Source organism: Azospirillum sp. TSH58 (assembly GCF_003119115.1).
Lineage (GTDB): Bacteria > Pseudomonadota > Alphaproteobacteria > Azospirillales > Azospirillaceae > Azospirillum.
On sequence record NZ_CP022364.1, the window covers coordinates 831,670 to 887,881 of the forward strand.

Sequence of the window (56,212 nt, forward strand, 5' to 3'; positions counted from 1 at the left end):
CGGGTGGAAATAATCCACCGTCATGTCCTCGGCCTGGATGCCGGCCTGGAAATGCGTCACGTCGATCGCCGCGAGATCGGACAGCGGTCCGCTGGCCCGGACGGTGGCCGTCGCCTCCGGCACCACGCCGCGCGACAGGTTTTGCGTGACCCACTCCCGCGGGTTCTTCCCCACCCCCAGCGGCCACAGGCGGGGCAGCTCGTCCGCCGGAACCCGCCGCGCCGTCACGGCGGCTTCCACCGACAGCCGGGCATCCGGCGTGCCGAGTTGGGCGATGGTCGCCTGCGCCGTTCCCTCCACCGTCGGCCCGCCGAGGTCGATGGCCAGTTGCTCCACGTCCAGTTTGCCCGAGGCGCGATCCCCCGCGACCGTCAGGGCGGCGGAGGCGACGGGCAGCGGCTCCGGGAACAGGTCCGGCCGGACGACGTGGCCGGCGCCGGCCTTCAGCGCCGCCCGACCGCTGCGCGGCTGTCCGTCGGGGTCCAGCTCCAGGCTGGCCGTGCCGGACAGGGGCAGCTGCGCCGCGGCAAGCGGCGCCAGCGCCGGAGCGAGCCCGGCCAGAGCGGCGGGCACCAGCCCGTCGAGCCTTGCCGCCAGCGACGCCCCCTTGTCCGGAACCTGCGTGCCGTCGAGGTCGAGCGAAGCCCGCCGGCCGCCCGCCGTCAGAGCGAGCCGCAGGTTGCCGCTGCGCTGACCGCCCTGCTCCCGCAGGTCGCCCCGCCCGGCCATCTCCACACCGTCGAGCGCGAAGTCCAGCCGCTCCAGCTCCGCCCGCCGGCCCGGCACGTCCAGCCCGCCGCGCAGCCGCAGGCGGTCGACGCGGTAGGGCTCGGGGCGCAGCGCGGGCAGGCTGACCTCCCCGGCGCCGCCCTGCAGGTCGAAGCCGAAGCGCACCGGCTCGAACCGCGAATCCAGGGTCGCGTCGATGCGCCCGCCCAGCGGCACGGTCACCGCCGACAGCGGCGCCAGCAGCGGGCCGATCTTGGCCAGCGCCGCCGGCTGCAGCCCGTCGAAGCGGGTGGACAGCGCGGTCTCGGCGTCCGCCATGCGATGGACGCCCGACGCCTCCACCGCCGCCGTCCGCCCGTCGAGGTCGAGCAGAAGCCGCGCCCCTCCGACGATCTCCGTCCCGTCGCGGGTCAGCACGATGTCGGCGCGGTTGGCGTGCCAGGACAGGCCCAGCATGCGGTTCGTCACCGTCAGGTCGGCGCTGATGATGGTCAGCCGCCGCAGCAGGCCCAGCGGACGGGCGATGTCCGGGGGCTGCATCAGGGTGGAGACGATCTCCCCCGCGAAATCGGGGCTGCCGTCCGGCTCCTCCTTCTCCGGCTGGCCGGGAGACGGGAGCGAGCGCACGTCGAAATCCAGGCTGCCGTCGGCCCGGCGCACCACCTGGAGGCGCGGCCGCACGAGGTCGAGACGGGTCGGCGACAGCTTGCCCTGGAACAGCGCCCGCACGGAGAAGCCGACGCCCAGCTCCGGCACCGCCGCAAGCTCGTCCCCCTCGGCGTTGACCGCGTGCACGTCGATGGCCCGCAGGTCCAGCCGGGTCAGCCCGTCGCTCTCCTCCTCGTCCACCCAGGACAGGACGAGCTGGCCGACATCGACGCGGTAGCGGCCCTGCGGGTCGCTGAGCGCCCGCTCCACATAGGGGGTCAGCGGGTCGAGCGCGATCGGCCCCTGGGCCAGCCGCCAGGCGAACAGCCCGCCCGCCGCGCCGACGACGACGACCGCGCCCGCGGTGGTCCAGGCGAGAAGCTTCGCGGTGCGGCGGATCACGAACGGTGTCCCGGCAACAACGCCCACGGATTGTCACGGCCCGGTTTGTCACGGTTGACCGGAAGGGCAGGACCGCGCACCCTCCTGCTCAGTTCTTGTGCAGGGATAGCCGCGACCATGACCACCACGTTGCCGAAACCCTTCGACACCGCCCTCGCCGAACGCGGCCTGGAGCGCTGGCGCGCCGAGGCGGCCAACGCCGCGAACAGCGCCGGCGACGACGCCCTGCGCGCCTGGGCCGAGGCGTACGTCGATTCGGCCGAGGGCCGGGCGCTGATCGACGCGGTGTGCGGCAACAGCCCGTATCTCGGCCAGATCCTGACCCGCGAGCTGCCCTTCGTCCGCGAGATGATGACGCAGGGGTACGGCGACGCCTTCGCGGCGCTGCTGCGCCGGCTGGAAGAGGACTGCGCGGAGGAGCGCAACATCGACCGGCTGATGACCGCCCTGCGCGTCGCCAAGCGGCGGGCGGCGCTGCTGATCGCGATGGCCGACATCACCGGCGCGTGGGAGTTGGAGGCGGTCACCGGCGCGCTGTCCGACATCGCCGAGACGTCGGTGCGGATGGCGGCAAACCACCTGCTGCGCCGCGCCGCGGAGGCGGGGACGCTGACGCTGCCGGATCCGCAGCGGCCATGGGTCGGGTCGGGCCTGATCGTGCTTGGCATGGGCAAACTTGGTGCGCGCGAACTCAACTATTCCAGCGATATCGACCTGATCGTCCTGTACGACGACGCCGTCGTTCAAACGCCCCAGCCGGACAACCTCGCCCGCACGTTCATTCGTATCGCGCGCGATCTTGTCCGCATTATGGATGAACGGACCAAGGACGGCTACGTCTTCCGTACAGATCTGCGGCTGCGCCCCGATCCCGGGGCCACGCCGCTCGCGGTGTCCGTTTCGGCGGCCGAAATTTATTACGGCAGCGTCGGGCAGAACTGGGAGCGCGCGGCCATGATCAAGGCCCGCCCCATCGCCGGCGATCCGGAAGCGGGGGCGCATTTCCTGCGTTTCCTCGAACCGTTCGTGTGGCGGCGCCACCTCGACTTCGCGGCCATCCAGGACATCCATTCCATCAAGCGTCAGATCAACGCCCACAAGGGCCATCGTGAAGTGACGGTGAACGGCCACGACATCAAGGTCGGCCGTGGCGGAATCCGCGAGATCGAGTTCTTCGCGCAGACCCAGCAGCTGATCTTTGGCGGGCGCGACATCCGCGTGCGCATCGCCCCCACCCTGCTGGCGAACAAGGCGCTGTGCTCCATCGGCCGCGTGCCGGAGGCGGCGGTGGAGGAGCTGGAGGAAGCCTACCGCTTCCTGCGCCGGGTCGAGCACCGCATCCAGATGACCGACGACCGCCAGACCCACCAGATCCCGGCGGACGACGAAGGGGTGGCCCATCTCGCCACCTTCCTCGGCTACGGGCAAGTGGAGGACTTCCGCGCCGACCTGCTGGCCCAGCTCGGCCGGGTGGAGGACCGCTACGCCGAGCTGTTCGAGGAGGCGCCGTCGCTGTCCGGTCCCGGCAACCTCGTCTTCACCGGCACCGACGACGACCCCGGCACGGTGAAGACGCTGGCCGGCATGGGCTACCGCGACCCCAGCCGGGTCATCGCCGTGGTCTCCACCTGGCACCGCGGGCGCTACCGCTCCACCCGCTCGGGCCGCGCGCGGGAGCTGCTGACCGAGCTGGTGCCGGCCATGCTGAACGAGCTGGCCAAGACGCCCGCCCCGGACGACGCGCTGGTCAAGTTCGACAGCTTCCTGGAGCGGCTGCCGGCGGGGGTCGGGCTGTTCTCGCTGTTCATCGCCAACCCCTGGCTGCTCGCCCTGGTGGCGGAGATCATGGGCACGGCGCCGCAGCTGGCCGAGACGCTGTCGCGCAACCCGTCTCTGCTCGACGCCGTGCTGTCGCCCGACTTCTTCGACCCGCTGCCCGACGCGGCGGGGCTGACGCCGGAGTACAAGCGGTTCATCGCCGGCGCGCGCGACTTCGAGGACGTGCTGACCCTGTCGCGGCGCTGGACCAACGACCAGCGCTTCCGCGCCGGGGCGCACATCCTGCGCGGCATCACCGACGGCGACCGCTGCGGCCCCTTCCTCGCCAATCTGGCCGACGTGGTGGTGCCGGAGCTGGCCGCCCGCGTGGAGGAGGAGTTCGCCGCCCGCCACGGCCGCATCCCCGGCGGCGCCTGGGTGGTGGTGGCGATGGGCAAGCTGGGCAGCCGGCAGCTCACCATCACCTCCGACATCGACCTGATCGTCGTCTACGAGGTGCCGCCGGGCACCCGCCAGTCGGACGGGGCCAAGCCGCTGGCCCCCAACGAGTATTACATCAAGCTGACGCAGCGCCTGACCAACGCCATCACCGCCCCGATGGCCGACGGGCGGCTGTACGAGGTGGACATGCGGCTGCGCCCGTCGGGCAACGCCGGACCGCTCGCCACCGCGCTGGACGCCTTCACCGCCTATCAGGCCAAGGACGCCTGGACCTGGGAGCACATGGCCCTGACCCGCGCCCGCGTCATCGGCGGCGACCCGGCGCTGGCCGGCAAGGTCGAGTCGGCCATCCGCGGCGTGCTGACCGGCCCGCGCGACCCGGCCAAGGTGCTGCGGGACGTCGCCGACATGCGCCGCCGCATCGACAAGGAGTTCGGCACCACCAACCCGTGGAACGTCAAATACGCCCGCGGCGGCCTGATCGACATCGAGTTCACCGCCCAGTATCTCCAGCTCCGCCACGGCCACGCGCATCCGGAGATCCTGTCCATCGCCACCAGCCGCGCCCTGCTCAACGCCGCCGCGGCCGGGCTGCTGGCGCCGGAGGTGGCGGAGGAGCTGGTTGCGACGCTGAAGCTGTGGCGCCGGGTGCAGGGTTTCCTGCGGCTGACCACCGACGGGGTGCTCGAACCGCGGCAGGTCTCGCCCACGCTCCTGGAGGGGCTGTCCCGCGCCGCCTTCCCGGAGGAGGAGCCGGCGGTTGACTTCGCCGCGCTCGACAGCAGAATCCGGGACATCGCCGCCCGCGCCCACCGCCACTTCGTGGCGCTGGTCGAGGAGCCGGCGTCAAGGCTGCCTCCCCCAGAGACCAACGAAGAAGCCAAACTCCCATGAGTGATACCCAGACGCCCGCCATCGAGGCCGGCACCCCCGCCCCCGACTTCACCATGCCGACCGACGGCGGCGGCAGCGTCACGCTGTCCGCCCTGCGGGGCAAGCCGGTGATCCTTTACTTCTACCCGAAGGACGACACCTCCGGCTGCACGTCGGAGGCCTGCGGCTTCCGCGACCAGCTCCCGGACTTCAGCGGTCTCGACGCCGTCATCATCGGCGTGTCCAAGGACAGCGTGGCCAGCCACGACAAGTTCAAGGCGAAGTACGAGCTGCCCTTCACGCTGGCCTCCGACAAGGAGACGGGCGTCGCCGAAGCCTACGGCGTGTGGGTCGAAAAGAGCATGTACGGCCGCAAGTACATGGGTCTGGACCGCGCGACCTTCCTGATCGACAAGGACGGCATCGTCCGCAACGTCTGGCGCAAGGTGAAGGTCACCGGCCATGTGGCGGCCGTGCTGAAGGCGCTGCAGGCTCTGTAAGGATGTCCCCTCTCCCCTCAGGGGAGAGGGTCAGGGTGAGGGGGGTGTGCTTGTGCCGGACGCATCAAGACGACCATTCCCCTCACGCCGCCCGGTGCAGGATCTCTTCGGCCAGCGCCTGCATCTCCGCCGCCGCCTGGGTCTTGCGGGCGGCCTCCGTCACCGACAGGCCGGACAGCAGGGTGCCGGCGTAGGCGGTGCGGTTGCCGATCTGCGCCTCCGCGAGGTCCACGGCGGGCGGGTCCACGAGGTCGCGCACCCTGGCGATCAGCTCGTCCGCGATGCGGGCGCGCGGCGGCACGCGGTTCAGCACCAGCAGCAGCCGGCGCTTCTCCTGCGCGGCGAGGTCCAGCGTCGGCTGCACCGCCCACAGGTCCATCGGGCTGGGCTGCACCGGCGCGATGACGAGGCTGGCGGCGCGCACGGCGATCCGCGCCTCCGTCTGGGCGTGGGGCGGGCTGTCGATCAGCACGATGTCGTGGTCGCGGGTCAGCTTCTCGACCTCGGTCTGGGTGCGCCAGCCGGTGATCTGGACGTGGGTGAAGCCGGGTTCGCCGCCCGTGGCCTCCGCCCGCACCGCGTGCCAGCGGGTCAGGCTGCCCTGCGGGTCGATGTCCACCGTGGCGACCGACCGCCCGAGCTGCATCCAGGCAATGGCGAGGTGAGCGACCAGCGTGGTCTTGCCGGCCCCGCCCTTCTGCTGAGCCACGGTGAAGACCTTGCCCGCCATGCCCACACCCATCATTTGGTTGTTTATCGCGCACACCCGTCATAAGGCTTGGACAGAGCCGGCGCAACCGCGCGAATTGACTTCATCCTCCGACGCTTTACAAATCGCCCCGTGACCGACAAGCATCCCGACATCATCCCCGCCACGCCCGCCGGCCTCGCCCGCGCCGGCGAGGCCTTGCGCAGCGGCGACCTGGTCGCCTTCCCGACCGAGACCGTCTACGGCCTCGGCGGCGACGCCACCGACGACCGGGCCGTGGCCGCGATCTTCGCCGCCAAGGGCCGCCCGCAGTTCAACCCGCTGATCGCCCATGTGCCGGACCTGGAATCCGCCGAGGCCATCGCCGTGCTGGACGAGCGCGCGGTGGAGCTGGCCCACCAGTTCTGGCCCGGCCCGCTGACCCTGGTCCTGCCCCGCCGCCCGGAGGCCGGGCTGTCGCTGCTGGTGTCCGCCGGGCTGGACAGCGTGGCGGTGCGCGTGCCCGCCCATCCGGTGGCGCAGGCCCTGCTGAAGGCCGCCGGCAAGCCGATCGCGGCGCCCAGCGCCAACCGCTCCGGCGCGGTCAGCCCGACCGCCCCCCACCACGTCATCGAAAGCCTGGGCGACCGGGTGAGCATGGTGGTGGCCGGCGGCAAGTGCCAGGTCGGGGTGGAGTCCACCGTGCTCGACCTGACCGGCGAGACGCCCGTGCTGCTGCGCCCCGGCGCCGTGCTGCGCGAGGAGATCGAGCGGCTGATCGGCCCCATCCAGCTGTCCGCCGGCAACCCGGACGCCCCGAAGTCGCCCGGCCAGCTGGAAAGCCACTACGCCCCCAACGCCCCGGTGCGGCTGAACGCCACGAGCGCCGAGGAGGACGAGGCGTTCCTGACCTTCGGCCCCGACCGCTTCATCCGCGGAGGCAAGGCCCGGCTGAACCTGAGCCTTCAGGGCGACCTGAACGAGGCGGCGGCGAACCTGTTCGCCCATCTCCGCGCGCTCGACCAGGAGGGGGCCCGCGCCATCGCCGTCATGCCGGTCCCGGACGAGGGGCTGGGCATCGCCATCAACGACCGGCTGCGGCGGGCGGCGGCCCCGCGGGGCTGAAGGCGGGGCTGACGGCAGGAATCGTCAGGAGGCGGGGCAGGACACGGGATGTCTTGGGTCGCGCAGGCGGCCCAGCAGCAGCTTCGCTTCGCCGTAAGCCTGCCGCGCCGCCTTCTCGGCGAGCGCGTCGGCTTCCGCGAGGTCGCAGGCCGCCCCCCGCCCATCCATGATCATCGACGCCAGTTCCGTCTGCCCCCAGGCGTCGTTCTGACCGGTGGCCAGACGGAGCCAGCGGACGGCTTCCTCGTCGTTCTTCCCGATTCCCCTGCCGGCGGCCAGAGCCAGGGCCCACCGGACCTGCCCCCGCGCATAGCCATTCTCCGCCGAGCGCCGATACCATCGCGCCGCCTCTTCGGAACTCCGTGGGACAATCTCCCCTTTCTCGTGCAGGAGGCCAAGGTGGCTCTGGGCCGGGCCATATCCTTGGTCAGCGGACTTCCGCAACCAGACCAAGCCTTCCGCATCGTCTTTGACGCCGCCATCGCCGCGCAGCAGCATGCTCGCCAGAAAGCCTTGCGCTGTTGAATCCCCCATTTCGGCAACGCGCCGATACAGGCGCACGGCCTCCGCGCCATCCCTGGCCTGAAGAACCTTCCCAGCCACGGTCAGGCCGTGCTCATGGAGAGCGCCCAGGTTCCTCATCCCCAACGGGTCGCCCTTCTCCGCGGCCAGCCGGGTCAACCGCACCCCTTCGGGCTTGTCTTCGGAAACGCCACGCCCTTCCAGATACAGGACAGCCAGAACCGCCATGGCGCGCGCCGACCCACGATCGACCGCCTTGCGAAGCCATGCGGCGGCGACCTCGGCGTTTCCCTCGACGCCCCGGCCATAGAGAATCATGTTTGCATAGTCGACCATGGCACCCGGAACACCGTCCTCGGCGGCCTGCCGGTACCAATCGGCGGCCTCCACATCGTTCTTGGCGATCCCGGTTCCGGTGCGTCCGGGTCCCGCCGACACCCCGCCGGCTTTTTCCCCGGTCGCGGTGCAGGCGGCGAGACACAGAGCGCCCCCGGCCAGAAGCACCCGGAGCACCCGCTTTCCAATCTCCCGAAACGAATGAGCGCGCGGCACGGCGTGAATCCTATCGGAGGTTGGTGTCATACAATTGCCCGAGATACCGCTTGGCCGAGGCATCGCCCTGCGCCGCCGCCTTGAGCAGCAGGTTGCGGGCCTCCGCCGGATTCCGCTCGGTCCCCCGCCCGGTCATCATCATGCGCCCCAGCATCGTTTGCGCCCGCGGATCATCGCGGTCGGCGGCCATGCGCAGCCATTGCACGGCCTGGACCTCGTCCTTTTCGACGCCTCTGCCGTCGATCAGGTAGGTCGCCAGGTTCACCTGCGCGGTCAGCGCCCCCCGCTCCGCGCCGCGCCGGACCCACTTCGCCGCTTCGGGCCAGCTTTGGGGAACGCCTTTCCCCTCCGCGTACAAAACACCCAGATTGTTGGCCGCCTGTGCATGCCCGGCATCGGCGGCCTTCCGGTACAGCTCCGCCGCCTTCGCCTTGTCCTCGGCGACCCCGCGACCGCGTTCGTACGTCACCCCGAGATTGAACAGGGAACCCGTATCGCCCAGGTCGGCCGCGCGCTGGTACCAGCGCGCGGCCTCGGCATCGTCCTTGACGACGCCGCGCCCGAAGCCGTAGGCGATGCCGACGTTTCTCATGGCCAGGGGGTTGCCCTGATCGGCCGCCACCCGGAACAGCCGGACGGCTTCCACGTCGTCCCTGGCGGCCCCCCGCCCGTCGGCGAGCATCACCCCCAGTTCCACCATCGCGCGCACGGAGTCGAGCGCCGAGGCCTTGCGCAGCCAGCGGACCGCCTCCGCCTCGTCCTTGGCGACGCCGCGCCCGGCGGCCAGCATGCCCGCATAGTCCACCATCGCTTCGGGAACGCCGTCCTCGGCGGCCTGCCGGTACCAATGGGCCGCCTCGGAGTCGTTCCGGCCGACCCCGGACCCGGCGGTGGCGTTGCAGGCTCCCACCAGAAGAACCGCGCCCATCACGGCAAAACGCCACACGCGCCCACCCACCATGACACTCCTGCTGCTTGCCGTGATTGCCAATTGCCTTCTCTTCGGTTGTGAAAAATGCCACGACATGGGCGCCGCGTGTAGGCACATCATGCCGCACGGCCTGCCCATCGCTCCGCCGTCCGGCTGGAAAATCGCCGCGTTCGGCGCTATCAGTTCGCAACACCGTCGCCCACCATCCCCGGACCGTCCGCCCATGACCTCCGCCAGCCCCGCCTCCGCCGGCCTCGCCGCCGTCCTCGACCAGATCCGCGCCGTCGTCGGCCCGAACGGCCTTCTCACCGCGCCGGAGGACATGGCCCCCTACCTGTCGGAATGGCGCGGGCGCTTCAAGGGCAACAGCCCGGCGGTGGTCCGCCCGGCCAGCACCGAGGAGGTCGCGGCGGTGGTGAAAATCTGCGCGGAGGCCGGCATTCCGGTCGTCCCGCAGGGCGGCAACACCAGCCTCGTCGGCGGCTCCATCCCCTACGAGGAAGGGCGCGAGATCGTCATCAGCCTGTCGCGGATGAACCGCATCCGCGGCATCGACACGCTGAACTACACCATGACGGTAGAGGCCGGCGTCGTGCTGAAGACCGCGCAGGAGGCCGCGAAGGACAAGGACCGCCTGCTGCCGATGAGCCTGGGGGCCGAGGGCACCTGCCAGATCGGCGGGCTGATCTCGACCAACGCGGGCGGCATCAACGTGCTGCGCTACGGCAACATGCGCGACCTCGTGCTGGGTCTTGAGGTCGTGCTGGCCGACGGGCGCGTCTGGAACGGCCTGCGGTCCTTGCGCAAGAACAACACCGGCTACGACCTGAAGCACCTGTTCATCGGGGCGGAGGGCACGCTGGGCATCGTCACCGCCGCGGTGCTGAAGCTCTATCCGCGCCCGCGCCAGTCGGAGACGGCCTTCATCGCCGTGCCCAGCCCCGCCGCCGCCATCGAGTTGCTGGCCCGCCTGCGCGAGGCGTCGGGCGACGCCGTGGCCGCCTTCGAGCTGATGTCGCGCCGCTGCCTGGAGTTCGCGCTTCGCCATGTCGCCGGCACCATCGACCCGCTGTCGGAGCCGTCGCCCTGGTACGTGCTGACCGAGCTGACCGCCGGCACCCAGTCCGACGCCTTCCGCGAGACGGTCGAGGCGGCGCTGGGCGAAGCCTTCGAGGCGGAGCTGGCCACCGACGCCACCATCGCCCAGTCGGAGACCCAGGCCAACCAGCTCTGGTTCATCCGCGAGGCCATCGTCGAGGCGCAGAAGTTCGAGGGCGGCTCGATCAAGAACGACGTGTCGGTCCCGGTGTCGCGCGTCGCCGAGTTCATCGAGCGCGCCGAGGCCGCCGTGGCCGTGGCCTGCCCCGGCATCCGCCCCACCCCCTTCGGCCATGTCGGCGACGGCAACATCCACTTCAACCTCAGCCAGCCGGAGGGCGCCGACACCGCCGCCTACCTCGCCCGCTGGGACGAGATCTGCCACGTGGTGAACGGGGTCATCTTCGATCTCGACGGCTCGATCTCCGCCGAGCATGGCGTGGGCCGCTTCAAGAAGGACGAGATGCCGGTCATCAAGAGCCCGGTCGAGTTCGACCTGCTGCGCGCCATGAAGACGGCGCTCGACCCCAAGGGCCTGCTGAACCCCGGCAAGATGCTGCCGTAAGGGGCTGCCGCAAGAGGTGCCCTGCCCGCCTCGGGCAACCTTTCACGGTTCCGGCCTGTTCGTCGTCGTGCAGGTCGGTGACCGAGGAACGGAGGCGGCGATGCTTCTCGCGATGTCGGCGTGGATGCGCCTGATGCTGGGCGAGGCCGAGATGGGGCCGGTGCCCGGCACGTCCGCGCCCCAGGCCCTGCCGCCGGAGCAGGAGCGCATCCGCGGCGCGGTGCACGAAGCCGTGACCGCCCACCCGCTGCACCGCGAGCTGGTCCACACCCATCGGCTGGGCGGCTGCCAGTATTACGCCTTCGCCGGGGCGATGCTGCTGGAGTCCCTGGGCCACGGGCGGGCCGAGGTGGCGTTGGGCCGCGTGGCGTTCCGTAAATCCGGTGCCCACGGCCGGACGCGCTGGCTCGGCTATCCGACGGCGCCCGCCGACGTCCGCTCTCCCGACCCGGCGCAGCGGCGGCAGGAGGCGGAATCCTTCCCGTTCCACGCCTGGATTCGCCTGACCGACCCCGGCGGGCGGCGGCTCCTCGTCGATTTCGACCTGACCAACGTGCTGCGGGAGGTCCGGCTGCGCGAGCCGCGCCATGCGGCGGGCCTGCACCATGTGCCGCCGGCCTTCTGGGGAAGCGCCGCGGCGGCGCAACGGGCGGGGTTGCGGTTCGAGCCGCATCGCCGCCTGACCGCAGACGCGCTGCTGTCCGGCGACCGCCGGGTGTTCGCGGCCATCGCGGCGGACGCCCGCGACCGGCTCAAGGGCGAGTAGCCCGGCGTTCAGCCGGTCAGGCCGCCTTCGCCGTCGTCGTCGTCGTATCCGCAGTTCCGGCCGCAGTCCCCTGCCCGATCACCCTGGACAGGCCCAGCCCGAGGCCCAGCCCGGTGTGCTCGTTCTGATCCGTGCGGACCGGCTGGTCGCGCATGCGGCGGTTGTCCTTGTCCTCGCCATCCTGACGGCGGCCGCGGGCGGGCTTGCCGGAGATGCTGTCCACCTCGTCCGGCGTCTCCAGCGCGTTCAGGGCCAGGACATGGTAGATCGACAGCGGCGTGCCGTTCAGCGCCTTCTGCGGCATGCTGGGCACCTGGACGGTGAAACCGTCCGGCATGTCCTGGCGGCGCACCCGGTCGATGGCGGTCTGGGCCGGCGCGAAATCGGCGTTGGGCGTTTCCGCGAACTTCGTCGCGAAGCGGTCGTAGATGTCCTTCAGCGACTTGGCCCGCCCGGTGTCCTTGTCGAAGAAGACCGCCTTGTTGGCCGAGGCGGCGTCGGGGAACAGCTCCTTCGCGGCGCGGTTGGGGTTGTCCTGCATGGCGTTCAGGAACTTCGAGGCCCCGCCCGCCCCCAGGAAATGCGCCATGTAGAGTTCGGTGGACCCGACCTTCCCTTTGACCGTGTCCTCCAGATACTCCTTGTTGTCGCGGGTGTATTCCGCAGCCATCAGGGCCGAGGCGTTGGGGTCCTTGCGCAGGTCCAGGATCTCGCGCTTCAGGTCGGGATCGGTGACGTAGGGGCGCCCGTCGCCGCGCGTCTGGATGGCGTTGGCGTATTTGGCGTAGCCGTGGTCCGCCCCATGGTCGCGCATCGTCGCCAGCCACGTGCTGTCGATGAACTGATAGAGCCCGGTCGCCGAGGAGGAGGAGGACTTCACGTCCGTCCGGTACCCGCTCTCCACGGCAGCTTTTTCCATGAGGTAGGAAAAATCGACCCCGGTCTTGGCGCTGGCGTTGCGGACCGCCGCCTCGACATTCTCCGGCCCGCGGGTGGTCTTCGCGGCCTGGACGGCGGATTCGGCCTGACGGGCAAGGGCGGAGGCGATGGTCATGGGAGGAACCCCTGTGAGCGGTGCTGTCCCGCTCTCGCAACCAGGATGCCAAGTCCGGCGCCTTCTCCTGCGTCGCAGGCGCGCTGTTCGCACCGCAACCCAGATGCCAATATTCATGCCCGACGGCGAGGCTCGCCATGCACCATTCGGTACGGTATGGTGACGCGCACGTAAACCGCCCAAGACGCGTTCACGGACCATCGGACACGCGCAAACGGGCACGCACAATCGGGTCACGGGAGGCCGCTCCATCCATGATTCCCTACACCGCTCCGGTCGATGACCTCCGCTTTGTCCTCAACGAGGTGGTCGGCCTCGAAACGGTCGCCGCTCTCCCGAACTGCGATTCGGCGGCCCCCGATCTGGTGGACGCCGTGCTGGAGGAAGCCGGCAAGTTCGCCTCCGGCGTGCTCGCCCCGCTGAACCGGGTCGGCGACAAGGAAGGCTCGGTGCTGGAGAACGGCGTGGTCCGCACGCCGACCGGCTGGAAGGACGCCTACAGCCGGTTCATCGAGAGCGGCTGGAACAGCCTGCCCTTCGAGCCGGACTATGGCGGGCAGGGCCTGCCCTGGACCGTGGCCTTCGCGGTGAACGAGATGTGGCAGGCGGCCAACCTGTCCTTCGGCCTGTGCCCGCTGCTGACCCAGGGCGCCGTCGATCTGCTGACCGAGCACGCCAGCGCGGAGCAGAAGGCCCTCTACCTGCCGAAGATGATCGCCGGCGAGTGGAACGGCACCATGAACCTGACGGAGCCGCAGGCCGGCTCCGACCTCGCCGCCGTGCGCACCCGCGCGGTGCGGGCCGACGACGGGACCTACCGCATCACCGGCCAGAAGATCTTCATCACCTATGGCGAGCATGACCTGACGGACAACATCGTCCATCTCGTGCTGGCCCGCCTGCCCGACGCGCCTCCGGGCATCAAGGGCATCAGCCTGTTCATCGTGCCGAAGTTCCTGCCGAACGAGGACGGCACGCCGGGCGAGCGCAACGACCTGCGCTGCGCCAGCCTGGAGCACAAGCTGGGCATCATGGCCAGCCCGACCGCCGTGATGGCCTTCGGCGACAACGGCGGCGCCATCGGCTTCCTGGTCGGCCAGGAGAACCGCGGCATCGAATACATGTTCACCATGATGAACAACGCCCGCCTCGGCGTCGGCATCCAGGGCGTGGCGATCGCCGAGCGCGCCTACCAGCAGGCCCGCGACTACGCCAAGGGCCGCGTGCAGAGCAAGGACCTGACCGACCCGAAGGGCTCCGGCGTCGCCATCATCCGCCACCCGGACGTGCGCCGGATGCTGCTGGACATGCGCGCCAAGACGGAGGCCGCCCGCGCGCTGGCGCTCTACGCCGGGACCCAGCTCGACGTCTCCCGCCACCATGAGGACGCCGCGGTTCGCGCCGCCGCGACCGCCCGCGTCGACGTCCTGACCCCCATCGTGAAGGCGTGGAGCACCGACATCGGCTGCGACGTCGCCTCGACCGGCGTGCAGATCCACGGCGGCATGGGCTTCATCGAGGAGACCGGCGCGGCCCAGCATTACCGCGACGCCCGCATCACCCCGATCTACGAGGGCACCAACGGCATCCACGCCAACGACCTGACCTTCCGCAAGACCGGCCGCGACGGCGGCGAGTCGGCCCGGACCTTCATCGCGGAGATGCGCGCCACGGTGGCGGAGCTGGAGAGCATTCCCGGCGACGACATGGAGGCGATCCGGACCAACCTGTCCGCCGGGCTGGACGCGCTGGAGCAGGCGGTGGCCTGGGTGGTGAAGACCCAGGCCGACGGCGACCTGCGCGCCGCGGCGGCGGGGGCCGTGAACTATCTGAAGCTGTGGGGCACGGTGGCCGGCGGCTGGATGCTCGCCCGCTCCGCCGCCAAGGCGCTGGAGGGGCTGCGCCAGCCCGGCGCCAACGCGCCCTTCCTGGAGGCCAAGCTGGTCACCGCCCGCTTCTACGCCGAGCAGATCCTGGCCCAGGGGCCGGGCCTGCTGCTGCCGATCCTGACCGCCCACCGCACGGTCATGGCGCTGAGCGAGGACCAGTTCTAAGCAAGGTCACGCCCCGTCCCTGTGGCGGTTTGGCCACAGCCAGCTGAAACGCGGCCGGCGCCCCACGCCGGCCGCAACTTTTGCGGTTGCTCCGCGTTCCCCGTTCGATCGAGACGTTCCAGGGGAAACGCCGCATGCGCACCGCCGCCCTTCTCGCCTTCGCCCTCGCTGTTGCCGGAGCCTCCGCCGCCACCGCCCAGACCATGGATGGTCCGGTCGAGTCCCCCTTCCATGTCGGCGCGCAGGCCAGCACGCTCGGCCTGGGGCTGGAGGCCGGCTATCGGGTGAACCCGCTGTTCGGGCTGCGTCTGGGCGGCAACATGTTCACCTTCAGCACCGACCGCGGCATCTCCGGCGTCGATTACGACCTGGACGTCAAGCTGCGCAGCTTCGGCGCGGTGCTCGACCTCTACCCCGTCGCCGGCACCGGCTTCCGCATCAGCGGCGGCGCACGCATCAACTACAACAAGGCCGACCTGACCGGCACCCTGTCCGGCCCGCGCAGCTTCGGCGGGGTGGTGGTCACGCCGCAGCAGGCCGGGGAACTGACCGGCAAGGCGACCTTCGACCGCTTCGCCCCCTATGCCGGCGTCGGCTACAACGGCACGGTGTTCAGCCCGAACTTCAGCGTCGGCGTGGATCTCGGCGTGCTGTTCCAGGGCAAGCCGCGGGTCAGCCTGACCGCCCCCGGCGTGGCGACCACGCCGGCCATTGCCGCCGTGCTGGAGGACCAGCGCCGCGAGGTCGAGGACTCGATCCGCGCCGCCCGCTTCTGGCCGGTGGTCGCCATCACCGCCTCCTACCGTTTCTGACAGAGGGCCCGCTTTTGAGGAAGGGCGGGCACCAAACACCCCCGTGAGCCGTTACGCCTCCATGGATCAACTGTGGAGACCATCCCATGGCTCGTTGTAACGGGATTCGCACCGCCGTCCTTGCCCTTCCCCTCCTGGCCCTGCCGCTGCTGGCCGCCTGCGACGACCAGCAGTCGGCGGAGAAGACCGGCCAGGAGATCGGGCGCGCGGTGGACCAGACCGCCGAGCGCGTGGGCGAGGCCGCCAAGGGCATCGGCGCCGAGGCCGGCCGCATGATGCAGGACGCCGGCGCCGCCATCCAGCAGAAGGCCCGCGACGCCAAGGACGACATCAACCGGGAAACCGCTCCCGAGAAGCCGTAACGCGGCCTACGCCTCGGCCGGCCCGCGCAGGGTCCGCCACGCGCAGACCGCGGCGTAATAGGCGCTGCTGGCCAGCCAGACATACCAGACGGCGTCGGGCCGGTCCGGATACAGGACCACCAGCGCCGCGCTGGAGGCCAGCCACGCGCCGCTGACCAGAAGGTTCAGGCGCATCCAGCGGCGCACCCGGAAGGGATGCAGGAACTTGACCGTCGTGAAGGTCAGCAGGCCGAGGACCAGCACCACGGCGGTGTTGATCCACGGGTCGAGCGCCAGAAGCCACAGATAGAGGGCGACCACGTTCCAGATCGCCGGGAAGCCGACGAAGTAGTTGTCGCCGCTCTTCATCCCGGTGTTCGAGAAGCAGTAGAGCGAGGTCATCATGATGAAGGCGGCCAGCGCCACCCCCAGCCCATCGGGCAGCAGGCCGAAACGGTACAGGAAGACCGCCGGAACGACGACGTAGGTCAGATAGTCGATCACGAGGTCGAGCGCCGACCCGTCGATGCCCGGAAGCACCTCCTTCACCGAGGCGCGGCGGGCCAGCGTGCCGTCCACCCCGTCGACCACCAGGGCCAGACCCAGCCAGCCCAGGCACGCCTTGGCCTCGCCGTTGACCGCGGCGAGCAGGGCCAGCAGCCCCAGCACGACGCCGCTGCCCGTGAAGGCGTGCACGCCCCAGGCCGACAGCCGCCGCCCGATCCCGTAACCGCCGTCGCTGTCGTCCTTGAACCCGCTGTCCACTGAGCGCCTCATCGTCCCGTTGGCGCCAACCTAGCCATACGGCGCGAAAAGTCCAAGAGGGGTCGGTGGGTCCCCTCGCAAGGAGGCCGCATGAGCCAGAATAGCCCTCTCCCGTCCGGGGAGAGGGGATATGGTCGACCTACTCCGCCGCGCGCGCCGCGGCACCCGGCGCGCGGTCCGGACCGGCGAAGGCCGGGCTGTCCCTCAGCGCGTCGGGTTTCGGCCCGCCGGTCGCCCAGTCGAGCAGTTCCACCGTGTGGACGACGGGCAGCCCGGTCCCGGTGGCGATCTGGGTGATGCAGCCGAGGTTGCCGGCGGCGATGGCGGCGGCCTTCGTGCTCTCGATGTTGCGGACCTTGCGGTCGCGCAGCTGCATGGCGATCTCCGGCTGGAGCATGTTGTAGGTGCCCGCCGAGCCGCAGCAGAGATGCGCCTCCGGAACCTCCCTCACCTGGAAGCCGGCGCCGCGCAGCAGGGTGCGCGGCGGGTCCTTGATGCGCTGGCCGTGCTGCATGGAGCAGGCGGAATGGTAGGCGATGGCCTGCCCGGTCTCGATCACCGGGGCGGACAGCCCGATCTCCGTCAGGAACTCCGTCACGTCGCGGGCGATGGCCGCCACGCGCAGCGCCTTCGGCGCGTATTCCGCGTCCTCGCGGAACTGGAAGGCGTAGTCCTTCACCGTGGTGCCGCAGCCCGAGGTGTTGACGATGATGGCGTCCAGCCCCTCCCCGTCCATCTCGGCGATCCAGGCGTCGATGGTCTTCTTCGCCGCGGCGTCGCTGAGGCCGGTCTTGCCCATGTGATGGGTCAGGGCGCCGCAACAGTCGGCCCCCTTGGCCACCACCACCTCGACCCCATGGCGGTTCAGCAGACGGATGGTCGCCTCGTTGATCTGCGGGGCCAACACCTGCTGGGCGCAGCCGACGAGCAGGGCGGCGCGCTTGCGGCGCGGCCCCACCGCGGCGTGGGTGCCCGGACGGTCGCTGTGGCTCGGCCCCGGCACCGATTTCGGGGCCAGCGCCAGCAGCGCCCCCAGCCGCCCCGGCAGCAGCCCGGCGAAGGGCTTGCCGAACCAGGCGGCGATCAGGGCCAGCCGGAACAGCCGCGGGTTGGGCAGCACGCGGGCCAGCAGGTCGCGGATGGCGCGGTCGGCGGGCGGCCGGGCGTGGGTCGCCTCGACATGGGCGCGGGCGTGATCGACCAGATGCATGTAGTTGACGCCCGACGGGCAGGTCGTCATGCAGGACAGGCAGGAGAGGCAGCGGTCGATGTGCTTCACCTGATGCTCGGTGGGCGGCCCGCCCTTCTCCAGCATGTCCTTGATCTGGTAGATGCGCCCGCGCGGGCTGTCCAGCTCGTCGCCCAGCAGGACGTAGGTCGGGCAGGTCGCCGTGCAGAAGCCGCAATGGACGCACTTGCGCAGGATCGCCTCGGAATCCCGGTAATCGGCGTTGGCGAGCTGGGTCAGCGTGAAGTTCGTCTGCATGGATGCCTACACTCCCGCGTACATGCGGCCGGGGTTCAGGATGCCGCAGGGGTCGAAGCTCTCCTTCACCCGGCGGCTCAGTGCCATCACCGGATCGGGCAGCGGATGGAAGACCTCCGCCGCGATCCGCACGTCCTCGGGCGCGCGCACCAGCGTCGCATGCCCGGCGGTGCCCAGCGCGCCGCGGATCGCCGCGGCCGCATCGGCGGCCGGCGCCACCGCCGCCCAGATCAGCCCGCCGCCCCAGTCGAAATACAGCTCGGCGTCCAGCGCCCAGCGGATCGACTCCGCCACGCGCGGCCCTTCGGAGGGCTGGACGGAAATCTTCCAGACGTGGCGGGAGTCGTCGCCCCCACCCCGGCCCTCCCCCGCTGACGCAGGGGAGGGAGTGGGCCCAAAATACGCCACATCCCTGACTTCCCTCCACACCACCAGCGACTCGTCCCGGTCCAGCACGGCGTCGGCGCCAAGCTCCTCCTTCAGCGCGGCGACGCGGGCCGTGACGGACGGGCCGAAGCCTTCCACCCGCACCAGGGTCACCGCCCCGCCCACCGCGGCGACCGCCCGCACATCGGACCGCGCCGCCACGGCGGCCGGCAGATGGGCGGCGCCGGACACGTCGTAGGGGCTCTGCAGCGCCGCGGTCAGCGCGGCCACGGCCCCGGCGTCCTCGCGCCCGGCCAGCAGCAGCGTCCGGCAATCCTCCGGCGCCGGCAGCACCTTGACCGTCAGTTCGGTGAGCGCGGTCAACGTGCCGAAGGACCCGGCCATCAGCTTGGGCACGTCGTAGCCGGTGACGTTCTTCACCACCTTGCCGCCGCCCTTGTAGAGGTCGCCGCGCCCGTTCACCCCCGCGATGCCCAGCGTGTGGTCGCGGGCGGAGCCGGCGCTGATGCGGCGCGGCCCGGCGAGCCCGCTGGCGACCACCCCGCCCAGCGTCCCCTGCCCCTCCGGCCGGCCGAACAGCGGCCCGAGGTCCTGCGGCTCGAAGGCGAGCTGCTGCCGGCGCTCCGCCAGCATCGGGAGGATCTCGGCCATCGGCGTGCCGGCCCTGGCGGTCAGCACCAGCTCCTCCGCCTCGTAGGCGACGACTCCGGACAGGCCGGAGAGGTCCAGCGTGCAGGCGGTCTGGATCGGCCGCCCGAGGCCGCGCTTGGACCCCGAACCGGCGACGTCCAGCGGCGTCCCTTCCGACAAGGCCCAGCGCACCGCATCGGCGGCCTGGGCCGCCGAGTCGGGCTTGATGGTGGTCACGGTCATGCGGGTGGCCTCAGGATCGGGGGCTCAGAATCGGGGGATATCGGGGAAGCGCAGCTCCCCCTTGTGGATGTGCACGCGGCCCAGCTCGGCGCAGCGGTGCAGCTTGGGGAAGACCTTGCCGGGGTTCAGCAGCCCGTCGGGGTCGAAGGCGCATTTGATGCGCTGCTGCTGGTCGAGGTCGACCTCGTCGAACTGGTCGGTCATCAGGTCGCGCTTCTCGACCCCGACTCCATGCTCGCCGGTCAGCACGCCGCCGACCTCGACGCACAGGCGCAGGATGTCGTTGCCGAAGGCCTCCGCCCGCTCCAGCTCGCCCGGCTTGTTGGCGTCGTAGAGGATCAGCGGGTGCAGATTGCCGTCGCCCGCGTGGAAGACGTTGGCGACCCGCAGGGCGTAGCGGCCCGACATCTCCTGCATGCGGTGCAGCACCAGGGGCAGCGCCTTGCGCGGGATGGTGCCGTCCATGCAGTAATAGTCGGGGCTGATGCGCCCCACCGCCGGGAACGCCGCCTTGCGCCCGGCCCAGAACGACAGCCGCTCCTCCTCCGAGGTCGAGACCCGGGAGTAGCAGCAGCCCTTGGACCGCGCGATCTCCGCGACCTGCTCGATCAGATGGTCGACCTCCGCCGCCGGGCCGTCCAGTTCGACGATCAGCAGCGCCTCGACGTCCAGCGGGTAGCCGGCATGGACGAAATCCTCCGCCGCGTGGATGGCCGGCCGGTCCATCATCTCCATGCCGCCGGGGATGATGCCGGCCGCGATGATGGCGGCCACGCAGTCGCCGCCCTGCTCGCTGGTCGGGAAGCCGATCAGCACGGCGCGGGCGGTGGCCGGCTTCTTGAGGATGCGCACCGTGACCTCGGTCACCACCCCCAGCAGCCCTTCGGAGCCGGTGACGACGCCCATCAGGTCGTAGCCGCCGGCGTCGAGATGCTTGCCGCCCAGCCGCAGGATGGTGCCGTCCATCAGCACCATCTCCAGCCCCAGCACGTTGTTGGTGGTCAGCCCGTATTTCAGGCAATGCACCCCGCCGGAATTCTCCGCGATGTTGCCGCCGATGGTGCAGGCGATCTGGCTGGAGGGGTCGGGCGCGTAATAGAAGCCCTCATGCGCCACCGCGTTGGAAATGCCGAGGTTGGTCACCCCCGGCTGGGTCACCACGCAGCGATTCGCGAAGTCGATGTCCAGGATGCGGTTGAACTTGCCCATCCCCAGCAGCACGCCATCGGCCAGCGGCAGCGCGCCGCCCGACAGGGAGGTGCCGGCGCCGCGCGGCACCACCTTCACCCCCATCTCCTTGCAGGTCCTGAGCACCCGGCTCACCTGCTCCACCGTGCTGGGGAGCACAACCACCATGGGAAGCTGGCGATAGGCGGTCAGACCGTCGCATTCATAGGCGCGCAGTTCGCTTTCGTCGGCGATCACGCCTTCGCCGGGCACGATGGTCCGCAGCGCTGCGATGATTTCGCGTCGGCGCGCGATGACGCCGTCGTCGGGCGCGGGCATCCGCATGGCCGGCCGTCCTCCCCCAGGTTCCGTCGCCCGGATTGTTCCCGCGGCGTTCCATTCCACAGGTAACATCGGAAGGGGACCGATGCCAGTCCCCGCTTGCAACGCTTCCGGCCGCCGACCGGCACACACCCCTCAACCTTGACGGAAATCCGGCGTCCTGATTGCTATTTTTACGGCAACCGATAAAAGGAGAACCGCTGCGCGCCGCGCCGGCTGACAAACCACGCCCTTGCGAATGACACGGAACGGAGACAAGCGAATGCACCCCGGCAATCCTGAAATCGACGTCTATATCGGCGAGATCCGCCTGTTCTCATACGCTAGGCTGCCCCTCGGCTGGTTGCCGGCGGATGGGCGCCTGCTCTCGGTCAACCATTTCATTGCGCTGTTCTCGCTGCTCGGCACGACCTATGGCGGCGACGGCGAGAAGGATTTCGCTTTGCCGAGGCTGGAATCGCCCGCACCCGGCCTGCAATACTGCATTGCCGTCGGCGGTGTGTTCCCGCGCCTGCAGGACTGACGATTCGTCGGGTACATCAAAATCGTGGGGTGCACCAAAATCGTGGGGTGCACCAAAATCGTGGGGTGCACCAAAACGCGACGCCGCGCCGTCCCAGGGGAACGGCGCGGCGTCGCGTGCATCAACACCTAGCTCGTCGGCCGGGCGGACCCAGCCGCCGGTCTCAGCCCTGGCGGGCCTTGAAGCGCGGGTTCTGCTTGTTGATGACGTAGACGCGGCCCTTGCGGCGGATCACGCGGCAGGCCTTGTGGCGCGTCTTCATCGACTTCAGAGAGTTAACGATCTTCATAGTTCTTCATCCTGGTCGGTCGGCGGCTCGATCGAAGGCGCGCACCATAGTGCGGCGCACCCCCGCTGTCAACGGCCCCCGTCGCGGTTGCGTTTCCCGCAGGATGCGGCCGTTTCGACGCTACTCCGCCGGCTTCAGCGCGTAGAAACGACAGACCCGCATCCCCGCCTCGATGGCGGAGACGCGGCGGACCCACAGCTCCACCTCGTCCATCACGGCGAGCTTGGTCCCGTGGTCCAGATGATGGCGCTCCAGATGCTCGACCAGCCCCTGGATGGCGCTCACGATCAGGCCGCGGTGGGTGTCGGTGATGTCCTCGGCGATCCGCAGGTCCAGGTTCCGCTGGGCGAAGGCGGCGGCCATCTGGTCCTTGGACCACAGATGGGGCTGCATCGGCTCCTTGTCGCACCAGACCTGGACGGCCCTGGCCCCGGCCAGCGCCGGGTCGATCACGTAATCGGTCATCAGCAGATGGCCGCGCGGCTTCAGGGCCAGCTCCATTCCGTCGAACAGCTGGTCCTTGCCGTCGACGGAGAACATCCCCTCCTTGTAGACGATGGCGTCCACGCGCTTGGCGTAGCTGAAATTCTCCGGGTCGTAGGTTTCGATCGGGGCCTTCTTCTCCAGTCCCTCCTTGAAGGAACGGATCATCCCCTCCTTCGCCAGAGACTCCGACGCCTCGAGCCCGGTGACCCAGCAGCCGTACTTGCTCGCCATGGTGCGGCTGGTGCCGCCCAAGCCGGCGGACAGGTCCAGGACGCTCATCGCCGGGTTGAGGCCGAGCGGCTTCACCAGATAGGGGATGTGGTCGTGGCCGCCCGGCGTGTTGAAGCCTTCGCCCCACAGCTTCTCCGCCACTTCGATCCGCGTGGCGCTCCACAGCGGTTTGCCCCAGCGGTTCAAGCCCGGGCCGTGGCCCCGCGCGGCGGGCTGGGCCGGAGCGGCGGCGGACGGCGGCTTGCCGCCCTCTTCCCCGCCCTTGCCCTTCAGGCCGGAGAGGTCGTACCCCTCCCACCATGCATGAAGGCGGGTCTTGAGCGTGATGCGGGGAGCGCCCGCGTGATCGTGTCCGCTCTTATCGCTCATCGCCTTCGCGCCTGCCCCGTTGCCTGGACCGCCGGACGACCGGTTCCTTCGCAGGGCGGACCTGGTTTTCCGCGATGCGAACGAATTCATTCCGACTTTCACAGTATCCGGGCGCTCCGTTCGTGCAAGCGCAAAATCCTGCGTCACATTACCGTAACGCCTTCTCCGTGTGCGAATCGTCGATGGCGGCGACCCGCGTCCCGGCGGCGCGCAGCACCGCGGTGCAGGCGGGCGGAATGCTGACGTAGCGCGGCTGCGGCTTGCCGTTGTGCCTCTCCACCACCGGATAGACCGAGCCGAGCCAGGACGCGACCTCGTCGCCGCAGCCGTCGCCGTCGGGAATGTCGCGCTGGTCCTCGCATTGCGGGCTTCCCGCCGGGCAGCCCAGCCGGATGTGCATGTGCCCGTCATGGCCGTGCCAGGGCCGCAGCTTGCGCAGGAAGGCGCGGTCCGGCCAGGAGTGGCGGCACATGGCGAGCTTGATCGCCGGGTTGACGAAGATGCGGGTCACCCGCGGGTCGCTGGCGGCGATGCGGACGAGTTGGGCCTGCCGTTCCGACCAATCCTCGGTGACGCGGACGCGCCCGTAATCGACGTACTTGATTTCGCTCAGGCCTTCCCGGGCGTTGCGCCCCATCGGCGGGTGGTCGAGCCGCAGCCAGACGTCGGCGTCCAGCCCGATCTGGTGGCTGGCGTGGCCGAAGCTCATCGGGCCGCCGCGCGCCTGCCCCATGTCGCCGATCAGCGCGGTCCCCAGCCCGGCCGCCGCGACCTTCCGCCCGAAGCCCTTCAGATAGTCGATCAGTTCCGGGTGGCCGTAGAAGCGCTGGCGCGACAGGCGGATCACCTGATAGCCGGTGCCCTCCGCGGGCAGGGCCTGCGCGCCCGTGATGCAACCCGCGGCGTAGCCGCCGATGGATTGGGCCGGGCCAAGGGCGGGGCCGCTCACCTGGCTCCAGGCGATGGAATTGGGGGCCGGCGGCGCGGGCTTCTTCTTCTTGTGGGATCCGGCCTCGGCCGGTCCGGCGAGAGCAGCGGCGATCAGGGCCGCTGCAAGAATCCCGATCGTCGGACCAATCGCCAAGCGCCCCATCATCTTCCCCCACGGACCGCCAATCGGGAAAGATTAGAGCCAATGTTCCTTAACGAAACGTGAGGCTCACGCTCATGTCACAACCGATTTCGACTTGACGCCGACGCCGGGCGGCGACGATGACGGAGCACGCCCGCCCCCCGTTACTGCTCAGTCCAAGGTCTGCCGGTAGCGTTTCAGCGCGACGACCGTGACCACCGCCAGGAAGAGCAGCAGCGCCGCCACCTCCCCCGCGATCTCCGCCGGACCGTTGCCTTTCAGGAGGATGCCGCGGACGATGCGCAGGAAATGGGTCAGCGGCAGGATCTCCCCCACCGCCTGCGCCCAGCCGGGCATGCCGCGGAAGGGAAACATAAAGCCGGACAGCAGCATCGACGGCAGGAAGAAGAAGAAGGACATCTGCATCGCCTGGAGCTGGTTCTTCGCCACGGTGGAGAAGGTGAACCCCACCGCCAGATTGGCGGCGATGAACAGCACCAGCACGGCGGACAGCAGGGCCAGGCTGCCGACGATGGGCACGCCGAACAGCAGCCGGGCCGCCAGGACGATGATGACGACCTGGATGTAGCCGACCAGGATGAAGGGCACGATCTTGCCCAGCATCACCTCGAACGGGCGGACGGGCATCGCCAGCAGGTTCTCCATCGTCCCACGCTCCCGCTCGCGGGTGACGGCCAGCGCGGTCATCATCACCATGGTCATGGTCAGGACCACGCCCATCAGGCCGGGCACCACATTGTACTGGGTGATGCCTTCCGGGTTGTAGCGGCGGTGGACCCGCAGCTCGACCGGGTCGGGGGTGGAGCGCAGATGGGCGAGCGGCCCGGTCAGGTCGGGGTCCAGCGCCTGCCGCGCGAGGGTGGACAGGGCGGCCAGCGCGTTGCTGGTCGCCGCCGGATCGGTCGCGTCGGCCTCGACCAGCAGGACCGGCCGCTCGCCCCGCTGCAGGTCGCGGGCGAAGCCGACCGGGATGGTGACGGCGAACTGCACCCGCCCCTCCGCCAGCAGACGGTCCAGCTCCTCCGGGCTGGCGCCGCCGCGGGTCACGTCGAAATAGCCGGAATTCGCCATGACCGACACCAGCGTGCGCGCGAAGGGGCTGGAGTCGGCGGCGTGGACGGCGGTCGGCAGGCTTTTCGGGTCGGAGTTGATGGCGAAACCGAACAGCACGAGCTGGAGCACCGGCACCCCCACCATCATGGCGAAGGTCAGCCGGTCGCGCCGCATCTGGATGAACTCCTTCACCATCACCGCGACGAAGCGCGCAAAGGAAAACCGCGCCATGGCGCCCCTCCCTGACCGTGCATTTCAAAAATGAAACACAACCGTTTACTTCGGCCCCGCACCGGGCGATTTGGCAGCCATTGACATATGGAAATTGCTTCAAGCACCGTCCGCAAGGATTAACTCGTATGCGGGAGACATAACGTGACATCTATTCTTGCCAAGAGTGCCGCGGCCGTAGCCGCCCTGTTTCTGCTCCATGGCGCCGCGCTGGCCGGGCAACAGGATTTCACCATCGCGAATGAGACCGGCTACGCGCTGAAGCACATCTATGTCAGCGAGTCCGCCAACGAAAAGTGGGATGAAGACATCCTCGGCCGTGACGTCCTCGACGACGGCGAGGAGTTCGAACTGAGCTTCGCCAAGGCCGAGAAGACCTGCAAGTGGGACATGAAGGTCATCTACGACGACGGCGAGTCGGCGGTCTGGCAGAACCTGAATCTCTGCAAGATCTCCAAGCTGACGTTGCGCTGGAACAAGAACACCGGCGTGACCTCCGCGTCGATCGAGTGACCGCGCGCCGCCCCTGCACCGGCTGTCGCCACGGTGCGGGGGCGGCCTTGCCCTGCCCACCGGCGGCGCGGTCATGCGAAGTTGTCCGTGCTGCGGTTCATCAGATGGATGAACACGTCCTCCAGCGTCGGCTCCGTCCGCCGCACCAGCAGGCCCGAGTCGCCGGCCCAGGGGCGCAATGCCTCCTCCAGATCCGCGCCGCCGCCGCCGCTGACATGCAGCCGGGCGCCGAAGGCGGCGACCATCTCGACACCGGGGCAGTCCCGCAGCGCCGCCGCGACACGCCCGAGGTCCGGCCCCTCCGACCCGCGCCAGCCGACCTCGTAGGTGACCAGCCCGGACCTGGCGATCACCTCCTCCACGCTGCCCTGGGTCATCAGCCGGCCGTAGGCGAGGTAAGCGATGGCGTGGCAGCGCTCCGCCTCGTCCATGTAATGGGTGCTTACCAGCACGGTCAGCCCGTCGCCGGACAGCCGGTGGATCTCGTCCCAGAACTCCCGCCGCGCCTTGGGGTCCACCCCGGCGGTCGGCTCGTCGAGCAGCAGCAGCTTCGGCTCGTGCAGGATGCAGGCGGCCAGCGCCAGACGCTGCTTCCAGCCGCCGGACAGCTCCCCGGCGAGCTGCGCCCGCCGGTTGCCCAGCCCCAGCCGCTCCAGCGCCGCCGCGACCTTGGCCCGCCGGTCCGGCAGCCCGTACATGCGGGCGACGAACTCCAGATTTTCGGCGATGCTCAGATCCTCCCAGAAGCTGAACTTCTGGGTCATGTAGCCGACCTGCCGCTTGATGGCGGCGCTCTGGCGGCGGATGTCGAGCCCGAGGCAGGTCCCCTCCCCGGCGTCGGGGGTCAGCAGCCCGCAGAGCATGCGGATGGTCGTCGTCTTGCCCGACCCGTTCGGCCCCAGGAAGCCGTAGATCTGCCCGCGCGCCACCCGGATGGAGAAGCCGTCCACCACCGTCTTGGTGCCGAAGCGCTTGACCAGACCGCGCACGTCGATGGCGGGCTCTCCGGTCATGGCGGCAGTTCCACGTCCACCGGCAGACCGGGGGGCAGACCGGGGGGCAGACCGGGGTTGAGCGCAGCCCCGTCCTCCAGCCGCGCTTCGACACGGAACACCAGCTTCTCGCGGCTGCCGACGCTGTAGATCACCGGCGGGGTGTATTCCACCCGCGGCGCCACATGGGTCACGCGCGCCGACAGGCCGGGCGGACAGCCGTCGCAGCGCACCGTCACCCGCTCCCCCGGACGGACGCGGGCGATCAGCGGCTCCGGAACGAAGACCACCAGCTTCCGCTTCCCCGGCGGCAGCAGCGAGACCACCGGAGCGCCCGCCGGCACCCATTCGCCGGGATTGAACAGCGTGTCCTCGACCAGCGCCGCCTCGGGCGCCGGCGGGGCCAGTTCCGCGAGACGCTTGTCCGCCTGGGCCAGCGCCGCCTCCGCCTGGGCCACGGCGCCCTCGGCGGCGTGGATCTGGTCGGGACGGGCCGGCAGGTTGGAGACGGCCAGTTGCGCGGTCAGCTCCTCCAGCCGCGCGCGGTCGCGGTCGCGGGTGGCGCGGGCGGCGTCGAGCCGGTCGTCGGAGCTGACCTTGCGCGCCACAAGGGTCTGCTGCCGCGCCAGCTCCGCTTCGGAATAGCGCAGCGCGGCCTCGGCCTGCACGCGCTGGGCGGCGACCACCGCCAGCTCATCGGGACGCTTGCCGGTCCGCAGGTCGGCCAGCTGCGCCCGCGCCTGCGCCAGCGCGGCGGACAGCCGCTCGCGCTCGGCCCGCGCGCTGGTGCGGTCGAGCGCGAACAGGGGCGCGCCCGCTTCCACCCACCCGCCGCGCGTCACCGCCAGCGTGTCGAGCGTCCCGGCCACCGGGGCGGCGATCCGCAGATACTCGCCCTCGGCATAGCCGTGAGCCAGCGGCATGGCGTCCCCGCCGCCCAGACCGAGGACGGACAAGGCCGCCGCCAGCGTTTCGGCGATCCAGCTCATGACGGCGGCCCTCCCTCCGGGGCGAGCGTCCGGCGCAGCGCGTCGAGGTGGGCGGCCAGCAGCGCCGCCACGTCCGGCGGGCGGCCCTCCAGCGCTTCGAAGGAGGAGCGCCACAGCGCGCTCATCAGCATCGGCGCGACGATCAGGCGGACGGTCGAATCGACGTCCACCCGGCGGAACTCCCCGCGCGCCATGCCGCGCTCCAGCACCGCCGCCAGCAGGGCGAAGGCGCGGCGGATCACCTCATCATAATAGAAGCGTGCGAGATCGGGGAAATTGCCGGCCTCGGCGATGACCAGCTTGGGGATGGCCGCGGCGCGGGATTTCAGGATGCGCGTCGCGAAAAGGGTCAGCAGCGTTTCCAGCACGGCGAAGCTCGGCCCCTGCGCCCCGGCCAGCAGGCGCTCGGCCATGTCCAGGTTCGGCAGGATGGCCTCGCGGACCACCGCCTTGAACAGCTCCTCCTTGTTCGGAAAGTAGAGGTAGAGCGTGCCCTTGCTGACCCCGGCCCGCGCCGCGACGTCCTCCAGCCGGGCGGCCGCGAAGCCGCGCTCGCCGAAGACGGTCAGGGCCGCGTCGACGATCTCCCGGGGGCGCGCCTCCTTCCGGCGGCGCCAGCGCGGAACGGCGGGATCATCCTCCGGCATGCCGTCCTCCGGGGTGGAGAAAATATTACTGACCAGTCAGTTATTAGTCCAGGAACGGCGGAAACACCAGTTTTCTCAAGGGTTGCGCCGTTCTGACGCAGCCATAAGTCATTGTGCGCCGCAGCAACTGATATGCAAAAGGGCTTGCCTTTCGACCGAGAGTTTCCGAAACTTTCGACAGTCCGCAGCGCGAACGGCTTGTCACGGAAGCACGCGCGGCGGGCGCACCGGTGGTCAAAGGCGCCGATCAGAAACGAGCGCACACCCCACCCCGGGAGGAACGGTTCAAGGCGCCGTGCCGGGATCGGATCGACGAGCGCGCTGGTGCGCGGCGTCCGGAGTCCCGGTTGAGCAGGGGGTGTCGATCATGCCGGGTGCAATGCGCCAGTCCACGTCGAACCTGGAGCTGCTGACCATCTATGAGGTCAGCAAGATCCTCGGTTCCTCTCTCGACCTCCAGCAGACCCTGCGCGAGGTGCTTCGCGCGCTGGCCTACCAGCTGCAGATGCACCGCGGGCGCGTCTATCTGGTCGGCGAGGACAATGTGCTGCGTCTCGTCGCCGCCAACGGCCTGTCGAACGATGCCGCGGCCCAGATCGAATTCCGCGACGGGGAAGGCATCACCGGCCGCATCCTGAAGACCGGCATGCCCGCCGTCGTTCCCAATCTGGCGGAGGAACCGCTGTTCCTCAACCGCACCGGCGGGCGCGAGGATCTGGATGAGCAGGTGGCCTCCCTGGTCGGCGTGCCGATCAAGGCGGCGGGCGTGGTCGTCGGCGTGCTGACCATCGACCGCATCTCCGACGAAGGGCCGCAGGGCCATTTCGGCAGCGACGTGCGCTTCCTGACCATGGTCGCCAACCTGATCGGCCAGACCGTGCGGCTGCACCGCACCGTGGCCGAGGAACGCCGCTTCATGATGCGGGAAACCTTCCGCATGCAGAAGGAGCTGCGGCCGGTCGCCGCCCCGATCAACGACGTGGTCTGCACCAGCCCCAACATGCTGGAGGTGATGGCCCAGGTCCACCGGGTGGCGCCCTTCAAATCCACCGTGCTGATCCGCGGCGAGAGCGGCACCGGCAAGGAGCTGATCGCGCGGGCCATCCACAACATGTCGCCGCGCAAGGATGCCCCCTTCATCCGCGTGAACTGCGCCGCCCTGCCGGAATCGCTCCTGGAATCGGAGCTGTTCGGCCACGAGAAGGGCGCCTTCACCGGCGCGCAGAAGGACCACAAGGGCCGCTTCGAGCTGGCGTCGGGCGGCACGCTGTTCCTCGACGAGATCGGCGACATCTCGCCCAACTTCCAGGCCAAGCTGCTGCGCGTGCTGCAGGAGCAGGAGTTCGAGCGGGTCGGCGGGTCGAAGACCATCAAGACCGACGTCCGGCTGATCTGCGCCACCAACCTGAACCTGGAGGAGGCGGTCGGCCACGGCAAGTTCCGCGCCGACCTGTATTTCCGCATCAACGTGGTGACCATCCACCTGCCGCCGCTGCGCGAACGGCGCCAGGACATCGGCCCGCTGGCCCGCCATTTCGTGGCGAAGTTCGCCAAGGACAACGGCATGACCCTCGTCATGGAGGACGAGGCGCTGGAGGTGCTGAACCGCTGCACCTGGCCCGGCAACGTGCGCGAGCTGGAGAACTGTATCGAGCGCGCGGCCACCCAGTCGCGCGACGGCATCATCCGCACCGAGTCCCTGTCCTGCAGTCTCAACCTCTGCAACTCCTCCGTCCTGTTCCAGTACCGCACGCTGGGCGCGTCGGTCGGCGGCCTCGCCCCGTCCATGGGGCCGGGGGCCGTCAACCGCGCTCCTCCCGGACGCCCCGGCGTTCCGGCGCCGGCCAACGCGCCGAAGACCCCGGCCATGCCCGCCCCGGTGCCGGAACCGGCGGGTGCCGGCGGCGGTGCGTGGCCGGCCTGCGCGTCGGGCTGTTCCGCCGGGCCGTCGCCGGTCTGCGGCGCCGCCCAGCCGGTGGTTCCGGTCCCCCTGATCCCGCTGCCCCTGCCCGAGCCGAGCGCGCCCGCCGCCGCGGCTCCCGCACCCGCATCGGTTGCCAATGCCGCTCCGCCGCCCGCCGCCGAGGTGCCGCTGGACGAGCCGGAGTCGGGATCGCTGCGCGACCGCCTGCTCTGGGCGATGGAGCGCACCGGCTGGGTGCAGGCCAAGGCCGCGCGCCTGCTCGGCATGACGACCCGTCAGGTGAGCTACGCCCTGCGCAAGTACAACATCGAGATCAAGCGCTTCTGAGGGGCGCAGCGCCGCCCGGCGCCCCTCTCCCCACGGGAGCGGGGGGACATGATGCTGCGCAACCGGGACAGGTGTTCGAGGGTATGCTAACCTCCTTGCACTCTTCCCGGTTGCCGCAGATTTATGGAAAAGCCTCTCGCGCTCCTCTTCGTGGACATCGCCGACAGCACGCTGCTTTATGAACTGGCGGGCGACCGCAAGGCGGCGGCGCTGACCCTGCGGGTGCTGGAAGGGCTGCGCCGGATCGTCGGGGAGAACGACGGCAGGGTGGTGAAAAGCCTGGGCGACGGGCTGCTGGCCTGCTTCCCCATGAGCGACGGCGCCACCCGCTCCGCGCTCGCCATGATGGAGCGGCAAGGGGAGTTCGGGCTGCGTCTGCGCGCCGGGTTGCATTTTGGCCCGGTGATCGCCGGTCCCGACGACCTCTACGGCGACGCCTGCAACGTCGCCGCCCGGCTGGAGTCCATCGCCCGCCCCGGCGAGATCCTGGCGACCGACGATCTGGTCGACCGCCTCTCCCCTCCCCTGCGCAAACGGGCCCGCCTTCTGAACAGCGTCGCGGTGAAAGGAAAGGCGGCCCCGGTCCGCGTCCACCAGATCCGCGACGGCGACGCCGCGCCGGAGGCCGAGGACAACGCCACCGTCGGGCTGCCCCTGTCCGAACCCGGCCGGGGGCGCGGCCTGCCGTCCCTGCGCCTGTCCGGACGCGGCGCCGACGCGACGCTGACACCGCTGCTGCCGCGCGTCACGGTGGGGCGCGACGAGAGCTGCGGCCTGCGCGTCCCGTCGCGCCGGACCTCCCGCCAGCACGCGGTGATCGATTTCAGCCGCGGCGGCTTCCTGCTGACCGACCATTCGACCAACGGCACCTTCATCCGCACGGGCGACTCCCCCTCCCTGCTGCTGCGCCGCGATTCGACGAAGCTGACCGGCCGAGGGCTGATCGGCTTCGGGGGAGAGCCCTTGCGGCCGGACGAGGACCATGTCCTGACCTTCCAGGTCGGGAGCGCGTGACAGCCCCTATCATAGGGCAACGCAGTCGGCCTTCTTAACCCTCTCCCCGGAGTAGAGAGGGGACTTCAGACACGATTGCCGCCCCCGTGTCGGGTCCCCGACAGGCCGCGTGTTTGTCGGCGATTGTTTGGCTTTGTCCGCCTTTGTCGGATTGCCGACATGGTCCGCAGGCCCGACACACTCCTATAACCCACTGAAACTTAACAATTCATCCGTTTGGCCCCGAACTTGCTTTTAAAGACCCCACCAAGGGCGCCGACGGCGCGGCTGGGAAGGGAGTGGACGATGGCCAACGTTATTTCGCTCGACAGCATCCTGGGCGTGGGTGAGCTGAGGGCCCCCGCCGAGGCGCCGCCCGCCGCCGCCTCCGGCTGCGCGTCCTCCTCCTGCGGGTCGTCGGACGGCCCCGCCGACATGGCGCCGGAGGTGTGGGAGAAGGTGAAGAACCATCCCTGCTACTCCGAGGAGGCGCATCACTATTTCGCCCGCATGCACGTCGCGGTGGCGCCGGCCTGCAACATCCAGTGCAACTACTGCAACCGCAAATACGACTGCTCGAACGAGAGCCGGCCGGGCGTGGTCTCCGAGAAGCTGACCCCCGATCAGGCGCTCCGCAAGATCATGGCGGTGGCCAAGGAGATCCCGCAGCTCTCCGTCATCGGCATCGCCGGCCCCGGCGACAGCCTGGCGGCGGGTGGCCGGAACACCTTCAAGACCTTCGAGATGCTGGCGAAAAAGGCGCCGGACCTCAAGCTGTGCCTGTCCACCAACGGTCTGGCCCTGCCCGACCATGTGGACACCATCGCGAACTACAACATCGACCACGTCACGATCACCATCAACATGGTCGATCCGGAGGTCGGGCAGCACATCTACCCTTGGATCTTCCACGACCACAAGCGCTGGACCGGCCTGGACGCCGCCAAGATCCTGCACGAGCGCCAGATGCTCGGGTTGGAGATGCTGACGTCGCGCGGCATCCTGGTGAAGGTGAACTCCGTCATGATCCCGGGGATCAACGACGAGCACCTGATGGACGTGAACAAGGCGGTGAAGTCGCGCGGCGCCTTCCTGCACAACATCATGCCGCTGATCTCCGACCCGGCGCACGGCACGCATTTCGGCCTGACCGGCCAGCGCGGCCCGACCGCCCAGGAACTGAAGGTCCTGCAGGACCAGTGCGAGGGCGGGGCCAAGCTGATGCGCCACTGCCGCCAGTGCCGCGCCGACGCGGTCGGCCTGCTCGGCGAGGACCGCGGGTCCGAATTCACCATCGACCGCATCGAGGCGATGGGCGAGGTCGAGTACGACCAGGAGGCCGCCCGCACCTACCGCGAGCATGTCGAGGGCGAGCGCGCCGGGCGCCACGCCGCCAAGGCCGCCGCGCAGGCCGATGTGGCCGAGACGGTCGGCACCGAAGCGCAGCCGATCCTGATCGCCGTCGCCACCAAGGGCGGCGAGCGCATCAACGAGCATTTCGGCCACGCCAAGGAATTCCAGATCTACGAGGTCGGTCCGAAGGGCGCCAAGTTCGTCGGCCACCGCCGCGTCGACCAGTATTGCGAAGGCGGCTCTGGCGATGAGGACGCGCTGGGCGGCGTGCTGTCGGCGATCAACGACTGCACCGCGGTCTTCGTCGCCAAGATCGGCGGCTGCCCGTCGCAGAACCTCAAGGACGCGGGCATCGAGCCGGTTGACCGCTTCGCCTTCGAATACATCGAGGAGTCGGCATTGACCTACTTCAAGGACTACGCCGAGCGCCTCGGCCAAGGTGCGATCAACGCGCGCGAGGGACAGGACGCGGTGATCCGCACCGGCGCCTTCACCGCCCGGCGCGCCTGATACCCAAGAGACCGACCAGAACCCACGGATTTACCCGGCGGCCCACCGCAACAGCCGCCCCACCTGCGAGGAGAGTGTCATGGCTTACAAGATCAAGGCTTCCGACTGCACCGCCTGCGGCGCCTGCGAGGCCGAGTGCCCGAACAACGCCATCAGCTTCAAGAAGGGCGCCTACGCCATCAACGCGGACCTGTGCACCGAGTGCAAGGGCCAGTTCTCCAGCCCGCAATGCGCCTCGGTCTGCCCGGCCGACTGCTGCGTCCCGGCCTGATCGCCCGAAACCCCTCTCCCGTCCCATCACGGGAGAGGGTGTCCATGGAGCGCACCGCCATGCTGGACGAGGTGGATGAAGGCTGGCTCAACCGCCGTTACTACGGCGGCGACCTGCCGCCCGAGGCGGAGCGGTTCCTGCATCTCGCCGCCGCCAGCCACGCCGACGCCGAAGCGGCGCAGCGTTACCTCGCCCGCGCCGCCGAACTGGCGCCGGGGCACCGGCTGGTCGATCTCGGCCATTACAAGTTCCATTTCTACAAGGCGAATCTGGACACCGCCCTGCTCTACGGCGAGCGGATGCTCGGCCACGCCATGGCGGCCATCGGCCTGAACCACACCGACTGGCGCATGGTCAGCCCGGATCACGGCGACTTCGCCGGTCTGGAGCCGGCCCCGCGCCTGTTCCTGTTCGCCCTGACCGCGGTCGGCTACCTGCATCTGCGCCTGGGCCGTCTGGCCGAAGGGCGCGAGGCCCTGAACAAGGTCCGGGACCTGGACCCGAAGGACCGCTTCGGAGCCACCCGCCTGCTCGCCGTCGCGGATCGTCATGAAGCTGGCCGCCATGAAGCCGGCCCGGAGGACGACGACGCATGAGCGACGACATCGACAAGGCTCTGGACTGGCTGGGCAACCCCGTCGATTGCGACGGCTGCGCCTACCGCGACCGTCTGGCCGAGGGGCGCTGCGAACCGCTGCGCGCCTGCGTGCAGGACCGCTACGCCAAGCGCATCCAGCGCTTCTTCCAATGGAACGACGATCTGGCGGGCGAGCATCTCGACCACCCCTATTTCGAGGTCCGCGCCAACGCCGCCCGCTTCGCGCCGATCTTCATCGTGCCGCGGCTGATGGATGACCCCGACGAGACGGTGCGCGCCGCCGTCGCCCGCCGCCTGCCCCGCCGCCTGCTGTTGAAGATGCGCGGCGACCCCGACCGCGAGGTGCGCATCGCCGTCGCCTCCCGGCTGGAAGACGCCGACCTCTCGCCGTTGATGCGCGACCCCGACTATTCCGTCCGCCTGCGCGTCGCCCGCCGTGTGCCCGAGGGCATGCTGCCGGCGATGATGCACGACGAGGACCCGGAAATCCGGCTGGAGGTCGCCAACCGCATCGGGCTGGACTGGCTGATGAGCATGGCCTGGGACGACAGCGCCCGGGTGCGCATGGTCGTCGCCCGCCGCCTGCCGCCGGAAAAGCTGGCCGCGCTGATCCAGGATACCGACTGGTGCGTGCGCTTCGTCGTCGCCAGCCGCCTGCCGCCCGAAGACCTCGCCCCGCTGACCGAGGACCCGGTGGACGACGTCCGCACCGTGGCGCAGAAGCGCCGCGCCGGACTGCCCGCCACCGGCGACCTGATCCCCGACTGACCGGCCCCCGACCGACCGGAACAAGGAGCACCGAATGCGCGAGCGCGCCCGCGATCCGAACGAAACGATCGAACTGGAAGACCGCCCCGCCTTCGAGGAGGGCCAGAAGGTCCGTGCCCTTCGCGACGTGCGCAACGACGGCACCTACCCCGGACGCCCGATGGGCGACTTCCTGATCCGCACCGGGGACATCGGCTATGTGAAGTCGATCGGCACCTACCTGCAGATGTACTACATCTACGGCGTCGATTTTTACGAGAAGCGCATCATCGTCGGCATGCGCGCCAAGGAACTCGAACTGGTCGATGCCCACTGCAACGACCCCCAGTGATTTTTCCCCACAGTGACCCTTCCGCCTGAGGAGCACGCGATGAGCGACGCCGTTACCGAAGCGAAGAAGCCCGGCTTCATCCCGCCCCGCGAACCGCTCTACGACTGGGGCCTGGCGGTCACCGCCACGGTGGACCTCCACAACGACGGCAGCCACCCCAACGCCGAGGACGGCGCCCTGCTGGCCCCGAAGGGCACGCCCGGCATCATCGTGCGCATCGGCCATGCCGAGGGCACGCAGATCCCCGTCTATCTGGTGGAGTTCCCGGCTGGCGTCGTCGTCGGCTGCCTGGAGGAGGAGATCGCCCCCGCCGACGGCCGCCGCCGCGGCGTCCCCGGCGTGATGGACTGACCGCCCCCTCCGTGCCACGGCCTGCGATGGACCCATGATCTATCTCGACAACAACGCGACGACCCCGCTGGCGCCCGAGGTGCGGGAGGCGATGCTGCCGCACCTGTTCGGAGAGTACGGCAACCCCTCCAGCCCGCACGCCGCCGGCATGGCCGCCAAGCGGGCGGTGGGCGAGGCGCGCGCCCAGGTGGCGGCGCTGGTCGGCGCGAAGGCCGCGGACATCCTGTTCACCGCCAGCGCGACGGAGGCCAACCACACGGCCCTGCTCGGCACGCTGCGCGCCGTCGCGGCGGAGCGTTCGGAACGCCGCCACCTCGTCACCACGGCGGTCGAGCATCCCTCGACCCTCATGCTGGCCGGGGATCTGGAGCGGCAGGGCTGGCGGGTCACCGTCCTGCCGGTGGACGGCAGCGGCACCATCGCGCTCGCCGACCTGCGCGACGCGGTGACGGCGGAGACGGCGCTGGTCTCCGTGATGTGGGCGAACAACGAGACCGGGGCGATCCAGCCGGTCGGCGCCGCCGCCGACATCGCCCAGGCGCGCGGCGCCCTGTTCCACACCGACGCGGTGCAGGCCGCCGGGCGGCTGCCCATCCGGGTGGACGCGGTGAACGCCGACCTGCTGACCCTGTCCGCCCACAAGATGCACGGGCCGAAGGGCATCGGCGCCCTCTACATCCGCAAGGGCGTGCCCTTCGCCCCGCTGATCCACGGCCATCAGGAACGCCACCGCCGCGGCGGGACGGAGAATGTGCCGGCCATCGTCGGCTTCGGCGCCGCCGCCGGCCGCGCCGCCGCCACCGTGGCGGAGGCCGGCGGCATGGCGATCCTGCGCGACCGGCTGGAGCGCGGCGTGCTCGCCGCCTGGCCGGGCAGCCGGGTCAACGGCGAGGGGGCGGACCGCCTGTCCAACACCAGCAACATCCGCTTCGCCGACCCGCAAGGCCGCCCGCTGGACGCGGAGGAGCTGCTGATGCGGCTCGACCGCGCCGGCATCGCCGTCTCCATGGGGGCGGCCTGCGCCACCGGCGGCAACGAACCGAGCCACGTCCTGACCGCCATGGGCCTGTCCCCGGCGGAGGCGGCGGCCAGCCTGCGCTTCTCCCTCAGCCGCTACAGCACGGCGGAGGAGGTGGAATCGGTCCTCAACGAGTTTCCCGCGCTCTACGCGCGGATCGCGGCCTGACACCCGCAACCACGACAGCCAAACACACGACGACTGGAGAGTGACATGAAGGTGATGGTGCGCAAGGCCGGTGAGCAATACACGATCTACGTCGCCAAGAAGGACCTGGAGGAGCCCATCACCGAGATGGAGAAGCCGGGCCTGTGGGGCGGCTGGATCAAGGTCGCCAACGGCTGGACGCTCGACCTGCCGGAAATGCCGGCGGACACCCGCCTGCCCATCACCGTCGAAGCCAAGAAGCGCGGCGCGGAGTGACGGCCATGGCCCTGACCCCGGAACGGATCGACGCCATCGCCGCCCTGGCCGGCAGACTCTTCGCGGACGGCACCCGGCTCGACAACGTCGTCCGCGCCGTGCGCGAGGCGCACCCGGACCTGTCCAACGTCACCGGGGCGCACGCCGCGGTGATGGCGGAGGACGCCTTCCGGGAGGAGCCCGGCTTCAACCTCTACCTCGTGGACGGCACCAACCATTGCTGGCTCATCACCAACAAGCCGGAGACGGCGACCGGCGTGGTGATCGCGCAACGGGACGAGGACGACTGAAAAGGATCGCGGAATGACAATGCCCGAAGACGACGCGGAGCTTGGCGATTACATCCCGCTGATCGACCCTGACATTTCCGAGGCGGAGGTGGCGGTCATCAGCCGCATCCTCACCTCCGGCAGCCTCGGCGACGGGCGGATGACGGAGGGGTTCGAGCAGGCCTTCGCCGCCTGGCTCGGCCGCGCCCACGCGGTCGCGGTGTCCAGCGGCACCATCGCCACGCTGATGGTCCTCAAGGCCTACGGCATCGGGCCGGGGGACGAGGTTCTCTGCTCCCCCTTCGGCTGGCATCAGGTGCAGCACGCCATCGCGCTGGCCGGCGCGGAGCCGGTCTTCGTCGACATCGACTACTGGCAGCACACCATCAACCCGGCCAAGGCCGAGGCCAAGATCACCCCGCGGACCAAGGCCATCCTGGCCGGCAACGTCAACGGCCACCCCGCCCACTGGGACGAGCTGCGCGCGCTCGCCACCGACAAGGGGCTGATCCTGATCGAGGATTCGACGGAGGCGATCGGCTCCTCCTACAAGGGGAAGCTGGTCGGCGGCTTCGGCGACTGCGCCATCTTCGACTTCTCCGAACCCGGCGTGCTGGTGACCGGCGAAGGCGGGATGATCGTCACCGACGACCGCAACCTCGCCCACCAGCTCCGCTACCTGCGCCGCCGCGAGACGGAGCACCGCAACACGGTGGTCATCACCCGGACCATTCCCTTCCAGGCGGGCATGAGCAACATCACCGCCGCGCTGGGCCTCGTCCAGTTGAAGCGCCTGCCGGAGATCCTGGCGAAGCGCCGGGAGGTGGTCGGCTTCTACGAGGCGGCCATGGCGTCCTTCGAAGGCATCAAGCCACCCTACAAGGGGCCGGGCGCCGACGACGTGCACCCGATGGTCTACGCCGTGCATCTCGGCACCCGCTTCACCGCGTCGGGGCGCAAGGCGGTGCTGGAGGATCTGGCCACCCACGAGGTGGAGGCGTCGGACTACGGGCAGGCGCTCTACACCCAGCAATATTACCAGGAGCGCGGCGCCAGCCGGGCCGACTGCCCGGTCTGCCAGAAGACGGTGGACCGCGTGCTGGCCCTGCCGCTGCACCACAAGGTCACCGCCGACGAAGTGCAGTTCATCGTGGACACGCTGAAGGACGCCACCGTCAACACAGGGGCGGGCGCGGCGATCTATTTGTGAAACGCTTCCCCTTTCCCAGCGCAAATCTCCTCCCCCGCCCAGCGGGGGAGGGCCAGGGTGGGGGCAACAGCCAGCCGAACGGGGTTAGCATGACCGACACCGCCGTCCTCGACAGCACGGACACGGACACCATCGTCACCGAAATCGCCGCGGCGCTGAAGGCGCGGGGCGTGGTGCCCTATCTCGGGCCGGGCGCCTTCGCGCTGCTGCCGGAGGCCGACTGCCCGATCCCGCGCAATTCGCTGGAACTGGCCCAGCGGCTGAACGCCAAGGTCGCCGCGCCGGGCCGCATCCGCAGCCAGTTGACCGCCGTCGCCCAGTTCATCGAATCGCGCCGCCACCGCAAGACGCTGGACGGCATCCTGAACGAGATCTTCAAGCGCGAGGTCCCGGCGACGCCGGTGCACCAATGGCTGGCCACCCTGCCCGCCCCGCCGATGATCGTCGATGTCTGGTACGACAACACGCTGGACAGCCTGCTGACCGCCGATGCGGGGCGGAGCTGGGGCCAGATCCAGGGCCTGTCCCACCCGCAGGGCGTGGGCGAATGGGTGAAATACTACGCGCCGGGCGGGGCGGAGGTCGAAGCCGCCGCGGCGTCCGGCTGGGAGACCCTGCTCTACAAGCCGTCGGGCAGTGCGACGCCGTCGGGAAACTACCTGATTTCCGACAGCGACTTTGTCGAGATCCTGACGGAAATCGACATCCAGACGCCGATCCCCGCCGTCGTGCAGGAACGACGGGCGGGCCGGAGCTTCCTCTATCTCGGCTGCCGCTTCGACCAGGAAATCCAGCGCACCTTCGCCCGCCAGATCGCCAAGCGCTCGTCCGACCGGCATTGGGCGGTGATCGAGGGCGAACTGTCGAAGAACGAGGCACGCTTCCTGGAGCTGCAGAACATCACCCGCCTCGACCTGCCCCTGGACGAGGCGGTCCGGCGGATCGGCGCAGCGATGGGGGCCAATTGAAGCAAGCGCGTTGCGAAGCTTCCCTCTCCCCTCCGGGGAGAGGGTGGCCCGGAGGGCCGGGTGAGGGGGGTGAGCTTGTGCCGGACGGTCCGCCACGCGCAACCCCCTCACCCTAAACCCTCTCCCCGGAGGGGAGAGGGGACACTGAATGGGGACTGACTTCCCTTACGCCGCGACCGGGGTCGCCAGGGCGTCGATTTCCTGCTGGGCGGCCGCCAGCGCCTTGGCGCGGGCGTCCGGACCCATGCCGACGCCCTCGGCACGGATCACCGTCACGTCGGTGACGCCCAGGAAGCCCAGCACGGTGCGCAGGAAAGCCTCCTGGTGGTCCAGGGCGCTCATCGCGGCGTTGGTCGAGTAGACGCCGCCGCGCGTCGAGGCGATGTAGACCTTCTTGCCGCCGGCCAGACCGACCGGGCCGGTCTCGGTGTAGCGGAAGGTGCGGCCGGCCTGGGCGATGCGGTCGATCCAGGCCTTGAGCTGGGTCGGGACCGTGAAGTTGTACATCGGGGCGCCGATGACCACGACGTCGGCGGCCAGGAACTCGTCGACCAGCGCGTCGGTCAGGGCCAGCTCCTCCTGCTGGCGGGCGGTCAGACCCTCCAGGTTGCGGAACTTCACGACCTGCATCAGCTCCCCGGTCAGATGGTCCGGCGGGGCGACGGTCAGGTCGCGGTGCGAGACCTCGGCGTCCGGGGTCGCCTGGCGCAGCGCCGCGACGATGGAGGCGGTGAGCTGGCGGGAAACGGAGGCGTCGCCCAGCGGGCTGGAGTCGATGCGAAGGATCTTCATGGTCACGTCTTCCTGTCCGGGAAGCGGGGCGCCGGTCCGGCACCGTCACCGCTTCGGTTTGTCTCGGGAGTGACCATAAGCCCGCTTACGCCAATCGATTGAGCCCCGATTTCGCCAATCTTCGTTGCGCAAATCAGAACAATCTCTGGTCAGCGCACCCGATTGCCGCCCTTGAACACGACCATCTCGCCGCTCTTCATGACGGTCCAGTTCTCGTCACGGGTCAGGGGGCGTGTGGCGACCACCGTCACCACATCGTCGGGCGTCGTCTCCTTGGCGAAATCGACGCTCATGTCCTCGTCGATCAGCGTCGCCGGGCCGAAGGGAGCCTTGCGGGTCAGCCAGGCGAGGTTGGTCGCGCAGTGGCACCACAGGTACCGCCCGTCGCTGAGCAGCATGTTGAAGACGCCCAGCGTGCCGAGGTCGGAGGCGAGGTCGCGGATCAGCCGCATCAGGGCGCCGCTGCTCTTGGGCGGCTCCGGATACTGCATGCGGATCTGGTCGAGCAGCCAGCAGAAGGCGTGCTCGCTGTCCGTCGTCCCGACCGGCTCGTAGAAGGTCAGCGTCTGCTCCTTGATCCCCTTGAGCTGGCCGTTGTGGGCGAAGGTCCAGACGCGCCCCCACAGCTCCCGCGTGAAGGGATGGGTGTTCTCCAGCGACACCCGGCCGCGGTTGGCGCGGCGGATGTGGGAGATCACCACGCAGGACTTGATGGAATAGCTGCTGACCAGCCGCGCGATCTCCGACTCGCAGCTCGGCGCCGGGTCGTGGAAGGTGCGGCAGCCCTTCCCTTCGTAGAAGGCGATTCCCCAGCCGTCGCGATGCGGACCGGTCTGCCCGCCGCGGCGCATCAGGCCGCGAAAGCTGAAGCAGATGTCCGTGGGCACGTTGGCGCTCATGCCCAGGAGTTCGCACATGGATCGGCCCCCATCGCTGGATTGTCGGGTGTCAGACAAGTCGGGGGCAAACCTACGACAGTCCGGCGCGTCCCGTCACCCCTTTGCGGGTGGTGGGCAGGGCGGCATCCCGGCGCGGGTGCAGCCCTCCAGCCTGCCCTCCGGCGCCCCGGCGGCCAGCCCGATCCAGGCGTCGACCCGCTCCGCCTCGAAACCGCAGTCGCGGCGGTCGCCCACCTGCATCAGCGGGCGGCGGATCAGCAGCGGCGTCTTCAGCATCAGCGCCAGGGCGGCGGCCTCGTCCAGCGCGTCCGGATCGACCTCCCCGCTCTTCACCGCCGGGGCGCTGCGGTTGAACCAGTCGGCCACCGGGCGGTCGCCGAAGAAGGGGCGCAGGCTGTCCGCCGTCCAGGGCTCCGACAGCAGGTCGCGGGCGTGGACGGTGTGCCCGGCCTCCGCCAGCAGCGCCTTCTGGCGGTTGTTGCCGGCGCAGCCGGGCTTTTCGAAGAAGATCACGTCGGCCATGGTCGAAGTCACCCCTGCTTGAGCGCCGGAGAGCGGGCGAGCAGCCCGTCCACCTGGGCGCAGATTTCGTTGTAGACGTCGCGGTCGAGCTTGCGCAGCCAGCGCGGCGGGATGGTCTCCACCCCGTAGGTGGCCCCGGCCAGCATGCCGGCGATGGCGCCCGTCGTGTCGGCGTCGCCGCCCTGGTTGACGGTCTCGACGACGCAGGATTCCACGGAATCGGTCTGGAAGTAGTAGTGCATGACCGTCTGCATCGTATCGACGATGTAGGCGGTGGACAGGCCCCGGTAGGGCTGGAACTTGAACTGCCGGTGCTTCGCGATGAGCTTGTTCGATTCGTCGCGCACGTCGCGCACGCCGCCGCCCAGCACCAGACGGCGCACCATGTGGCCGAGCGTCAGGGTCGCCGCGTCGGACATGGCGTTGCAGTGGGTGATGTGCGCCTGCTCCACCGTCCAGCGCTCGAAGGCCGCGTCGTCGCCCAGCGTCGCCAGCGCGACCGGCAGGTTGCGCATCGCCGCCCCGTTGCCGGCGTGATACTCGCTCTCCGGCTCCGACAGGGTGCCGTGCATGATGAAGCGGCGGATGCCGCGCCGTGTCGTGTCCCCGACATCGACGGGAACGCCCTTCAGCCAGATGGCGAACTCCTCCGCCGCGCGGCGGGCGTCCCACTCCGGGGCGGCCAGGATGGCGCGGCCGAGATGGATCGACATCTCGGTGTCGTCGGTCACCTGCCCGGCGGGCAGCTTCAACCAGCCGCCCCCCTTGATGTGCTTGTGCACGCCGTACTGGTGGGCGATCTCGCCCTTTGTCAGAAACTCGACGGTGGCGCCCAGCGCGTCGCCGCAGGCCAGCCCGAGATAGGCGCCCAGCGCGCGTGAGCGGATGGAATGGTCAGTCATGGGCCGGATCTGTCCCGTGATCGGTTGTCAGAGAAGCGACACCCCCACCCTGTAATCCCCGCCGACGACCAGATACTCGCCCTCCCCCTTGAAGGGGTAGCGGGGCAGGATGTCGCGGAAGAAGACCACCTTGGTGAGCGGCACCCAGGTTTCGAGGATGTAGTCCCCGAACTGGCCGGCGATGTCGCGCTCGATGGAAAAGGAGCTGAGGTTGTTGAGGCGCAGGACCGCCGTGCGCTTGTCGGGGCGCGCGACGATGTGGTGCTCCTCGAAATCGTTGACGCCGCGGTAGAGCCGGATGTGGCTGGCGCGCGACGGCATCGGCGCGTCCGGCCAGCCGCGGCGCATCCACCACTGGCAGTATTCGTACAGCAGGTCGAGCTGCAGGTTGATGTTGTTGTTGTGGAAGCGGGTGGAGACCTTCTCCTCGCCGTAGAGCCGCCACGCGTCGGAGGCGAAGCGGAGGATCGGTTCCTTGTGATAGGTGGGCAGCAGGCCGAACCGGCTCTCCACCCAGCCCTTCAGCACCGCCCCCTCGGCGTTGTTGCTGTCGAACAGCCACCCCTTCAGCAGGCGCAGATAGCTGGCGCGGTAGCGCCGCCGCCCGTCCGCGCCCTCGGCGCCGGAGAAGTCCGGGTTCAGCCCGAAGGTGAAGGCCATGTAGTGCTGGAAGATGTCGGCGGCGATCAGGCTGTTCGGGCTCTCATCAAGCGCCTCGAACAGCACGGCGTGTTCGCTGCGCGTGCCGCCGATGCGCAGGCGCCGCGGCTCGTCGTTGAAGGCTTCCGCGCAGAGCGCTTCCGCCGTCACGTTCAGCAGGTTGGTGCGATGCGCCTTCAGCGCGAGCGGCGAATCCGGATCGATCAGCCGCCCCCGCGCATCCCTCAAGCCACCGCTCGCCAAACCGTCCGCCATCGCGCTCTCAAATCCACAATTCTTTCATGGATACAGCGAACCGGCGCGTCCGCCAAGGGGCCGCGTCACCGCAGGGCGAGGTCATCCGCGCGACAAGACATTTCGAATTCGAAAACAATTCGATTAAACAGCCGAAACAACTTTTGGCTTACTCCAAATATCTTAAAAATATCCGTTTGAACGAATAGCTGGACGACACCATAGTTGATCAAACAGGTTCCAAGGCACCGCAAGACGAGGCAAGGCCATGTGGCCGATGAAGCGAAAGGAACAGGAGACGCGCAACCGGGCGGCACAGCCCCCGCGCGTTCTTCTTCCTTCCGCCGTCTCGGAAAAGATGCCGATGCGTTCGGGACGGGCGCCGGTTCCGCTGCGCGGCGCCAAGGAGGCCCGCGACGCCGTGACGCTCGCCCGGCTGCTGCGCGGCACCATCACCCCCCTGCGCGGCGACGAGGTGCTGGCCCTGCTGGAGCCCCACCGCCCGCGTCTGGTGCCAAAGCCGGTCAATCCGCTGGGCGCCATGCTCGGCCAGCCGCAGGGCCGCCTGCTGGAGGCGCTGCTGCGCCCCACCGCGCCGATCATCCTGGACGTGCTTCTGCCCCGCCTGCGCGATCATCTGATCGACCGCGTCGTCCACAACAAGAGCACCGCCGAGGACGGGCTCCCCGGCGCGCTTGAGGTGGCCACCGCCCTGCGCGCCCTGGTCGCCCTGCTGCGCGGCGCCGGGCGCGGCGCCGTGCTGTCGGTGGTGTCGGCGATCGAGGCCGACGCCCGCGCCGACGCCGACCGTCTGGTGCGCGGCGAGACATCGGCCGCGGAGGACGACCCGGCCGGCGCCACCGCGGGCGCCATGGACGGCCTCGCCCACGCCCTGCTGCGCTTCGAGGCGCGGCGGCTGATGCTGGAGACGCTGGGCGCCACCGTGGCGCTGCGCGACGTCGTCTACCAGTCGCGCCGCCTCACCCGCCACGCCTTGCGCCGCGCGGCGGAGGCCATGGACGGTTTCGGCGCCGACCGCGGCATCAAGGCGCTGCACGCCAGCCTCGCCACGCTGGCCTCGGTGGACGGGCTGCTCGTCGTCGCCCTGCGGAACCTGGACGACCAGGAGGAGCACCGCGAGGAGGCCAACGCCTTCGTCGAGCCCGCCGACCGCAAGGCGATGAACGATTGCCTGTCGGCGGCGTGGCGGCTTTCCGACACGCTGTTCGATCTTGTCGGAAAGGCCGCCAACGGCGGCGACCTCGACGAGCTGCTGTTCGAGGCGCTGCTGCGCCAGCTCCGCTCCCTGCATCAGTTCTGCACCGACCTCGACCACGCCGGCCGGCCGGCGGTGCTCGACACGCTGGAGCGCCGTCTGGCCGAGCGCAGCCGCGCGCTGGCCGGCATCGCCGGGGAGCGTCTCGTCGGCATCCTGCTGGCCCGCCCCGCCGACCCGGCGAAGGCGCGCCGCCTGCTCGCCCGCGGCCAGTCGCTGGCCCAGCTTCTCTATGACATGGGCCAGGACGGCGACGAGTTGGAGGCGCTGGCGCTGCGCCTCGTCGTCGCCCGCGACGCGCTGAACCACGCCGCCGCCTGACGCCGCCGCCCGAGCCGTCGGGGCGCAATCCGTCCACACCTCCTTTTCATTGCGAGAGACCCGACAAAATGTCGGGCTTTGTCGGGTATGTCACAGGCCCGACAAAGCGGGCCACGCGCGTCCGCAATCTATATTCTTATTCATTTTCAATGACTTAAAAATTTTTAGCGAACTGGCACGGGGGATGCAGAGAAGGGGTCGAAGCGGCCGCTGGGCAGGCCGCCCCGGAATTGAAGACACCCTGTAGACCCAAGCAAAGGAGTAACCTCCCATGTCTTTGCGCCAGATTGCGTTCTACGGTAAGGGCGGTATCGGCAAGTCCACCACCTCCCAGAACACCCTGGCCGCGCTGGTCGAGCTGGATCAGAAGATCCTGATCGTCGGCTGCGATCCGAAGGCCGACTCGACCCGCCTGATCCTGCACGCCAAGGCGCAGGACACCGTGCTGCACCTCGCCGCCGAAGCCGGCTCGGTCGAGGATCTGGAGCTCGAGGACGTTCTCAAGATCGGCTACAAGGGCATCAAGTGCGTCGAGTCCGGCGGTCCGGAGCCGGGGGTCGGCTGCGCCGGCCGCGGCGTGATCACCTCGATCAACTTCCTGGAAGAGAACGGCGCCTACGACGACGTCGACTACGTCTCCTACGACGTGCTGGGCGACGTGGTGTGCGGCGGCTTCGCGATGCCGATCCGCGAGAACAAGGCCCAGGAAATCTACATCGTCATGTCCGGTGAGATGATGGCGCTCTACGCCGCCAACAACATCGCCAAGGGCATTCTGAAGTACGCCCACAGCGGCGGCGTGCGCCTCGGCGGCCTGATCTGCAACGAGCGTCAGACCGACAAGGAAATCGATCTGGCGGAGGCTCTGGCCGGCCGCCTCGGCACCCAGCTCATCCACTTCGTGCCGCGCGCCAACATCGTGCAGCACGCCGAGCTGCGCCGCATGACCGTCATCGAGTACGCCCCGGACAGCCAGCAGGCCCAGGAGTACCGTCAGCTCGCCGCCAAGGTCCACGCGAACAAGGGCAAGGGCACCATCCCGACCCCGATCACGATGGAAGAGCTGGAAGAGATGCTGATGGACTTCGGCATCATGAAGTCGGAGGAGCAGCAGCTCGCCGAGCTCCAGGCCAAGGAAGCCGCCAAGGCCTGATACCTGGGTCCCTGACGGGGCACAGGTCTGAACTGGCCCCCTCCCCAGCCCACTCCGCCCTTGTGCGCGGGGTGGGAGAGAGGGGGCTCGGTCCCGCGCTGCAGTGGCGCGGACAATGAGAGCATGCAGGAGACTGGCACCATGAGCCTGTCCGTGAACGAAGGCGTCGACGTCAAGGGTCTCGTCGACAAGGTTCTCGAAGCGTATCCCGAGAAGTCCCGCAAGCGCCGCGCCAAGCACCTGAACGTGCTGGAAGCCGAGGCCAAGGACTGCGGCGTCAAGTCGAACATCAAGTCGATCCCCGGTGTGATGACCATCCGTGGTTGCGCCTACGCCGGTTCCAAGGGCGTGGTGTGGGGTCCGATCAAGGACATGATCCACATCTCCCACGGCCCGGTCGGCTGCGGCTACTACTCCTGGTCCGGCCGCCGCAACTACTATGTCGGCGACACCGGCGTGGACAGCTGGGGCACGATGCACTTCACCTCCGACTTCCAGGAGAAGGACATCGTCTTCGGCGGCGACAAGAAGCTGCACAAGGTGATCGAGGAGATCAACGAGCTGTTCCCGCTCGTCAACGGCATCTCCATCCAGTCCGAGTGCCCGATCGGCCTGATCGGCGACGACATCGAGGCGGTCGCCCGCGCCAAGTCCGAGGAGTTGGGCAAGCCGGTCGTTCCGGTCCGTTGCGAAGGCTTCCGCGGCGTCTCCCAGTCGCTGGGCCACCACATCGCCAACGACGTCATCCGCGACTGGATCTTCGAGAAGACCGAGCCGAAGGAAGGCTTCGTCTCCACCCCGTACGACGTCACCATCATCGGTGACTACAACATCGGTGGCGACGCCTGGGCCAGCCGCATCCTGCTGGAGGAGATCGGCCTGCGCGTGATCGCCCAGTGGTCGGGCGACGGCACGCTCGCCGAGCTGGAGAACACGCCGAAGGCGAAGGTGAACCTCATCCACTGCTACCGCTCGATGAACTACATCGCGCGCCACATGGAAGAGAAGTTCGGTATTCCGTGGATGGAGTACAACTTCTTCGGCCCGTCGCAGATCGCCGAGTCCCTGCGCAAGATCGCCGCCCTCTTCGATGACACCATCAAGGAGAACGCGGAAAAGGTCATCGCCAAGTACCAGCCGATGGTCGACGCCGTCATCGCCAAGTTCAAGCCGCGGCTCGAAGGCAAGAAGGTGATGATCTACGTCGGCGGCCTGCGTCCGCGCCACGTGGTCGACGCCTACCATGACCTGGGCATGGAGATCGTCGGCACGGGCTACGAATTCGCCCACAACGACGACTATCAGCGCACCCAGCACTACGTGAAGGAAGGCACGCTGATCTACGACGACGTCACCGCCTTCGAACTGGAGAAGTTCGTCGAGGTGATGCGTCCGGACCTCGTCGCCTCGGGCATCAAGGAAAAGTACGTCTTCCAGAAGATGGGCCTGCCCTTCCGCCAGATGCACTCCTGGGATTACTCGGGTCCGTATCACGGCTACGACGGCTTCGCGATCTTCGCCCGCGACATGGATCTGGCCATCAACAACCCCGTCTGGGGCATCATGAAGGCTCCGTTCTAAAGCGGCCTCTGGAAGATAGGAGTAATGAGCATGTCCCACCCCGTTTCCCAGAGCGCCGACAAGGTCATCGACCACTTCACGCTCTTCCGTCAGCCCGAATACAAGGAGCTGCTCGAGCGCAAGAAGACGGAGTTCGAGTACGGCCACTCCGACGAAGAGGTCGCCCGGGTTTCCGCGTGGACCAAGACGGAAGAGTACAAGGAAAAGAACTTCGCCCGTGAGGCGGTCGTCATCAACCCGACGAAGGCCTGCCAGCCGATCGGCGCGATGTTCGCGGCCCAGGGCTTCGAGGGCACCCTGCCCTTCGTCCATGGTTCGCAGGGCTGCGTCGCCTACTACCGCACGCACCTCACCCGCCACTTCAAGGAGCCGAACTCCGCGGTCTCCTCGTCGATGACGGAAGACGCGGCGGTGTTCGGCGGCCTGAACAACATGATCGACGGCCTGGCCAACGCCTACGCTCTGTACAAGCCGAAGATGATCGCCGTAATGACCACCTGCATGGCCGAGGTCATCGGCGACGACCTCTCCGGCTTCATCAGCAACGCGAAGAACAAGGAAAGCGTCCCGGCGGATTTCCCGGTTCCCTTCGCCCACACCCCGGCCTTCGTCGGCAGCCACATCGTCGGCTACGACAACATGATCAAGGGCGTCCTGACCCACTTCTGGGGCACGTCGGAGAACTTCGACACCCCGAAGAACGAGACGATCAACCTGATCCCGGGCTTCGACGGCTTCGCAGTCGGCAACAACCGCGAGCTGAAGCGCATCGCCGGCCTGTTCGGCATCCAGCTGACCATCCTGTCGGACGTGTCGGACAACTTCGACACCCCGGCCGACGGCGAGTACCGCATGTATGACGGCGGCACCCCGCTGGAGGCCACGAAGGAGGCCGTCCACGCCAAGGCCACCATCTCCATGCAGGAATACTGCACCCCGCAGTCCCTGCAGTTCATCAAGGAGAAGGGCCAGCAGGTCGCCAAGTACAACTACCCGATGGGCGTCACCGGCACCGACGAGCTTCTGCTGAAGCTGGCCGAGCTGTCCGGCAAGCCGGTCCCGGCGGAGCTGAAGCTGGAGCGCGGCCGTCTCGTCGACGCCATCGCCGACAGCCACACCCACCTGCACGGCAAGCGCTTCGCCGTGTACGGCGACCCGGACTTCTGCCTGGGCATGTCGAAGTTCCTGATGGAGCTGGGCGCCGAGCCGGTGCACATCCTGTCCACCTCCGGCTCGAAGAAGTGGGAGAAGCAGGTCCAGAAGGTGCTTGACGCCTCGCCGTTCGGCAAGTCCGGCAAGGCCTACGGCGGCAAGGACCTCTGGCACCTGCGCTCGCTGCTGTTCACCGACAAGGTCGACTACATCATCGGCAACAGCTACGGCAAGTATCTGGAGCGCGATACCAAGATCCCGCTCATCCGCCTGACCTACCCGATCTTCGACCGCCACCACCATCACCGTTACCCGACCTGGGGCTACCAGGGCGCTCTGAACGTGCTGGTGCGCATCCTGGATCGGATCTTCGAGGATATGGACGCCAACACGAACATCGTCGGCGAGACCGACTACTCGTTCGATCTGGTGCGCTGACCTCCCCCGGCCGGCGCGGGGCCTCCATCCCCCCGCCCGGCCGCTTCCCCGGAGAGCCGGAGTCCACCCGCAAGGTGGGCTCCGGCTTTTCCTTTTCCGGCCCATAGCCACACACTTAAACACGGACTATGTCAGTCCGTGTTTTTGACCTTGCGCCCGATAACGCGGACTGATACGGTCTGTGTTGTCGAGACCGTTGGACGGGCCACGCCATGGCACACCTCACCGCAAGCGTCGAATACGGCATCCACTGCCTGCTCTGGCTGGCCGCCACCGGCGACACGCCGCTGAGCAGCCGGGATCTGGCGGAGTTGCAGGGCATCTCCCCCTCCTTCCTCGCCAAGATTTTCCCGAAGCTGGAGAAGGCGGGGATCGTCACGGCCAGCGAAGGGGTGCGCGGCGGCTACCGCCTCGCCAAGCCACCGGCGGACATCAGCTTCCTCGCCATCGTCGACGCCATCGAGGGCGAGAAGCCGCTGTTCGAGTGCCAGGAGATCCGCGGCCGCTGCGCGGTCTTCAACGACAGACCGCCGGATTGGGCGACTTCCGGCGTCTGCGCCATCCACGCCGTGATGCTGAAGGCCGAGAAGGCGATGCGCGACACGCTGGCCAAGGAAACGCTGGCCAGCGTCGGCGAGACCTTCGGCCGCAAGGCCCCGCCGGCGTTCCAAGGCGACGTCCGGACCTGGATCGACGCGCGCCTCGGCGCCCGCGCCGCGTCCCGGACACGGCAGACACCGTAGCCGGCGCCCTGGCCGGCCCGGCCACCACGCCTCACCCGATGCCCTGAAACACCTCCCGGACCTCCGCCGGACGGACGGGATGGCTGCCGCGCACCCGCGCGCCAGAACGCTCCCCCCTGTCCGGCTTTCAGAAGGACACACAGTCATGACAAAGCAGATCGTCATCGCCGGTTCCGGCTTCGCCGGGCTGTGGGCCGCCCTCTCCGCCGCCCGCGCCGTGGCGCTGGCCGGCCGGGACAGCGACGTCGCGATCACCGTCGTCTCGCCGGTCCCACAGCTCCACATCCGCCCGCGCCTCTACGAAGCGGTGCTGGAGGGCATGGCGCCGGACCTCGCGGCGCTGTTCGAGGCCGTGGGCGTCCGCCACATTCCCGGCGTCGTGGAGACGATCCACGCCGACCGCCGCGCGGTGGACGCCACCGGCACCGACGGCGCCCGGTTCACCCTGCCCTACGACCGCTTCGTCCTGGCCGCCGGCAGCCGCCTGTTCACCCCGCCCATTCCCGGCCTCGCCGAGCACGCCTTCAACGTCGACCAGCTCGACAGCGCCCACACCCTCGACGCCCATCTGAAGGCCCTGGCCGCCCGGCCTGAGACGGCGGCGCGCAACACCGTCGTGGTGGCCGGCGGCGGCTTCACCGGCATCGAGACGGCGGCGGAGATGCCGGACCGGCTGCGCGCCATCCTGGGTGCGGACGCCAAGGTCCGCGTCCTGGTGGTCGAGCAGGCCCCCGCCATCGGCCCCGACCTCGGCCCCGTGCCGAGGCCCGTCATCGAGCAGGCGCTGGCCGAATGCGGCGTCGAGATCGTCGCCGGCACGGCCGTCGCCGCCATCGACGCCGACGGCGTGACCACCGCCACCGGCGAACGCATCGCCGCCGCCACCGTCGTCTGGACGGCGGGCGCCCGCGCCAACCCGCTGGCCGCGCAGATCAGCGGCGGGCATGACCGGTTCGGGCGCGTCCCGGCCGACCCGTTCCTGCGGGCGGTCGGCGCCGATGGGATCTTCGTCACCGGGGACGTGGCGCGGGCCGCCACCGACGACCTCGGCAACGTCGCCGCGATGTCCTGCCAGCACGCCCTCAGCCTGGGCCGCGTCGCCGGCCACAACGCCGCGGCGGAACTGGTCGGCCTGCCCATCCACCCCTACAGCCAGCCCAAATACGTGACCTGCCTCGACCTCGGCCCGTGGGGCGCTCTCTTCACCGAAGGCTGGGATCGTCAGGTCCGGCTGACCCGCGAAGAAGGCAAGGCGGTGAAGCGCGAGATCAACACCAAGTGGATCTACCCGCCCCAGCCGGACCGCGAGGCGGTCTTCGCCGTCGCCAACCCCGACTATGTGATCGTCCCCTGACGGCGGGCGGTGGAGCCGCGCGCCATCGCGGGAGCGTGGCTCCGCACCATCGTGAACCCCCGGTGGAAAGGGTACGGAGCCGCCCCCGGCGGTCGCTGCACCCTCCGCCTCCCCACAGCTTTCCGAAGAAGGCTGTTCGGCGCGGCGGAACCCCGCCGCCCTCCCCTGAATGCGCGGATTGCCCCCGGTTGAATGGCCGGAGCGGCAAAAGCCACGCACTCCCAACGATCACCACTTACCGAATATCCACAACATCAACAAAAAATTGCAATCTTTCCACATCATTTAAAATATATACATTCGCGAATACTTTCACCACCGCGGCGGTACGGCGCAACACGAACAATAATTAATTATTTTTTATCCAAACTCCCCATAGCCTCAGAATATCTTTCCCTTCTTACGCAACAAGGGTAATCGAGATGCCTTTTAAAGCTTTTCTAAAGTCAAGAAACACTGAAGCATCCGAGATCACCGGCGCATTAGACAAATCTAATGGCATGATTACCTTTGACACATTTGGCAACATATTGTCGGCAAATGATCAATTTCTCCGATGTATGGGATACAGCTTTGAGGAGATCAAAGGAAAGCATCACCGGATATTCGTCGACCCGAATCTCCACGACAGTCTGGATTACAAGGATTTCTGGGAACGGCTGCGCCGGGGCGAGTTCCAGTCCTCCCTGTACAAGCGCATCGGCAAGGGCGGGCGTGAAGTCTGGATCGAGGCGTCCTACAACCCGATCAAGAACCGCCAGGGCGTCACCCACAAGGTGGTCAAGGTCTGCACCGACGTCACCGAGCGCCATCGGGAACACATCGATCTGCGCGGCAAGGCGGATGCCATCTCGAAGTCGCAGGCGGTGATCGAATTCACCCCCGACGGCACGGTCATCACCGCCAACGAGAATTTCCTGTCCCTGCTCGGCTACACGCTGCCGGAAATCGCGGGGCGCCACCACAGCACCTTCGTCGATCCGGCCGAGCATGGCGGCCCAGACTACCGCGCCTTCTGGGAGAGCCTGCGGCAGGGCCGATTCCAGGCCGCCCAGTACAAGCGGATCGGCAAGGGCGGACGGGTGGTGTGGATTCAGGCCTCCTACAACCCGGTGTTCGACAGCAGCAACCGGCTGTCCAAGATCGTCAAGTTCGCCACCGACATCACCCGTCAGGTCGAACTTCTGGACCAGCTGAAGGCGCTGATCGACAACAACTTCACCGAGATCGACACCGCGCTCTCCGCCGCCGGCCGGCAGGCCGAGGACGCCGCCCAGCGGTCGGGCGCGACCCAGGGCACGGTCCAGACGGTCGCCGCCAGCGCCGAGGAACTGGCCGCGTCGGCCCGGGAGATCGCCGACAGCATGATCCGCTCCCGTCAGGCGGCGAGCACCGCGATGGACGAGACGGGGAACGCCGACCGGGCGGCGGCGCGGCTGACGGAGGTCGCCAAGGCGATGGGCGGCATCGTCGACCTGATCAGCTCCATCGCCAGCCAGATCAACCTGCTGGCGCTCAACGCCACCATCGAGGCGGCGCGGGCCGGCGAGGCCGGGCGCGGCTTCGCGGTCGTCGCCAACGAGGTCAAGAATCTCGCCAACCAGTCGGCCAACGCGACCGCACAGATCTCCAAGGAGATCGAAGGCATGCAGGCCGTCTCGTCCGACGTCGTCGCGGCGCTGGGCAACATCCGCCAGGCCACCAGCAACCTGATGGAGTTCGTCACCGTCTCCGCCGGTGCGGTGGAGGAGCAGAGCGCGGTGACCGGCGACATGTCCACCAACATGCAGAACGCCTCGGCCTCGGTCAGCGCCGTCGACCACAACATCGGCGCCATCAATTCCGCGATCACCCAGATCGCGGCGGCGGTCTCGGAAACCAAGGAAGCCGCCAAGGTCCTGGCCCGTTGAGGGCGCGCGCCGGACGCCGCCCCACCATCGCCCCAGGCTGTGCGATACCCGACAAAGTCCGCCATTGTCGGGTATCGCACACGGGGTCCTTCACCTCAACTTGTTGAATGTAAACAATTCATTGTCTGGCACACCTCCTGCATATGACCGACGCACAGGCGACTGACCCACAGGCGCCGATGTCGGCCAATGGCGGGAGAAGGTCATGCTCCAGGAAAAGCTCCAGGACGTCTTCAACGAGCCGGGTTGCTCCACCAACCAAGCCAAGTCGGAGAAGGAGCGGAAGAAGGGGTGCTCCAAGGCCCTGAAGCCGGGGGCGGCCGCCGGGGGCTGTGCCTATGACGGCGCGATGATCGCGCTCCAGCCGATCGCCGACGCCGCCCACCTCGTGCACGGGCCGATCGCCTGCCTCGGCAACTCCTGGGACAACCGCGGCACCAAGTCGTCGGGCTCGCAGCTCTACCGCACCGGCTTCACCACGGACATGTCGGAACTCGACATCATCCACGGCGGCGAGAAGAAGCTCTACAAGGCGATCAAGGAGGTCGTGCAGCAGTACGATCCGCCGGCGGTCTTCGTCTACCAGACCTGTGTCCCCGCCATGATCGGCGACGACATCGAGGCCGTCTGCAAATTCGCCGCGAAGAAGCTGGGCAAGCCGGTGATCCCGGTGATGGCGCCGGGCTTCGTCGGATCGAAGAACCTCGGCAACAAGCTGGCCGGCGAGACGCTGCTCGACCACGTCATCGGCACCGTGGAGCCGGAGGTCACGACCCCGACCGACATCTGCATCGTCGGCGAATACAATCTGGCCGGCGAGCTGTGGCTGGTGAAGCCTCTGCTCGACGAGATCGGCATCCGCATCCTGTCCTGCATCTCCGGCGACGGGCGCTACAACGAGGTCGCCCAGGCCCACCGGGCGCGGCTGACCATGGTGGTCTGCTCGCAGGCGCTGGTGAATGTCGGGCGCAAGATGCAGGAGCGCTGGGGTATCCCCTATTTCGAAGGCTCCTTCTACGGCGTCTCGGACATGTCGGACACGCTGCGCACGATGGCGCGCATGCTGGTGGAGCGCGGCGCCGACAAGGCCATCATCGACCGCACCGAGGGCGTCATCGCCCGCGAGGAAAGCCGCGTCTGGCGGCGCCTGGAGCCATACAAACCGCGCTTCGACGGCAAGCGCGTCCTGCTGTTCACCGGTGGCGTGAAGAGCTGGTCGATGGTCACCGCGCTGGAAGGCGCCGGGCTGACCATCGTCGGCACCTCCACCAAGAAGTCCACCAAGGAGGACAAGGAGCGCATCAAGAAGATGAAGGGCGAGGAGTTCCACCAGTGGGACGACCTGAAGCCCCGCGACATCTACAAGATGCTGCGCGACAGCGAGGCCGACATCATGATGTCCGGCGGCCGGTCGCAGTTCATCGCGCTGAAGGCCAAGGTGCCGTGGCTCGACCTGAACCAGGAGCGCCACACCCCCTACGCGGGCTATGACGGCATCGTCAACCTGTGTGAGGAAATCGACAAGACGCTGTCCAACCCGATCTGGCGGCAGGTGCGTCTGGCCGCCCCCTGGGACTCCAAGCCGGACTCCAAGCCGGACGTTAAGCCGGTGGGAGCGTAACCGCCATGGGCAACATCCAGCGCTTCCCCCACTCCGCCAAGGCGGCCTCCACCAACCCGCTGAAGATGAGCCAGCCGCTGGGCGCGGCGCTCGCCTTCCTCGGCGTGGACCGCTGCATGCCGCTGTTCCACGGCAGCCAGGGCTGCACCGCCTTCGGGCTGGTCCTGCTGGTCCGCCATTTCCGCGAGGCCATCCCGCTCCAGACCACGGCGATGGATCAGGTCTCGACCATCCTCGGCGGCTACGAGAATCTCGAACAGGCCGTCCGCACCATCCACGAGCGCAACGCGCCCGCCCTGATCGGCGTCGCCACCACCGGCGTGACCGAGACCAAGGGCGAGGACATGGCCGGGCAATATTCGCTGTTCCGCCAGCGCAACCCCGCCCTCTCCGGCCTGAAGCTGGTCTTCGCCAACACCCCGGACTTCTCCGGCGGGTTCGAGGACGGCTTCTCCGCCGCGGTGACCGGCATCGTCGAGGAGGTGGTCCAGCCGTCGGAAACGACCGTGAAGGGCCAGATCAACGTGCTGGCCGGCTGCCACCTGTCGCCGGGCGACGTGGAGGAACTGCGCGACATCATCGAGAGCTTCGGCCTGTCGCCGATCTTCCTGCCGGACCTGTCGCTGTCCATGTCGGGCCGCCAGCCGGACGACTTCACGGCGACCTCGCTGGGCGGCGTGACGGTGGAGCAGATCGCCGCCATGGGCGCGTCGGAGGCCACGCTGGTGATCGGCGAGCATATGCGCGTCGCCGCCGCGGCGCTGGAGTTGAAGACCGACGTGCGCAGCCTTTTCTTCGACCGGCTGACCGGGCTGGAGGCGTCGGACCGCCTCGTCCGCACCCTGTCGGAGCTGTCGGGCCGCCCGGTTCCGGCGAAGCTGCGCCACCAGCGCGAGACGCTGGTCGACGGCATGCTCGACGGGCATTTCTTCTACAGCCGCAAGCGGATCGCCGTCGCGCTGGAGCCGGACCTGCTCTACGCCGTCACCAGCTTCCTGGCGGACATGGGGGCGGAGGTGATCGC

The 56,212-nt window shown here is 69.0% G+C and carries 53 protein-coding genes (2 of these 53 running past the window's edge); 32 read left to right on the forward strand and 21 right to left on the reverse strand.

Annotated elements, in window-relative coordinates:
- Nucleotides 1–1,779, reverse strand: the start of a protein-coding gene (locus TSH58p_RS07500) for a DUF3971 domain-containing protein (RefSeq protein WP_109068542.1). It extends 1,854 nt beyond the left edge of the window; 1,779 of the gene's 3,633 nt are visible here — the first part of the coding sequence; the start codon lies at nt 1,777–1,779; its stop codon lies off the left edge, out of view.
- A 117-nt stretch (nt 1,780–1,896) separates the two neighbouring features.
- On the opposite strand from TSH58p_RS07500, the gene TSH58p_RS07505 reads away from it, so the two are divergent.
- Entirely contained in the window at nt 1,897–4,893 is a 2,997-nt protein-coding gene (locus tag TSH58p_RS07505; RefSeq protein ID WP_109068543.1) for a bifunctional [glutamine synthetase] adenylyltransferase/[glutamine synthetase]-adenylyl-L-tyrosine phosphorylase, read from the forward strand.
- Nucleotides 4,890–5,372, forward strand: coding sequence for a thioredoxin-dependent thiol peroxidase (gene bcp / locus TSH58p_RS07510; protein WP_109068544.1), 483 nt, complete (start codon nt 4,890–4,892; stop codon nt 5,370–5,372). The genes TSH58p_RS07505 and bcp overlap by 4 nt, the downstream gene beginning before the upstream one ends.
- An 82-nt stretch (nt 5,373–5,454) precedes the next feature.
- On the opposite strand, the gene parA is transcribed toward bcp, so the two are convergent.
- Nucleotides 5,455–6,102, reverse strand: a complete 648-nt coding sequence (parA, locus tag TSH58p_RS07515) for a ParA family partition ATPase (protein WP_109068650.1) — start codon at nt 6,100–6,102, stop codon at nt 5,455–5,457.
- Between the two features lie 111 nt (nt 6,103–6,213).
- Between parA and TSH58p_RS07520 the strand changes: the two genes are divergently transcribed.
- Entirely contained in the window at nt 6,214–7,185 is a 972-nt protein-coding gene (locus tag TSH58p_RS07520) for an L-threonylcarbamoyladenylate synthase (RefSeq protein ID WP_109068545.1), read from the forward strand.
- A 24-nt stretch (nt 7,186–7,209) separates the two neighbouring features.
- Here the strand turns inward: TSH58p_RS07520 and TSH58p_RS07525 are convergent, their stop codons facing one another.
- On the reverse strand, nt 7,210–8,259 hold the full coding sequence (locus TSH58p_RS07525) for a tetratricopeptide repeat protein (protein WP_158282565.1): 1,050 nt from the start codon (nt 8,257–8,259) through the stop codon (nt 7,210–7,212).
- Nucleotides 8,260–8,269: 10 nt separating this feature from the next.
- Nucleotides 8,270–9,220 carry an SEL1-like repeat protein gene (locus TSH58p_RS07530; protein WP_158282566.1) on the reverse strand — a complete coding sequence of 317 codons (951 nt, stop codon included), beginning with the start codon at nt 9,218–9,220 and terminating at the stop codon, nt 8,270–8,272.
- A 193-nt stretch (nt 9,221–9,413) separates the two neighbouring features.
- Between TSH58p_RS07530 and TSH58p_RS07535 the strand changes: the two genes are divergently transcribed.
- Together TSH58p_RS07535 and TSH58p_RS07540 are read left to right on the forward strand one after the other, a co-directional pair.
- The gene (locus TSH58p_RS07535; RefSeq protein WP_109068548.1) at nt 9,414–10,853 is read left to right on the forward strand and encodes an FAD-binding oxidoreductase; all 1,440 of its coding nucleotides are present in this window, start codon (nt 9,414–9,416) and stop codon (nt 10,851–10,853) included.
- Nucleotides 10,854–10,953: 100 nt separating this feature from the next.
- On the forward strand, nt 10,954–11,619 hold the full coding sequence (locus TSH58p_RS07540; protein WP_109068549.1) for a hypothetical protein: 666 nt from the start codon (nt 10,954–10,956) through the stop codon (nt 11,617–11,619).
- Between the two features lie 16 nt (nt 11,620–11,635).
- Here TSH58p_RS07540 and TSH58p_RS07545 read toward each other — a convergent pair whose 3' ends face one another.
- The gene (locus TSH58p_RS07545) at nt 11,636–12,673 is read right to left on the reverse strand and encodes a hypothetical protein (protein ID WP_109068550.1); all 1,038 of its coding nucleotides are present in this window, start codon (nt 12,671–12,673) and stop codon (nt 11,636–11,638) included.
- A gap of 254 nt (nt 12,674–12,927) precedes the next feature.
- On the opposite strand from TSH58p_RS07545, the gene TSH58p_RS07550 reads away from it, so the two are divergent.
- The 3 genes from TSH58p_RS07550 to TSH58p_RS07560 all read left to right on the forward strand — a co-directional run bounded on the left by TSH58p_RS07550 (nt 12,928) and on the right by TSH58p_RS07560 (nt 15,901).
- On the forward strand, nt 12,928–14,727 hold the full coding sequence (locus tag TSH58p_RS07550; RefSeq protein WP_109068551.1) for an acyl-CoA dehydrogenase: 1,800 nt from the start codon (nt 12,928–12,930) through the stop codon (nt 14,725–14,727).
- 134 nt (nt 14,728–14,861) lie between these two features.
- Complete coding sequence (locus TSH58p_RS07555; RefSeq protein ID WP_109068552.1) at nt 14,862–15,539, forward strand: hypothetical protein; 678 nt, start codon at nt 14,862–14,864, stop codon at nt 15,537–15,539.
- An 86-nt stretch (nt 15,540–15,625) separates the two neighbouring features.
- The gene (locus TSH58p_RS07560) at nt 15,626–15,901 is read left to right on the forward strand and encodes a hypothetical protein (RefSeq protein ID WP_109068553.1); all 276 of its coding nucleotides are present in this window, start codon (nt 15,626–15,628) and stop codon (nt 15,899–15,901) included.
- A 6-nt stretch (nt 15,902–15,907) separates the two neighbouring features.
- Here the strand turns inward: TSH58p_RS07560 and pcsA are convergent, their stop codons facing one another.
- From pcsA to TSH58p_RS07580, 4 genes are all read right to left on the reverse strand, one after another.
- Nucleotides 15,908–16,645 (reverse strand): phosphatidylcholine synthase, encoded by a 738-nt coding sequence (pcsA, locus tag TSH58p_RS07565; protein ID WP_109068554.1) that lies wholly within the window; start codon nt 16,643–16,645, stop codon nt 15,908–15,910.
- Between the two features lie 139 nt (nt 16,646–16,784).
- On the reverse strand, nt 16,785–18,131 hold the full coding sequence (gene glcF / locus TSH58p_RS07570; protein WP_109068555.1) for a glycolate oxidase subunit GlcF: 1,347 nt from the start codon (nt 18,129–18,131) through the stop codon (nt 16,785–16,787).
- Nucleotides 18,132–18,137: 6 nt separating this feature from the next.
- Nucleotides 18,138–19,391, reverse strand: a complete 1,254-nt coding sequence (gene glcE, locus TSH58p_RS07575) for a glycolate oxidase subunit GlcE (RefSeq protein ID WP_109068556.1) — start codon at nt 19,389–19,391, stop codon at nt 18,138–18,140.
- A gap of 24 nt (nt 19,392–19,415) precedes the next feature.
- Entirely contained in the window at nt 19,416–20,903 is a 1,488-nt protein-coding gene (locus TSH58p_RS07580; protein WP_109068557.1) for an FAD-linked oxidase C-terminal domain-containing protein, read from the reverse strand.
- A 259-nt stretch (nt 20,904–21,162) separates the two neighbouring features.
- Between TSH58p_RS07580 and TSH58p_RS07585 the strand changes: the two genes are divergently transcribed.
- A complete protein-coding gene (locus tag TSH58p_RS07585) occupies nt 21,163–21,423 on the forward strand; it encodes a phage tail protein (protein ID WP_109068558.1) in 261 nt (86 codons plus the stop codon).
- Between the two features lie 163 nt (nt 21,424–21,586).
- On the opposite strand, the gene ykgO is transcribed toward TSH58p_RS07585, so the two are convergent.
- From ykgO to TSH58p_RS07605, 4 genes are all read right to left on the reverse strand, one after another.
- Nucleotides 21,587–21,712 carry a type B 50S ribosomal protein L36 gene (gene ykgO / locus TSH58p_RS07590; protein ID WP_012973122.1) on the reverse strand — a complete coding sequence of 42 codons (126 nt, stop codon included), beginning with the start codon at nt 21,710–21,712 and terminating at the stop codon, nt 21,587–21,589.
- Nucleotides 21,713–21,832: 120 nt separating this feature from the next.
- Nucleotides 21,833–22,798 carry a cyclopropane-fatty-acyl-phospholipid synthase family protein gene (locus TSH58p_RS07595; protein ID WP_109068559.1) on the reverse strand — a complete coding sequence of 322 codons (966 nt, stop codon included), beginning with the start codon at nt 22,796–22,798 and terminating at the stop codon, nt 21,833–21,835.
- A gap of 148 nt (nt 22,799–22,946) precedes the next feature.
- Nucleotides 22,947–23,891 carry a penicillin-insensitive murein endopeptidase gene (gene mepA / locus TSH58p_RS07600; RefSeq protein WP_109068560.1) on the reverse strand — a complete coding sequence of 315 codons (945 nt, stop codon included), beginning with the start codon at nt 23,889–23,891 and terminating at the stop codon, nt 22,947–22,949.
- A gap of 150 nt (nt 23,892–24,041) precedes the next feature.
- Entirely contained in the window at nt 24,042–25,175 is a 1,134-nt protein-coding gene (locus TSH58p_RS07605; protein WP_109068561.1) for an ABC transporter permease, read from the reverse strand.
- Nucleotides 25,176–25,319: 144 nt separating this feature from the next.
- Between TSH58p_RS07605 and TSH58p_RS07610 the strand changes: the two genes are divergently transcribed.
- Nucleotides 25,320–25,688, forward strand: a complete 369-nt coding sequence (locus TSH58p_RS07610) for a hypothetical protein (protein WP_109068562.1) — start codon at nt 25,320–25,322, stop codon at nt 25,686–25,688.
- A 71-nt stretch (nt 25,689–25,759) separates the two neighbouring features.
- On the opposite strand, the gene TSH58p_RS07615 is transcribed toward TSH58p_RS07610, so the two are convergent.
- The 3 genes from TSH58p_RS07615 to TSH58p_RS07625 are packed head-to-tail and all read right to left on the reverse strand — an operon-like array spanning nt 25,760 to nt 28,316.
- Complete coding sequence (locus TSH58p_RS07615) at nt 25,760–26,701, reverse strand: ABC transporter ATP-binding protein (RefSeq protein WP_109068563.1); 942 nt, start codon at nt 26,699–26,701, stop codon at nt 25,760–25,762.
- Complete coding sequence (locus TSH58p_RS07620) at nt 26,698–27,669, reverse strand: HlyD family secretion protein (RefSeq protein WP_109068564.1); 972 nt, start codon at nt 27,667–27,669, stop codon at nt 26,698–26,700. The genes TSH58p_RS07615 and TSH58p_RS07620 overlap by 4 nt, the downstream gene beginning before the upstream one ends.
- On the reverse strand, nt 27,666–28,316 hold the full coding sequence (locus TSH58p_RS07625; RefSeq protein WP_109068565.1) for a TetR/AcrR family transcriptional regulator: 651 nt from the start codon (nt 28,314–28,316) through the stop codon (nt 27,666–27,668). The genes TSH58p_RS07620 and TSH58p_RS07625 overlap by 4 nt, the downstream gene beginning before the upstream one ends.
- A gap of 367 nt (nt 28,317–28,683) precedes the next feature.
- On the opposite strand from TSH58p_RS07625, the gene nifA reads away from it, so the two are divergent.
- From nifA to TSH58p_RS07690, 13 genes are all read left to right on the forward strand, one after another.
- Nucleotides 28,684–30,567: a nif-specific transcriptional activator NifA gene (gene nifA / locus TSH58p_RS07630; RefSeq protein WP_109068651.1), complete on the forward strand. Its 1,884-nt coding sequence runs from the start codon at nt 28,684–28,686 to the stop codon at nt 30,565–30,567.
- Nucleotides 30,568–30,690: 123 nt separating this feature from the next.
- Nucleotides 30,691–31,581, forward strand: a complete 891-nt coding sequence (locus TSH58p_RS07635; RefSeq protein WP_109068566.1) for an adenylate/guanylate cyclase domain-containing protein — start codon at nt 30,691–30,693, stop codon at nt 31,579–31,581.
- Between the two features lie 285 nt (nt 31,582–31,866).
- Nucleotides 31,867–33,423, forward strand: coding sequence for a nitrogenase cofactor biosynthesis protein NifB (gene nifB / locus TSH58p_RS07640; RefSeq protein WP_109068567.1), 1,557 nt, complete (start codon nt 31,867–31,869; stop codon nt 33,421–33,423).
- 79 nt (nt 33,424–33,502) lie between these two features.
- On the forward strand, nt 33,503–33,694 hold the full coding sequence (locus TSH58p_RS07645; protein WP_014239802.1) for a 4Fe-4S binding protein: 192 nt from the start codon (nt 33,503–33,505) through the stop codon (nt 33,692–33,694).
- A gap of 44 nt (nt 33,695–33,738) precedes the next feature.
- Nucleotides 33,739–34,290, forward strand: a complete 552-nt coding sequence (locus TSH58p_RS07650) for a hypothetical protein (protein WP_109068568.1) — start codon at nt 33,739–33,741, stop codon at nt 34,288–34,290.
- A complete protein-coding gene (locus TSH58p_RS07655; RefSeq protein WP_109068569.1) occupies nt 34,287–35,060 on the forward strand; it encodes a 4Fe4S-binding leucine-rich repeat protein in 774 nt (257 codons plus the stop codon). Before TSH58p_RS07650 ends, TSH58p_RS07655 begins: the two co-directional genes overlap by 4 nt.
- A 34-nt stretch (nt 35,061–35,094) precedes the next feature.
- A complete protein-coding gene (locus tag TSH58p_RS07660; protein ID WP_109068570.1) occupies nt 35,095–35,391 on the forward strand; it encodes a nitrogen fixation protein NifZ in 297 nt (98 codons plus the stop codon).
- Nucleotides 35,392–35,430: 39 nt separating this feature from the next.
- Complete coding sequence (locus tag TSH58p_RS07665; protein WP_109068571.1) at nt 35,431–35,742, forward strand: nitrogen fixation protein NifZ; 312 nt, start codon at nt 35,431–35,433, stop codon at nt 35,740–35,742.
- A gap of 34 nt (nt 35,743–35,776) precedes the next feature.
- Complete coding sequence (locus tag TSH58p_RS07670; protein WP_109068572.1) at nt 35,777–36,928, forward strand: cysteine desulfurase family protein; 1,152 nt, start codon at nt 35,777–35,779, stop codon at nt 36,926–36,928.
- 45 nt (nt 36,929–36,973) lie between these two features.
- Nucleotides 36,974–37,183: a putative nitrogen fixation protein NifT gene (gene nifT / locus TSH58p_RS07675; protein ID WP_109068573.1), complete on the forward strand. Its 210-nt coding sequence runs from the start codon at nt 36,974–36,976 to the stop codon at nt 37,181–37,183.
- A gap of 5 nt (nt 37,184–37,188) precedes the next feature.
- On the forward strand, nt 37,189–37,473 hold the full coding sequence (locus TSH58p_RS07680) for a hypothetical protein (RefSeq protein ID WP_109068652.1): 285 nt from the start codon (nt 37,189–37,191) through the stop codon (nt 37,471–37,473).
- 13 nt (nt 37,474–37,486) lie between these two features.
- Nucleotides 37,487–38,662, forward strand: coding sequence for a DegT/DnrJ/EryC1/StrS aminotransferase family protein (locus TSH58p_RS07685; RefSeq protein WP_109068574.1), 1,176 nt, complete (start codon nt 37,487–37,489; stop codon nt 38,660–38,662).
- An 89-nt stretch (nt 38,663–38,751) separates the two neighbouring features.
- Entirely contained in the window at nt 38,752–39,630 is an 879-nt protein-coding gene (locus TSH58p_RS07690) for an SIR2 family protein (protein WP_109068575.1), read from the forward strand.
- 165 nt (nt 39,631–39,795) lie between these two features.
- Here TSH58p_RS07690 and TSH58p_RS07695 read toward each other — a convergent pair whose 3' ends face one another.
- The 5 genes from TSH58p_RS07695 to TSH58p_RS07715 all read right to left on the reverse strand — a co-directional run bounded on the left by TSH58p_RS07695 (nt 39,796) and on the right by TSH58p_RS07715 (nt 43,660).
- Nucleotides 39,796–40,422 carry an FMN-dependent NADH-azoreductase gene (locus tag TSH58p_RS07695; protein ID WP_109068576.1) on the reverse strand — a complete coding sequence of 209 codons (627 nt, stop codon included), beginning with the start codon at nt 40,420–40,422 and terminating at the stop codon, nt 39,796–39,798.
- Nucleotides 40,423–40,571: 149 nt separating this feature from the next.
- Nucleotides 40,572–41,339 carry a class II glutamine amidotransferase gene (locus TSH58p_RS07700; protein ID WP_109068577.1) on the reverse strand — a complete coding sequence of 256 codons (768 nt, stop codon included), beginning with the start codon at nt 41,337–41,339 and terminating at the stop codon, nt 40,572–40,574.
- Between the two features lie 75 nt (nt 41,340–41,414).
- Nucleotides 41,415–41,843, reverse strand: a complete 429-nt coding sequence (locus TSH58p_RS07705) for an ArsC/Spx/MgsR family protein (protein ID WP_109068578.1) — start codon at nt 41,841–41,843, stop codon at nt 41,415–41,417.
- An 8-nt stretch (nt 41,844–41,851) separates the two neighbouring features.
- Nucleotides 41,852–42,745 (reverse strand): ADP-ribosyl-[dinitrogen reductase] hydrolase, encoded by an 894-nt coding sequence (gene draG / locus TSH58p_RS07710; RefSeq protein WP_109068579.1) that lies wholly within the window; start codon nt 42,743–42,745, stop codon nt 41,852–41,854.
- 27 nt (nt 42,746–42,772) lie between these two features.
- A complete protein-coding gene (locus TSH58p_RS07715; RefSeq protein ID WP_109068580.1) occupies nt 42,773–43,660 on the reverse strand; it encodes an NAD(+)--dinitrogen-reductase ADP-D-ribosyltransferase in 888 nt (295 codons plus the stop codon).
- A 343-nt stretch (nt 43,661–44,003) separates the two neighbouring features.
- On the opposite strand from TSH58p_RS07715, the gene TSH58p_RS07720 reads away from it, so the two are divergent.
- From TSH58p_RS07720 to nifN, 9 genes are all read left to right on the forward strand, one after another.
- Nucleotides 44,004–45,236, forward strand: coding sequence for a hypothetical protein (locus TSH58p_RS07720; RefSeq protein ID WP_247895522.1), 1,233 nt, complete (start codon nt 44,004–44,006; stop codon nt 45,234–45,236).
- Between the two features lie 271 nt (nt 45,237–45,507).
- Complete coding sequence (gene nifH / locus TSH58p_RS07725; RefSeq protein WP_109068582.1) at nt 45,508–46,389, forward strand: nitrogenase iron protein; 882 nt, start codon at nt 45,508–45,510, stop codon at nt 46,387–46,389.
- A gap of 141 nt (nt 46,390–46,530) precedes the next feature.
- Nucleotides 46,531–47,970, forward strand: coding sequence for a nitrogenase molybdenum-iron protein alpha chain (gene nifD / locus TSH58p_RS07730; RefSeq protein WP_014239785.1), 1,440 nt, complete (start codon nt 46,531–46,533; stop codon nt 47,968–47,970).
- Nucleotides 47,971–48,000: 30 nt separating this feature from the next.
- The gene (nifK, locus tag TSH58p_RS07735; protein ID WP_109068653.1) at nt 48,001–49,560 is read left to right on the forward strand and encodes a nitrogenase molybdenum-iron protein subunit beta; all 1,560 of its coding nucleotides are present in this window, start codon (nt 48,001–48,003) and stop codon (nt 49,558–49,560) included.
- A gap of 212 nt (nt 49,561–49,772) precedes the next feature.
- A complete protein-coding gene (locus tag TSH58p_RS07740) occupies nt 49,773–50,303 on the forward strand; it encodes an Rrf2 family transcriptional regulator (protein ID WP_109068583.1) in 531 nt (176 codons plus the stop codon).
- A 145-nt stretch (nt 50,304–50,448) separates the two neighbouring features.
- Nucleotides 50,449–51,657 carry an NAD(P)/FAD-dependent oxidoreductase gene (locus TSH58p_RS07745; RefSeq protein WP_109068584.1) on the forward strand — a complete coding sequence of 403 codons (1,209 nt, stop codon included), beginning with the start codon at nt 50,449–50,451 and terminating at the stop codon, nt 51,655–51,657.
- A gap of 422 nt (nt 51,658–52,079) precedes the next feature.
- Nucleotides 52,080–53,567: a PAS domain-containing methyl-accepting chemotaxis protein gene (locus TSH58p_RS07750; protein WP_109068585.1), complete on the forward strand. Its 1,488-nt coding sequence runs from the start codon at nt 52,080–52,082 to the stop codon at nt 53,565–53,567.
- A 205-nt stretch (nt 53,568–53,772) separates the two neighbouring features.
- Nucleotides 53,773–55,188, forward strand: coding sequence for a nitrogenase iron-molybdenum cofactor biosynthesis protein NifE (gene nifE / locus TSH58p_RS07755; RefSeq protein ID WP_109068586.1), 1,416 nt, complete (start codon nt 53,773–53,775; stop codon nt 55,186–55,188).
- Nucleotides 55,189–55,193: 5 nt separating this feature from the next.
- On the forward strand, nt 55,194–56,212 hold the 5' portion of the coding sequence (gene nifN, locus TSH58p_RS07760; protein WP_109068587.1) for a nitrogenase iron-molybdenum cofactor biosynthesis protein NifN. 382 nt of this gene lie beyond the right edge of the window; 1,019 of the gene's 1,401 nt are visible here — the first part of the coding sequence; it begins with the start codon at nt 55,194–55,196; the stop codon falls past the right edge of the window.

Coding starts and splice junctions, on each gene's coding strand:
- TSH58p_RS07505 (WP_109068543.1), top strand. CDS start 1,897: ATGACCACCACGTTGCCGAAACCCTTCGACACCGCCCTCGCCGAACGC.
- bcp (WP_109068544.1), top strand. CDS start 4,890: ATGAGTGATACCCAGACGCCCGCCATCGAGGCCGGCACCCCCGCCCCC.
- parA (WP_109068650.1), bottom strand. CDS start 6,102: ATGGCGGGCAAGGTCTTCACCGTGGCTCAGCAGAAGGGCGGGGCCGGC.
- TSH58p_RS07530 (WP_158282566.1), bottom strand. CDS start 9,220: ATGGTGGGTGGGCGCGTGTGGCGTTTTGCCGTGATGGGCGCGGTTCTT.
- TSH58p_RS07535 (WP_109068548.1), top strand. CDS start 9,414: ATGACCTCCGCCAGCCCCGCCTCCGCCGGCCTCGCCGCCGTCCTCGAC.
- TSH58p_RS07540 (WP_109068549.1), top strand. CDS start 10,954: ATGCTTCTCGCGATGTCGGCGTGGATGCGCCTGATGCTGGGCGAGGCC.
- TSH58p_RS07545 (WP_109068550.1), bottom strand. CDS start 12,673: ATGACCATCGCCTCCGCCCTTGCCCGTCAGGCCGAATCCGCCGTCCAG.
- TSH58p_RS07550 (WP_109068551.1), top strand. CDS start 12,928: ATGATTCCCTACACCGCTCCGGTCGATGACCTCCGCTTTGTCCTCAAC.
- TSH58p_RS07555 (WP_109068552.1), top strand. CDS start 14,862: ATGCGCACCGCCGCCCTTCTCGCCTTCGCCCTCGCTGTTGCCGGAGCC.
- TSH58p_RS07560 (WP_109068553.1), top strand. CDS start 15,626: ATGGCTCGTTGTAACGGGATTCGCACCGCCGTCCTTGCCCTTCCCCTC.
- glcF (WP_109068555.1), bottom strand. CDS start 18,131: ATGCAGACGAACTTCACGCTGACCCAGCTCGCCAACGCCGATTACCGG.
- glcE (WP_109068556.1), bottom strand. CDS start 19,391: ATGACCGTGACCACCATCAAGCCCGACTCGGCGGCCCAGGCCGCCGAT.
- TSH58p_RS07580 (WP_109068557.1), bottom strand. CDS start 20,903: ATGCGGATGCCCGCGCCCGACGACGGCGTCATCGCGCGCCGACGCGAA.
- TSH58p_RS07585 (WP_109068558.1), top strand. CDS start 21,163: ATGCACCCCGGCAATCCTGAAATCGACGTCTATATCGGCGAGATCCGC.
- ykgO (WP_012973122.1), bottom strand. CDS start 21,712: ATGAAGATCGTTAACTCTCTGAAGTCGATGAAGACGCGCCACAAGGCC.
- TSH58p_RS07595 (WP_109068559.1), bottom strand. CDS start 22,798: ATGAGCGATAAGAGCGGACACGATCACGCGGGCGCTCCCCGCATCACG.
- mepA (WP_109068560.1), bottom strand. CDS start 23,891: ATGGGGCGCTTGGCGATTGGTCCGACGATCGGGATTCTTGCAGCGGCC.
- TSH58p_RS07605 (WP_109068561.1), bottom strand. CDS start 25,175: ATGGCGCGGTTTTCCTTTGCGCGCTTCGTCGCGGTGATGGTGAAGGAG.
- TSH58p_RS07615 (WP_109068563.1), bottom strand. CDS start 26,701: ATGACCGGAGAGCCCGCCATCGACGTGCGCGGTCTGGTCAAGCGCTTC.
- TSH58p_RS07620 (WP_109068564.1), bottom strand. CDS start 27,669: ATGAGCTGGATCGCCGAAACGCTGGCGGCGGCCTTGTCCGTCCTCGGT.
- TSH58p_RS07625 (WP_109068565.1), bottom strand. CDS start 28,316: ATGCCGGAGGATGATCCCGCCGTTCCGCGCTGGCGCCGCCGGAAGGAG.
- nifA (WP_109068651.1), top strand. CDS start 28,684: ATGCCGGGTGCAATGCGCCAGTCCACGTCGAACCTGGAGCTGCTGACC.
- TSH58p_RS07635 (WP_109068566.1), top strand. CDS start 30,691: ATGGAAAAGCCTCTCGCGCTCCTCTTCGTGGACATCGCCGACAGCACG.
- nifB (WP_109068567.1), top strand. CDS start 31,867: ATGGCCAACGTTATTTCGCTCGACAGCATCCTGGGCGTGGGTGAGCTG.
- TSH58p_RS07645 (WP_014239802.1), top strand. CDS start 33,503: ATGGCTTACAAGATCAAGGCTTCCGACTGCACCGCCTGCGGCGCCTGC.
- TSH58p_RS07650 (WP_109068568.1), top strand. CDS start 33,739: ATGGAGCGCACCGCCATGCTGGACGAGGTGGATGAAGGCTGGCTCAAC.
- TSH58p_RS07655 (WP_109068569.1), top strand. CDS start 34,287: ATGAGCGACGACATCGACAAGGCTCTGGACTGGCTGGGCAACCCCGTC.
- TSH58p_RS07660 (WP_109068570.1), top strand. CDS start 35,095: ATGCGCGAGCGCGCCCGCGATCCGAACGAAACGATCGAACTGGAAGAC.
- TSH58p_RS07665 (WP_109068571.1), top strand. CDS start 35,431: ATGAGCGACGCCGTTACCGAAGCGAAGAAGCCCGGCTTCATCCCGCCC.
- TSH58p_RS07670 (WP_109068572.1), top strand. CDS start 35,777: ATGATCTATCTCGACAACAACGCGACGACCCCGCTGGCGCCCGAGGTG.
- nifT (WP_109068573.1), top strand. CDS start 36,974: ATGAAGGTGATGGTGCGCAAGGCCGGTGAGCAATACACGATCTACGTC.
- TSH58p_RS07680 (WP_109068652.1), top strand. CDS start 37,189: ATGGCCCTGACCCCGGAACGGATCGACGCCATCGCCGCCCTGGCCGGC.
- TSH58p_RS07685 (WP_109068574.1), top strand. CDS start 37,487: ATGACAATGCCCGAAGACGACGCGGAGCTTGGCGATTACATCCCGCTG.
- TSH58p_RS07690 (WP_109068575.1), top strand. CDS start 38,752: ATGACCGACACCGCCGTCCTCGACAGCACGGACACGGACACCATCGTC.
- TSH58p_RS07695 (WP_109068576.1), bottom strand. CDS start 40,422: ATGAAGATCCTTCGCATCGACTCCAGCCCGCTGGGCGACGCCTCCGTT.
- TSH58p_RS07700 (WP_109068577.1), bottom strand. CDS start 41,339: ATGTGCGAACTCCTGGGCATGAGCGCCAACGTGCCCACGGACATCTGC.
- TSH58p_RS07705 (WP_109068578.1), bottom strand. CDS start 41,843: ATGGCCGACGTGATCTTCTTCGAAAAGCCCGGCTGCGCCGGCAACAAC.
- draG (WP_109068579.1), bottom strand. CDS start 42,745: ATGACTGACCATTCCATCCGCTCACGCGCGCTGGGCGCCTATCTCGGG.
- TSH58p_RS07715 (WP_109068580.1), bottom strand. CDS start 43,660: ATGGCGGACGGTTTGGCGAGCGGTGGCTTGAGGGATGCGCGGGGGCGG.
- TSH58p_RS07720 (WP_247895522.1), top strand. CDS start 44,004: ATGCGTTCGGGACGGGCGCCGGTTCCGCTGCGCGGCGCCAAGGAGGCC.
- nifH (WP_109068582.1), top strand. CDS start 45,508: ATGTCTTTGCGCCAGATTGCGTTCTACGGTAAGGGCGGTATCGGCAAG.
- nifD (WP_014239785.1), top strand. CDS start 46,531: ATGAGCCTGTCCGTGAACGAAGGCGTCGACGTCAAGGGTCTCGTCGAC.
- nifK (WP_109068653.1), top strand. CDS start 48,001: ATGTCCCACCCCGTTTCCCAGAGCGCCGACAAGGTCATCGACCACTTC.
- TSH58p_RS07740 (WP_109068583.1), top strand. CDS start 49,773: ATGGCACACCTCACCGCAAGCGTCGAATACGGCATCCACTGCCTGCTC.
- TSH58p_RS07745 (WP_109068584.1), top strand. CDS start 50,449: ATGACAAAGCAGATCGTCATCGCCGGTTCCGGCTTCGCCGGGCTGTGG.
- TSH58p_RS07750 (WP_109068585.1), top strand. CDS start 52,080: ATGCCTTTTAAAGCTTTTCTAAAGTCAAGAAACACTGAAGCATCCGAG.
- nifE (WP_109068586.1), top strand. CDS start 53,773: ATGCTCCAGGAAAAGCTCCAGGACGTCTTCAACGAGCCGGGTTGCTCC.